This is a genomic window from Halomonas sp. (assembly GCF_033549285.1).
Lineage (GTDB): Bacteria > Pseudomonadota > Gammaproteobacteria > Pseudomonadales > Halomonadaceae > Halomonas.
On the sequence record NZ_JAWSUJ010000029.1, the window covers coordinates 1 to 43,116 of the forward strand.

The window sequence follows — 43,116 nt, forward strand, 5'->3', positions numbered from 1 at the left end:
AGCGCCAGGCCAAAGACGCGCTGCCGGAGCATGGTCTCGGCGCGGTGCTGGCAACGGCGAGCGGCCCGAGCATCATCAAGGCGGCGCGCGATGGTACGGGTCAGCCCCATCTCGCGATCGAGCTGGCGAAGCAGCAGGGCGCCGCCATCGGAGGTGATCTCGCCCCCGTCGAAACCGGCGGTGACCTGGCGGCCTTTACAGCGTGGAAAGGAGGCGGTCGGCGTGGTACATTTTGTCATGGCGGCTGATGCGGTTGATTCTTGTGTAGTAGCTTGAATTATAACCGATTTTCAGCCGCTTTTTGCATGTCTGGTGCAATTTTCGGGCTAGGCACGTACTTGGCCATTATCACATGCTGCCACAGGTTATCTGTGAGCATTTAGCCCCCCTCGGGCGCCGGGGGGAGACTGGGCACCCAGTCGAGCACCCCGAAAGTCTCTGTGCCGATCCAGACAAGAAAAGCCACGTAGATCACCAGCAGGGCGACACACTCTCCCCGGGAGAGGATCATCTGCGTGCGCATCATCAGAAACAGCACCACGGTGGCTGCGGTGAGCACCGCCATCATGGGTGCGGCGATGGAGAAGTTGATGACGGCGGTGCCGGCGATCAGGACCCCGGCGGGAATGCACACCAGCAGATCGAAAGTGTTGCTGCCGAGCACGTTGGCAATACTGGTGACCCCACGGCCATGGCGGGCAGCGCGGATCGACACGAAGGCATCCGGAATCGAGGTCCCGGCCGCGACCACGGTGATGCCCCACAGGAAGCTCGGGGTGCCGAAGATGTCACCGAAGTTGATGGCGGCCCGTACCAGCCCCTCCACGCCGATCACGATCACCACCAGCGAGAGTGCCAGCAGGCCCCACTCCCGGCCTGGGCGTATGTCGCGGATGTCCTCATCCGCCTCGTAGTCGAGGGTGTCCTGATACTGGACGAAAAGGTAGAGCCCGTAGAGAGCCACCGGCATCAGCGCCAGGGGGCGCGTCAACTCGCCGCGAATGGCACCTTCGGTGCCGGGAAGCGGCTGATAGATGACGGCGAAGGAGAAGGTCAAGGTAAGTACCGCCACCGCGATCATGTAGAACTGCGCTTCCTTGTAGACAAGGTCTCGGTTGGCCTGAAGCGGCTCGCGGCTTGCCAACCCCGCCAGAGCGGGAATCACTAGTATGTTGAACAGCGCCGACCCGACAATGGCGGCCACGCCGAGCTCGAACTCGCCGTGGAGCAGGGTCGAGATCACCGTGGTCGAGAGTTCGGGAAAGCTTGATCCCACCGCTACCACGATCGCCCCCTGGACGATGTCGGGCAGCCGGTAATAGGCCGCCAGGCGCTCGCTGGCTCGCTCCAGCAAGCCGCTGCCGCGCCACACGATCGCCGTGGCCACCATCGCCACCAACGCCCAGATCAGCACCTCAGGCATGGTCCTCTCCCGCTGTGCGACACTCCTTCGAGAACGAAAGGACTCAAGCTTGCCTGGCTCGGTGGTGAATGAAAAGGGGAAGACTTATCCACAATCGCGCCCTGGTGAACGTATCCCACCGCGTCACCTAAGGGAGCGCTGAACTATTCCTTTGGCCTAGTTCAGAGGCGAATTCCACACCTAACGACGAAGCGCCGACTTTCACCCCAAGTCATCCCGAGGCACCCCCCTCGGGAACAGGGCCAGTCAGCCGCTACGCGACATGCCTGGCGCACGACGAAACGCCCCGGCGGGTAGGGCCGCCGGGGCGTTGCTCTGCTGATGTACAAGCCTTGCTCAGTCGTGGTCAGTCACCATTGCCTAATCGCAGGGCCACGAAATAGGCGCGACCGTCACGGTTGAGCAGGACAGGCACCGCCTGATCGTCCGGGAGGCTGGTCAGCATCTCCTTCAGCTGTTGCGGACCCTCTACCGGCTGCTGGCCTAGCCTGACCAGCACATCACCGGGGCGGATGCCGGCAGCAGCGGCGTGGCCAGCCGGGTCGACCTTGGCGATGCGCACCCCATGCTCGATACCGAGCCGGCGCTTCTCCATCTCGGTTAATGGCTGGACCGCGATGCCGAGTCGAACCGAGTCGCCATCGGATTGCTCGGGGCCGGCATTCGGCCACTCGCCAACTTCCACCGTGATGGTCTCGAGCTGGCCATCGCGCAACACAGAGAGCTCAACGTCTTCGCCAGGCGCAGTCTCACCGATCAGGCGCGGCAAGGTCGTGGAGCGGTCCACTTCCTGGCCGTTCACTTCGAGGATGACGTCTCCTGCCTGAAGGCCACTGTCCGCCGCGGGGCCGCTGGGGTCGAGTTCGGCGACCAGGGCACCCTCGGCCTGCTCCATGCCGAAGGATTCCGCGAGGTCCTTGGACACCGGCTGGATGCTGACGCCGAGCCAGCCGCGGCTCACGTAACCCTCTTCGCGAAGCTGGTTGGCGACATCCAGTGCCACGTCGATGGGGATGGCGAAGGAAAGGCCCATGTAGCCGCCGCTACGAGTCAGGATCTGGGAGTTGATGCCCACGACCTCGCCATCCAGGTTGAAGAGCGGCCCGCCCGAGTTGCCCGGGTTGATCGCCACGTCGGTCTGGATGAAGGGGACGTAGACGTCCTGGGGCAGCGTGCGGTTGATGGCGCTGATGATCCCGGACGTCACAGAGTGATCGAAGCCGAAGGGGGAGCCGATGGCGGCGACCCACTGGCCGACCTTGAGGTCGGTGGATTCACCGAGCTCGAGGGTAGGAAGATTGTCCGCCTCGACCTTGAGGACCGCCACGTCGGTCTTTTCATCGGCACCGACCAGCTCCGCCTCGAGCTCACGGCGGTCGTTGAGGCGCACCAGGATCTCGTCGGCCTCCTTGACCACGTGGGCGTTGGTCATGATGTAGCCGTCTTCATCGAAGATGAAGCCGGACCCCAATGACCGGCGTGGCGTATCACCTCGGTTGGGTGCGCCATCAGGTGGCATCGGGATGCGGTCGCCGAAGAAGTGGCGGAAGATCTCCGGCACCTCCTGCCCACCAAATTGCCGAGAGGACGTCATGGACCTTTCGACATCGCGGGAGGTGGAAATGTTGACCACGGCCGGCGCGGCCTTGTCGACCAGCTCCGTGAAATCCGGCAGTCGTGACTCGGCAAGGGCTGGCGTTGCCACAAGCAACAGCAGGGCCAGGCTCATCAGCCAGGAGAGCGAATGGCGCTTGGGTATCACGATGGGCTCCTGTCTTTCGAGTGCATGAAACATGACAGCGCCCTTGATACAGCGACCACGTGGCAAAGTTCCTTACCCGAAACCAACCCTGGCCTGCGACGGGTTCGCTCAGGCCGTCAGCACGGCATTGACCAGCCAGCCGTTGTAGACCACCAGGCCCAGCAGCAGGGCGCTGGCCTCGATGCGATTGATGCGCCCCTCGCCGCGGAACCCATAGCCCATGACGAACAGGCTCACGACCATGGCCATCATCACCGGCCAGTCACGCAGCATGATATCTACTGAAAGGGCATCCATCGGCGCGATGACACCGGCAATGCCTACCACCGCCAGCAGGTTGAACATACAGGAACCCACGACGTTGCCCATGGCGATATCGTGTTCTCCCTTGCGTACCGCGGCGATCGATGACGCCAGCTCGGGCAGGGAGGTACCGAGGGCCACGATGGTCAGGCCGATGATCAGGTCGCTCACGCCCAAGGCACTCGCCACGGAGACGGCCCCCCACACCAGCATCCGCGAGCTCACCAGTAGCAGTGTCAGACCGACCACCAGCCAGACGATGGCCCGGCCGAGCGTCATGGCATGTGAGGCGAGCTCCTGCTCGGTCTCCGCGGCCAGCGGGTCATCCTTGTCACGCAGTGCCGTCCAGATCGTCCAGCCCATGAGACCGAAGAACCCGAGCAGCAGTAGCAAGGATTCCAGTCGGCTGAGCTGTCCGTTCCAGAAGAGTGCCCCGGCCACGGCCCCAAACAGCAACAGCAGCGGCAGTTCACGGCGAATGATCGTCGAGTGGACGGCGATCGGCACGATCAGTGCCGTCACTCCGATGATCAGGCCAATGTTGTAGATGTTGGATCCTAGCGCATTGCCGAGGGCCAGGTCGGGGTTGCCATCCAGGGCCGCCATAATGGATACCACGATCTCCGGTGCCGAGGTGCCGAACCCGACGATCACCATGCCAATTACCAGAGATGGCAGTCCGAGATGTCCGGCCACAGCCGCGGCACCCTCGACGAAGCGGTCGGCACTCCACAGGAGCAGCACGATCCCCAGGATGATGGCCAGAATTGGTAACAGCACAGCGTCTCCTCAATGGTCGCGAGTGGCATGACAGCGTCCCGTCAGATGCCGATGTCTTCGTCGTAATCATGGTCGGCGTGGCGAATCAGTTGGCTATTCTCATCACAGTCGGGGTCATGCACGAAGGTGCGCGTGACATCGACCTCCCCCAGGCTCTGGATAGTGCGACGCCCGAGCAGCACGGGATAGTTCATGTCATCGCGATCCTCCAGGCTGAACTGCTCCTCATGGAGGGTCTGGCCCATGCAGATCGTCATCAGTACCACGGGGCGACGATCCTCCCCACCGGCGCCACTGACCAACAGGTTACGAAATACCTCACGTTCGAAGGTGCGTGATACTACCTCATCCGTGTCCTCATCCTCGACTTCGACGGTGAAGCGCACCCACTCCTCGCCGTCACGTTCGAATGTCTCGATCTCTTCGGCTTGCATCGAGGAAGTGAGCGCACCGGTGTCCAGTTTTACCTTGACCTCGGCCCCCCAGGGTTCGACGGTGGCGGTCTCCACCCAGCCATAGGTCGCCGCGTCTGCGCCCATGGCGGCGCTGGCCAGCCCTCCGGCGACAACCAAGATCGTTGCATAACATGCTGATTTTAAATATTTCATATCTAGGCTACTCCTTGCTATAGAACGGTATGCCGCCCTGCGGCTTAGGGCCTTGTGCCAAGCCCCTCCCTGACCAGGTCACTACAGTGAAGTTCCGGATCCCGATAAGTTGGTATCAAGGCAGGACTGGAGGATCCTGAGTGAGGCCGTCAGAATAGCGCCGCAGACCCACCCTGGAGCACCCATGTGAATATCCTGATGTTCACCAACACTTTCCTGCCGATTGTCGGTGGCGTCAGCGAGTCAGTGCAGCGCCTAAAGCGACAGTTGCAGGGGCAAGGGCACAGGGTGTTGCTGGTAGCGCCAAAACTGGAGGGACAACCGGAAGAGGAAGAGGGCGTGATCCGAGTCGCCGCCGTTCAGAACTTCAATGGCAGCGACTTTTCCTTGCCGGTGCCGATTCCCGGGCAGCTGTATGACGCCATCGAGGCCTTCGAGCCCGATATCGTGCATTCCCATCACCCCTTCCTGCTGGGCGATACAGCCTGTCGCGCAGCCGAGACCTATGGACTGCCGTTGGTATTCACGCACCACACCCTCTACGAACATTACACCCACTATGTGCCAGGGGACTCGCCACGGATGCAGCGCTTCGCTACCTCCCTGGCGACGCAGTACACCTGGCTGTGCGATGCCGTGATCGTCCCCAGCGAGAGCATTCTTCAGCTGCTTCTCGAACGCGAGGGCAACCCAGCCATCAGCGTGGTGCCCAGTGGCGTCGCAACGTCACGGTTTGCCCAGGGGAATCGGTGCTACTGGCGTGAGCGTCTCGGGATCCCTCAACAGGCCTACGTGATTGGGCACGTAGGTCGCCTGGCTCACGAGAAGAATCTGGCTTTTCTTGCAGAGGCGGTTAGCCAAGCCCTCCAGGCTTGCCCGACGGCTCATTTCCTCGTGGTGGGTGAAGGTGCGGCTCAATCCAGCATGGTCGACATTGCTCACTCACGGGGCGTTTCCGACCGCCTGCACTTCACCGGTCGACTGCAGGGCCAGGGACTGATCGACGCCTACCACACCATGGATGTCTTTGCCTTTGCTTCCCACAGCGAGACCCAGGGGATGGTGGTGGCCGAAGCCATGGCCGCCGGCCTGCCGGTCGTGGCGGTGTCGGCCCCCGGCATCCGCGAGGTGGTGATTGATGGCGACAACGGTCGTCTGCTTAACAGTGACGATGTCGAGGAGATGGTCGATGCCCTGGTGAGCCTGCAGGAACCCCGGCGCCGTCTTCCTCTTTGCGAGTCTGCACTGGTGACGGCCGCGACCTATGATGAAGCCCGTTGTGCCGAGCGGTGTCTTGCCGTGTATCGGCAGGTCATTGCTCAAGGTGGCCCCTTAACCCACGCCGACGATGGCGGATGGGACCGGATACGCAGCCGACTGGGCGCCGAGTGGCACATGCTGTGCTACCGGGGCCGTCTGCTCAAACGCCTCGTGCGGTCGGAACTGAGTGAGCATGGCCCCGCCTGGTTGCCGGAAAACAGCGAAGGTGCCCCAACACCTATCGGAACGGTCGACAGTGACGTCGATACTGGATCGGATCGCTGATTGGGGGGTTCAAGGCACTTTTCGTCAAACCCAGAAAAACGCCTTACCACCGCAGTCAGGAAACATTAAGCAGGCTATAGGGTGCCTCGCAGGCGTGCCGCTCGTCGCGTTCGTCGATGCTGCCGAGGGCATAGTTGCGGTCGTTGTCGTAGGCCACGAAGAGTCGGTCGTGATCCAGCACCGCGAGCCCTTCCGCCTTGTGCTCGAACTCCAGCGGTAGACCCACCGGCGTGGTCACAAGCGTCGGGCGACGCCCGGCACGGAAGTCCTCCAGGCCGACCTCCCACAGGTAGCCACCAATATGCTCCTCGCCATTCGCCTCGACCTCGTAGCTATTCAGCAGGTAGAGGCGTGCGTGGTAGGGGTCGTACTCCAGGCTTGAGAGGCCACAGTCATAGCGCACCGCGGGGTCATCACCAGGCTCGAAGGCATAGAGTTCGCGGAGCTGGTCGATGAACACCAGGTTGCCGCCCTCGCTGATCTCGTAGTGGGCCCCCACGACCCGGCTCACATAGGCGAAGTCATCGTGGGCACGCCCCTGCTCACGCACCCCGAACAGCAGCAGGCCGTCGCCCCGCTCCCCGGGGATGGCGGCGAGCCCCTCGATCTTGTAGTAGGGAAAGCCGATAGCATGATCGAGCTTGCTTCGCAGCTCCAGCGAGCCCTCCACGCCATCCCGCGGGTCCGGGTCCACCACCTGCACCCGCTCCGGCTCGCCCAGCGGCCAGATCAGCAGGTGGTTGTAGTCGTTGAGGGCGTGGCTCTCCGCGTCGATACGATCGAACCCCGTGGTGGCCAGCACGTGGCGGCCATCGGCGGTGAGGGCCAGGTCCTCGTACTTGACCGCCTGCTTGATCAGCGGGGTGGTGAAGTACTCGAGCCGACTGTCGTCGGGCCCCTGGGGCGTCATCGGCACGGCAAACACCGCCGAGCGCGCCTCGCCGGGGATGGGCTTGTCGCTGGCCAGTATCAGCCGCTCGCCGTCGAAGAGCACCGCGGACACCTCGGCATTGACCAGATGGCCACGCGCGTCGCGAAGTCCGGCGGGGAAGCAGTGGATGGTCCCTTGCTGAAGGAAGGTGGCATGGCTCATGGCGTATCGCCTCCGGGAGTCGGGACAAGGTGGCCGCGCCAGGGGTCGGCACCGGCCTGAAATGGCGCAACCCCTGATGCTACCAGAGATACCCCCCCCCACAGGACTCATACCCTGTCCCTCACTCGCCCTACCCGGCTCCTCGGAAAGACTTGTGGGAGTGGAGAGCAACTCGCCGGGGCCAGCAAACCCTGACCCCGTCGCGCCACTCAGAAAGGCCAGATGAGCGGGATCAGCGTGAGCGCCACCACCGCCGTGAGCAGGTTGAGACCGCCCCCCAGGCGCAGGAAGTCCACGAGCCGGTAGCCACCAGGCCCGTGCACCATCAGGTTGGTCTGGTAGCCGATCGGCGTCAGGAAGCTTGCCGAGGCGGCGAACATCACCGCCACCACGAAAGGCATCGGATTGACGCCGAGGCTCTCGGCGCCGGCCATCACCAACGGAAAGGTGATCACCGCCGCGGCATTATTGGTGACCAGCTCGGTCAACAGCGCCACCAGCAGGTAGACCCCGATCAGCAGCAGCAGCGGGTCCCCGGCGGCCAGGCCCAGGGCATGCTCGGCAAGGACCCCGGCGGCTCCCGAACTCTCCAGCGCCGCGCCCAGGCCGAAGGAGGCGCCGATCGTCAGCAGCACCTGGGTGTCCAGACCGCGCTTGGCCGCCTCCACCGAGCAACAGCCGGTCAGCAGGACCAGCGCGGCACCCAGCATGGCCGCATTCATCACGCTCAACATCCCAAGGCTTGCCAGGGCCACCACGCCGGCCAGGATGCTCCAGGCCAGCCAGGCCTTTTCATGAACCGGACGCGCATCCCCATTGAGTTGGCTGATCAGCAGGAAGTCCCGAGACTGGCGGTGGCGCTCGATGAAGGGCGGGCGGGCCTCCAGCAGCAACACGTCGGCCGGCTGCAGCCGAACCTGCCCGAGGTTGCCCGCCACCCGCTCGCCGCCCCGGCACACCGCCAGCACAGCAGCGCCATAGAGGGTACGGAAATGGCCATCGCGGAGACGTTGCCCCACGAACTGGCACTCTCCTGACACTACCGCCTCGACCAGGCGACGTTCGCTGTACGCCTTTTCCAGGCTTGATTCCCCATGGCGAGAGGGAACCAGTCCGCGAACCTGCTGCAGCTCCACCGCCCCCTCGCGGGTGCCAGCGAACACCAGCCGGTCGCCGCCCTTTAGACGCTCCCCAGGCCCCACCACGCTGACCACGTTGCCGGCACGCTCGATCTCGACCAGGAATAGCGCCTGGAGGTGGCGAAGGCCGGCCTCCTCGACGGTGCGATCCACCAGCGGACCGGCAGGGTCCACCTCCATCTCGATGGTGAACTCCCGGGGATTGTCGAATGCCTCGGCGGGGCCGCGGCGCACCGGCAGCAGCCGCGGTCCCAGCACCACGAGATAGGCAAGCCCCACCAGGGCTACCGGCACCCCGATCCAGGCGATATCGAGGAGGCCCAGGGCCAGCTCGGGGGCACGCTCCACCAGCAGGCCATGCACCACCAGGTTGGTGCTGGTCCCCATCAGCGTGATGGTGCCGCCGAGGATGGAGGCGAAGCTGAGTGGCATCAGCAGCCGCTGGGGGGCAAGGCCCAGGCGTCGGCTCCAGCCCAGCACTGCCGGGATGTAGGTGGCCACCACCGGGGTATTGTTGAGAAAGCCGCTCAGCGCCACCACCGACAGCACCAGGCGGACCAGGGCGCCACGCTCGGTGGCGGGACGCCCCAGCACATGACGGATGATCAGGTCGATGCCGCCGGTCTGGCGGATGGCCGTGACCAGCACATACAAGAAGGCCACGGTGAAGAGCCCGGGGCTCGCGAAGCCCCCCAGGGCCTGGGCAGGCTCGATGATACCCAGTGTCAGCAGCACCACCACGGCACCCAGCAAGATGACATCCGGCCCCAACCGGCTGAGGGCCATCAGCGGGAACACCGCGAGGACGACGACGAGAGAAATCCACGCTTCCAAGGGCATGACAGGCATCCGAAGGACAACAGAGCCTCCATTCTGACGCCGGCAAATTATTCTAAAAAGTTCTTTATGGAAATTTTTTTATTCGATCAATGTCTATAACGTTCTATCCGGGAAGAACGCCACCCGTGAGCCTAGGAGGCCGCGGCGTGTTCCGAAGGGGCGCCACCATCGGCGGCGGCTGGGCATTCGCACTTTCACATCATGCATTGGATAGCGTTAGGAAGTCCCCTTCCGCGAAGCCGTCCCATCGCCTCAGCCATCTGCTGCGTTTAACGGCAGTCAGAAGTATCGCAGGCGACAACCGTATTGCGTCCTGCATACTTCGCGGCGTAGAGCGCCTGGTCCGCCTCTGCCATCAGCTGGCCGAGGGGCTCAGCGTCATCACAAGCCTGGCGGGCCACCCCAAGACTGATCGACATAGCCACCGACACCGGTGCGCCTAGCCCCGGGACCTCCACACAGAACGGGGCGTCTGCTACGCGGTGGCGCAGGCGCTCAGCCAATGCCACGGCCTGGTCATCCTGCATGCCGGTCGCGAGAACGGCGAACTCCTCGCCGCCCAGGCGCACCAGGCAATCTTCGGGGCGCAGCTCATGTTGCAGGCGATCTACCAGCTGTAAGAGCAAGGCATCCCCGACCAGATGACCGTGGGTGTCGTTGATCTGCTTGAAGTGATCGATGTCGAACAGGATCAGGTGCCGAGTCGAGACGGTGGGGCACGCGGCCATCTGCCGATCCAGGCCGCGTCGATTGAGCGCGCCGGTCAACGCATCCCGCTCGGAGGCGGCCTGTGCCAGCTCCTCCTCATGCTTGCGCCGACTGATGTCGACCAGCACCCCGGCCAGGGCCACCGGCTCACCCTGCTCGTTATGCTGCATCTCAGCGATGATCTCGTGCCAGGACCATGCATCCTTGGTGAGACGCACACGGGCATCGAGGCGAAACTGTACCTTCTCGGGGGCACGACGCGCCGCGCGCAAGTGTGTCCAAATCGCCGCGCGATCTTCGGGATGCAGGCGAGCCGCTAAGCGCCTCAGTGGCACCCGCGGATAGGTCTCGGGGTAGCCCAACGCCAGCTTGAGGCCCTGGGAGCACCATACCCGCCCGTTGCGCAGGCTGACCTCCCAGACACCGCAGTCTGCCACCTTGTGGAACAGCTCAACCTGACGCGAGCGGTGGCTCAGCTGGTAGCGATAGAGTGCAGCCAGGCAGTTTTCGGCAACCAAGGGCACCACTGCCGCCCTGGAGGGCAGTGAGGAGGGGGGCTGAGGACCAAGCATTGTTATGGCTCTATTATCGGGTCTCGAAGCAGCATGGTTGAACAATCGGTCAATAACAAGCTGTCATGGGCAGACGTTCTTTTACATGGCGTCATGGCCAGTAGGAGCGGAAGAAAGAAAGCCCCTGGTGCCGGGGACAAGGCAACACCAGGGTCAGGCTATGACATGCACAGTTCAGGGAAGCGCCTCTTGGCCAGAGGCAATGTGCCAATGCTGCGCAGGCACAACTGTGTTGAACATTAGAAAATTTACGGAATATCTTTACATAAAAAAGTCACTTCAGGTCCTCCTAGAGCGGCGGCCATCAAATCTTTACCAGTGACCGTCAGACCTCCGCCCACATTCTTATTAGGTTCGCCAAGCTCTTCGACAGTATGTCGAAGGTGCGAGTCTTACCGTTGGCATCGAATTCCTGTCGGCGGGTGGTATCCAGATCGAAGAGGATTTCACGCTGTTGAGGGTCTCGGACCTGGCTTTGGGCCCAGCCCACCACGGCTAGACGGTCGCCCCGAGTGACTGGCTCGACCCGATGCAGCGTCGAGGAGGGATACAGGATCAGTGCCCCTGCCGGTAGCTTGTAGGTCTGCTCACCAGCGGTCGAATCGACGAGCAACTCGCCGCCTTCGTAGCTGTCCGGGTCGTTGATGAATAGTGTGAACGACAGGTCGGTGCGCATGGCGCCCTGGGGGGTCGTCATGATCGCATCGTCGACATGGTTGCCGTAGGTCATGCCCTCCTGGTAGCGGCTAAACATCAACGGTTTCATACGCCGCGGGCGAGCCGCCATCTGGAAGAGAGGGTTGGCCTGGAGCGCCTTGGCGACTTCCTGGCGGAGCTCAGCGATCTCGGGCCGTCGCCCATCGGCCTGCTCGTTTTTTTTAACCGTGCGAGCATGCCAGCCGGCGGTCTCCCGACCGTCGCGGAAGTCGGTTTCCGTAAGGGTGGCCCTGACGCGGGAAAGCAGCTCGGGGGGGATGGCCTGATCGATGCAGAGGATCACGTGTGAGCTCCAGTCGTTAGGGTTTCGTGTCGATTATAAACAAATCTTAATCATTTGCATTACCCTTTCTCACTTGGCAACCTATTGCCGTCGTGACCATGCCCTGCATGGCCTGTATTCCCTGGCAATCGCAATCGATAAGGAAGCCCAAATGTCCAGCAACATCCGTACCAAGCTGTGGGTCGGCGTAGGTACCAGCGTTCTTCTAAGCACCAGCGCAGCTAGCTGGGCCGAAACCGATGTCTCAGCCGAGTTCACCCAAGGCCCCGACAACCTACTCTTGGCTCACGCCGATCAAGGCGGTGAACGCGCCGAGGGAGGTGAGCCCAGCCATGCCCCTGTGGAAGGCGGTGAAGGCGGTGAAGGCGGTGAAGGCGGTGAAGGTGGTGAAGGTGGTGAAGGTGGTGAAGGTGGTGAAGGTGGTGAAGGTGGTGAAGGTGGTGAAGGTGGTGAAGGCGGTGAAGGTGGTGAAGGTGGTGAAGGCAGCGCCGCGGCCGACCCCTATGCGGTCTTCACCTATCTGAACGCTTCCGCTGGCGGCGAAGGCGGCGAAGGCGGTGAAGGCGGTGAAGGCGGTGAAGGCGGTGAAGGCGGTGAAGGCGGTGAAGGCGGCCACGCCATCGACGCCAGCAACCCCGGCGTCTACTACACCAACCTGGCCATGATGAAGGGTCACCTGGCCGTCGCGCGCGAGCTCTACCAGGCCGGTGAGCAGACCGCCGCCCAGCCGCATTTCGGTCACCCCCTCCACGAGCACTACGAGCCTTTGGAGCCCGCCTTCGAAAACCGCGGCGTCGCGAATTTCGAGGGTACGCTGGAGGCCCTGGTCGAACAGGTTCGTGAAGGCGGCGATTGGGGTGGCCATGCCGATGCCTACTCAGCGGCCATCAGCACCATCGACGCCGCCATGCAGGACGTTGACGGTGAGCTACGCGAGGATGTGGCCTTCCAGAGCCGCGTTCAGCTGTCCCTGCTGCGGCAGGCGATGCACGAGTACGAGGAAGCCGTGGATGATGGTCAGTTCGTCAATGTGCTCGAATACCAAGACAGCCGCGGCTTCGTGTTGACCGCAAAGTCTCTTTTCGAAATGCAATCTGATCTGTATGACGATGAGAGTTACAACGAGCTTCTGGCGGCCTACGAAGACGCTTTGAAAGCTTGGCCATCCGCGGAGGCTCCCGAGAAGCCCGTAATGACTCTGGGCGAGCTCTCGGCCGCGATGTTCAAGCTTGAATCGGAGCTCGGCGAGTACTGAGCCGAGGCCAATTGAAGTGGGGGCCGACGCCCCAGAGGGAGGCCCGCCCCGGCGCTGCCGGGACGGGCCTTGTCGCTCGGGGACTTACGGTTATCATCGAGCCAAGGCTGCGCTCGTCCCTGACCGGGCCGTGACAGTAGCCAACCTCGGAACCTAAGTCGCTTGAAACCATCACGACATGTTTTTAAAGGTCGTATAAGAAGATCCTAATCCGCCGCTCGAAGCTTGTCAGAGTACTTCATCGGAACCGCGTTTCGGCCCAAATCTTTCAGCGTCTTGCAGACGCTAGAACTCCAACTTGATTAACATGGGAAATGCGATTCACCGCTTATTTATCCTCCATACCAAGAATGGACGAGCATGCTAACATTGTCACATTTTCACATTGGACCAGAAGCCATCCATGAGCATGAAATGAAGGTCTTTTTCCGGCCATAAGCGGACTTTGAAGTCGGCGATTCTCTGGAGCGGAAATCGCTTAGCTTACTTGGCCACCTACATTCCACCGATAGAAATTCTCATTTCTTAACATCTACTCATCAATCGACTCGCCAACTTTTGTCCTAATATCCGTTAAGGAAACACTGCATAAATCCCGCCACAGCTGCCTGACAGCCGTCGGCGGGGTAAAATCTGGCTACCCTGTCACCACCTGACCGAGCCATCTGATGAAGCAGATCTCTTTCGCCCAGGCAGAGCACCAGAACAAGAAGAAGGTAACCCGCCGCGAGCGGTTCCTGGCCCAGATGGAGGCGCTGGTGCCTTGGCAACGGCTCATTGAAGCGCTGTCGCCGTCTTACTTCCCGAATTCAGCGGGCAAGCGCGGCCGTCCGCCTATCGGCCTGGAGCGCATGCTGCGGATCTACTTCCTGCAACAGTGGTATGCGCTCGCCGACGAGGCACTTGAAGATGCCATCTATGATAGCCAGGCGATGCGCGACTTCGTGGGTATCGATTTGGCCATCGAGAGTGTGCCGGACGCGACCACGCTGCTGCGCTTCCGTCATCTGCTGGAGAAGCATGCGTTGACCCAGCGAATTTTCGAGGAGATCAATGCTCACTTGGCCGAGAAAGGGCTGTTCATGCGCGAGGGCACGATCGTCGACGCCACCATCGTGGCAGCCGCCCCTTCCACCAAGAACAAGGCCAAGCAGCGCGACCCGGAGATGAAACAGACCAAGAAGGGCAACCAGTGGTACTTCGGGATGAAGGCCCATATCGGCGTCGATGCCGTCACCGGACTGACTCACAGTGTCGCCGCGACCTCGGCCAACGTCGCCGATGTCACCATGGCCGGCGCTCTGGTCCGGGAGGATGACAAACGGGTATATGGCGACGCGGGCTACACCGGCATGTGGAAGCACCTCGGCGAAGAGAAGGATGCCCCGGATTCCAAGTGCTGTGTGGCCGCCAAACGCGGCGCCATCAAGAAGATGGACGACAGTCCAATGAAAACGATGCTGCTGGCGATCGAGAAGGCCAAGGCCAGCATCCGCGCCAAGGTCGAGCACCCGTTTCATATCATCAAGAACCTCTTTGGCTACCGGAAGGTGCGCTACAAGGGGTTGGCCAAGAACCAGGCGCAACTCTTCAGCTTGTTCGGGCTGGCCAACCTGGTGCTGTCGACACGAAGCGAGGGCCAAATTGACGGGGCCATTACGCCCTGAATCTGGCCTGACAGCCAGATAACCTGGCTGCCAGGGGAAAACAGACCACATGAGGTGGTCGGAAATTGATCGCCGACGCGGTGATTGAGTCACACTGAGTTCCTCAGTCGCTCGAAACCGAATTGATCAGTGGTTCCTTAATGCTGCATTCCACCCACGTCAAGCGCGAATGTAGCACCATCCGGCAGCTTGAAGCTCCGCGAGGGTGACTACTGCTGCCGCTACCTCCGCGAGGCCGGTTGTGTTATCGAGGCCCTGCGCGACTAGGGAGTTGTGGCACAGTCGCAGATGGGGGTCAGTTTCGTCTGGATTCGCCAAGGCTGCGGCCACCGCCCCCGCATTGGCCACTATCAGCACCTCGGCATCGGGGCAGGCCTTGCTCAGGTTGCGGAAGTTGCGCCGTGCCCGGGCGAGGGCCTCGGCGGTGGGGGCATGCAGCAGGACGCGAAGCGCGGCCATGGGGCCTCCTGGTTCTCGGGAGTGTGGGGGGGGGAACGTCAGTGGGCGGCCCCGATATGGCGCTCGACGGCCTGCAGGCAGTCGGCAAAGTCCGGGTGGTCGCGGCGGTCGTCCAACGGCAGCGGGATATTGAGGGTCTCCACCACCCCTGCCGGCCGATCCGGTGCTTGGCCGCCCAGCACTATCACCCGGTCGGCGAGCAGCACGGCCTCCTCGATGTCGTGGGTGACGAAGACGATGGCGGCCTCGGTACGGCGGCGCAGGTCGACCAGCTCCTGTTGGAGGCGGCGCCGGGTGATTGCGTCCAGAGCCGAGAAGGGCTCGTCCATGAACAGCACCCTCGGGCGCACGGCTAGTGCCCTGGCGATACCTACTCGCTGCTGCTGGCCTCCAGACAGGGTATGCGGCCAGCGCTCGGCATAGTCCTCAAGCCCCACCAGCGCCAGGGGCTCCAGGGCCCGTTGTCGCCGCTCGGCCCGTGAGAGGGCGAGCCCCTCCAGCCCCAATTCTACATTGGCGCGTACACGACGCCATGGGAAGAGCCGTGGTGCCTGGAAGACCATGGACCAGGCCCGAGTGTCGCGAGCTCCGCCCTCGGGAATCTCGACCGTGCCCTCCTGGGGAGCGAGCAGCCCGGCCAGGGCGCGCAGCAGGGTCGACTTGCCGACTCCCGAGGCGCCTACTATGGCGACGAACTCTCGGGGGTGTAGGTCGAGGTCGACGCCGGCGAGCACGGGTGTGCCGCCAAAGCCCAGGCGGATCCCGCGGGCGCGCAGCACCGGAGGCAGAGTGGCCTGGGAGGCGGTCACGGCTGCCACCTGAGTAGCCGGCGCTGCAGTGTCATGAACAAGAAGTCGAAGACCGCATAGAGCCCGGCGATGGTGAGCATGTAGACCACCACGATATCGGTGGCGAGCAGGCTGGAGGCCTCCATCATACGCTGGCCGATGCCAGGGATGCCGAACAGCTCGGCGGCCACCACCGTCATCCACCCCTGCCCCAGGCCGGCACGCAGCCCGCCGAGGATGCCAGGAGCGGCCGCCGGCAGGCTGACCTTGGCAAGCCGTGCCAGGAAGCCGCCCTGGCCGAAGGCACGAGCAACCTCGTCATAACCTGGATCCACCGAGCGCACCGCGCTGTAGCTGGCGAAGTAGTTGATCCAGAACACGCCGATGCTGATGATGAAGGCCGCCGCTGTGGGATTGATGCCGAACCAGATGATCGCGAAGGGGATCCAGGCAAGCGGCGGAATCGGGCGCAATAGCCGGGCCAGCCAGGCATGTAGGGCATCGACGGCCGGTAGCAGGGCCGCCGACACGCCCACGGTGATGCCCAGCAGCGAGCCCAGCAGCAGGCCCACGCTGTAGTGGGTGAGGCTCGACATCACCACCTCGAACCAGATGCCGTCAGCAACCTCTGCGGCCAGTACACCGGGAATCGTCGAGGGCAGCGGCACCAGGCTGCCTGGTAACAGGCCGCTGCGCAGAGCCAGTTCCCAGAGCAGCAGGAAGGCGGTCAGGCCTAGGGCGCCCAGTAGACTTCGTCGATGCCGTGCCTGGACCGATGTCATGAGCCTGTGTGGTCCTCGGCCACCGCATCGTAGAGGTCGGTGTCGAAAAGCGCGTCCAGGTCGACGCGCTTTCTAAGCGTGCCCTGGGCAGCCTGGAAGTCGTGCATGGTGCGGGTGGCCTCCAGGATGGCATGGGGGTCGGCCAGGTAGTTGGAGGACGGAGAGCGCAGGGCGGCCTCCACGGTATCGAGCTCGATCAGGCGCTTGCCGACGAACTCCCGGACGTGGGGTGCGGCTCGCTCGGGCTCCTCGACCAGTACCTCGGTGGCGCGCAAGTGCAGTGCCATCAGTTCGCGCATCGCCTCGGGGTGCTCCGCCTGCACGCTCTCACGGGCTGCCAGCACTGCACCAGGCTGGCCAGGCAGCATCTCGTCGGCCCGAGCGACGACCCGAGCGCTGTCGTCGCGCTCCTGCACGGTGGTGAGGATCGGCTCGAGGATCGAGGCGCCATCCACCGCTCCGGCCAATAGTGCCTGCTGGACTCGGTCGGCGCCCATAGCGACGATCTCCACGGCCTCCTCGCCCACGCCCAGTCGTTCGACCAGCCAGTAGCGCATCACGGTGTCGGGCACCGAGCCGCGGGGGAAAGTGGCAATCTGTGGCTTGCGACCCTGCTCTTCGGTAAAGCGGGCGATGGCTTCGGAAGGGTCGTCGACTTGGGCGAACGTCTCAGCCAGCTCGCCTCGAGCCACCAGGCCGATCTGCTCGCGGATACTCGCAGCCAGCACCTTGATCGGCACGCCATTGGCGCGGGCGACCATGGCCGGTCCAATGCCGAAGTACATGACGTCGAGCTCACCGGAGGCCAGCGCCTGCACCATGGCCGGACCACTGGAGAAGCGAGTCAGCTCGAGTTCGAGGCCGATCTCCTTCGTCCAGCCCTCGCCCTCCATCACGAACAGCTGGGCGACCGGGAGGATCGGCATGTAGCCCACCTCGAGGCGGGTGGTGTCCTCGGCCTGGGCCGGACCGGCGGCGATCAGCAGAGCCAGCAGAGCAGCTAGCAGATTTGGGATGCGTAGCATGGAATCTCTCCAAGGATGAATCATTCAGCCCATCCTAACGCGGCGCCTTCTTATTCTTTAATGTTTATTTAAAATAATTTTTTATACCCATATTTAATTTATAGCATCCCATCAAACGAAGCGGACCCCATCCTTGGGACCACCTGACAGGTCAGCTAAGCGCGGACCGGATCATCATTACCATCTGGCCACCGTCGAGCGGCTCAGGATAAGCCCATGGGTTCCCAGCGGTTCATGACACCTGCTCGTGAGGTGTGGCTGCCCATCCGGCTCACTGCTGTTGCCGAAGGTCTGCCCCTGTGCCAAGTGACCGTCGAGTGCATCGATGCCAACTCTACGTGCTGCCTGTTCTGTGCGATTCCTTGGGCCAGCACCGGTACTGACGAGGGCGCGGGTGATCAACCTCCTGGTGGGCGAAGACCGCGGCATCCTGTTTCGCCGTCTGCGTGACTGCGCGCTTCCTTCGACCTCAGCCCAGCGGCCCCGGCCACCACTGACGCGAGCCTCACGACGGGCGGAAGACGCTGAAGGAATTACGTCCTGACCACTTCATGGCCCGGACAGACGAACATTCGGGCGCGTGGTAAGCGAGCCGGGGTGTTATCAATACTAATGCAAACCATTATTTTTTCGTTTACAGTCCACCGTTATAACTTTGCCGATGCCTGATGGAAAGAAAACGCATGCAATGCTCGTTTCCCGGCACAGCGCTCGCCTTGCTGTTGGGGCTTATGTTGGTCATGGACCACAGCGCCCTGGCCCAGCCAGCGAACGCCGACGAACCACTTCGTGACGACCGTGGCACCCCGATCGAAGCCATGCAGGCCGAGCGGGTGGCGGCCATTTCGACCTTCGCCGCCGATACCCTGGTGGCACTCGGCGTCTCGCCCGTCGGTGCCTCGACGTTCGGCAGTGAGCCACTGCCTAGTTATCTTGGTGCCCCGCTCTCCCACACTCGAAGTCTTGGCCAACGTGCCAGCACCAACCTGGAGCTGCTCACCGAGCTCAAGCCTGAGCTAATCATCGGTATTCACCGCTACACCGAGCCCCACGCCCGCCAGCTCGAGGCTATCGCCCCGTTCTACGCCTTCGATGTGGTCAGCCTTGCGGACAGCCACCGCGCGGTGACGGGTATCGCCACGGCACTGGGCAAACGCGCCGAAGGCGAGGCGCTGAACCAGGCCTTCGACGCTCGCCTTGCCAAGCTCGACGAGGCCCCCGGGGGCGTCAGCGCCATCCTGCTCGCCGGTGCCGGCGAGGCACCCTTCGCCTACCACGATCATTTCCTAAGTGCCACTCTGCTCGAACACTTGAACGCCACCAACGCCGCCGGCCCGTCTCCGACGCCGGAGCAAACTATCCCCTTCGGCTACACCATCAGCCTGGAACGTCTGCTGGCCCTCAACCCAGACGTCATCTTCTTGTTCGCCACCGGCAGCGAGCGAGCCTTCGCCAACAACCCGGTGTGGCCCTATCTCGAGGCGGTGAAGAACGGCCGGGTATACGAGGTCGGCCCACACTGGAAAGAGGGCGGTGGCCCCATCGCCCGCCGCTTGATCCTCGACGAGATGGCCTGGCGGCTATATCCCGAAGACGTTGCGCGTCCTGAGTTGCCGCCTTCCATCGCCAGCCATCCCTATTCATGAACGCCGCTGCCCCGCCATCTGCCGACGGCACTCATGCGGCACCTGCACCTCGCCGTCCGAGCCTCGCTCGGTGGAGCGTACTGCTCGTCATCGTCATTTCCGTCATCGGGGGACTGGCCATGGTCACCGGCAGCGTACCGGTGTCGCTTCACGAGCTAACCGATGTGCTCACCGGCCGGGGCGATGACATGGCCACGATCCTGGTGCTGGAACTTCGCCTGCCCCGCTTCATCGCCGGCCTACTGGTGGGGGCAAGTTTGGGCCTGGCCGGCCAGTTGATGCAGACCGTGACCCGCAACCCGTTAGCGTCGCCCGGCATCACCGGCGTCGTCGCCGGGGCTTCGATGGCGGTGGTGATAGCACAAGTTGCCTGGAGGGTGGACGTCACCTGGTTGCCTGGCATCGGTATGCTCGGGGGCGCGGGCGCCGCCACCCTGACCTTCCTGCTGGCAGCGCGCAGTGGCTTCTCGCCCTTGATGCTGGCCCTGGCCGGGATGGCGGTCACCGCCCTGGCCTCGGCCCTGGTCACCGCCTTCTTGCTGTTCTCCGGCGCCCAGGCGCAGCAGCTCTTCAGCTGGCTGGCCGGTGGTCTTCAGGGGCGCGGCTGGGCCCATGTCATCCAGATCCTGCCCTGGGCCCTCGGCGGCCTCGCGGTGTCGCTCGGTACCGGCCGCTGGCTTAATCTGATGCAGCTCGAAGATAGCGTGGCGCGCTCCCTAGGCGGGGCCGTCACGTTGTTGCGTCTCGGTTTTGTGACGCTTGCCGTGGCGCTGACCGCCGCCTCGGTGGCGGTCGCCGGGCCGGTGGGTTTCATCGGTCTGGTCGCCCCCCACCTAGTGCGCCTGGCGGCGGGAGTCGACCAGCGGCAGGCGCTGCCGCTGGTCGCCTTGACCGGCGCCCTGCTCGTCACCCTCAGTGACCTACTCGCCCGCACTCTGGCGGCTCCCCAGGAACTGCCACTGGGGCTATTCACCGCGCTGATCGGTGGTCCCCTGTTCATTGCCCTGATTCGCTCGAGAACGCTATGACCCTCTCCGCTCACGCCGCGACACCTATCTTGCCCCACGCCGCCGACAGCGAACCCGTGAAAACCCGCCTACCACTCGGGGTTGCTGTGCTGCTGGGCCTGGTGATTCTAGCTGCTCTCGCCAACCTGCTGTTTGGGGCCGTCCCCCTGTCACCGAGCCGAGCTTGGCTGGCGATGACTGGCTCCGGCGATTCGGCGGTCAGCGATCCGGTGGCTCAGGACATCATCTGGAACCTGCGCCTGCCGCGCCTGCTGGTGGGGGCCCTGGTCGGGATCCACTTCGCTATCGCAGGATCGTTGTTACAGGCGGTTATGCGCAACCCGCTGGCCGACGCCGGGGTGATGGGCATTAACGCAGGGGCGAGCCTCGCGGCAGTGCTGGTCTTCGCAGCCGCCGAGCGTCTTACCGGCGACGGTAACCCCTATCTCCGCGCGGCACTCAGCCTCGACTGGCTGCCGTTCATCGCCTGCCTCGGCGGGCTCGCGGCGGCAGGGGTGGTCTACCGCCTGAGCTGGAATCGTGGTTCGACCCCGGTGAGGCTTGTCCTGTGCGGCATCGCCGTGGCGGGCCTGCTCAATGCCCTGGCGACCGGGGTCCTGGCCGGCTGGGCCCAGGCCACTACCGAAACGGTGCTGGCCTGGCTCTCGGGCAGCCTGTATGGCCGCGACTGGACGCACCTCACGGCGCTGCTGCCATGGACGGCAACCAGCCTTGTCCTGCTGCCGCTGCTGGTTCGAGGCGCCAACCTGCTGCAGTTGGGTGACGAGGTCGCTGCCACCCTCGGGCTTCGCGTCGAGCGCTCGCGCTTTGTCCTGCTGCTGGTGGCGGTACTGTTCGCCGCCAGTGCCGTGGGGGTCGTCGGCCCCGTGGGCTTCGTCGGCCTGATCGTCGCGCATATCGCGCGACTGATGGTCGGCCCCGACCTTAAGCGTCAGCTCATCGTCAGCCCGATATTGGGTGCCTTGCTCGTGCTCGCCTCGGATTTGATCGGGCGTCTCGTACTGGTGCCAGCTGAGATCCCCATCGGAGTGGTTACCTCGTTGCTCGGGGTTCCCTTCTTTCTCGCTCTACTGGCCAGGAGGCGCTAAGCGATGACACCCAGCATGTCCCCCCCTTCCCAAGCAGGTAAGCCCGTCCGTCTCCAGGCCCAAGTAGGTCCTGGCGATGCAGGCTCCCAGGCCCCGCGGCTATCGGCGCAAAACCTGCGACTGGGTTACGCCGACAAGATCATCGTGCCGAACATGACTCTCGATTTCGAACCGGGTCACATCCACTGTCTGATCGGTCCCAATGGCTGCGGCAAAAGCACCTTGCTGCGTGCCTTGGCAGGCCTGATGACACCCCAAAACGGCCAGGCACTACTTGATGGCCGCACGGTGACGAGCTGGCCCCGGAGACACTTGGCTCGGCGCCTGGCCATGCTACCCCAGCATCCCCAGGCGCCTGAGGGGCTGAGCGTCGAGCAGCTGGTACGCTACGGCCGCTTTCCTCACCAGCGCCTGTTTGCCCCCCTCAGCGAGCAGGATCACACCCGGGTGCGCTGGGCGATTCGGGTCACGGGCCTGACCGGCTACGAAGCCCGTTCGCTGTCGGCACTGTCTGGAGGCGAACGTCAGCGAGCCTGGATCGCGCTGTGCCTGGCCCAACAGGCCGATCTGCTGATTCTGGATGAACCCACTACCTTTCTGGATCTGGGCCATCAGTTGGAGATCCTGGAAATGTTGCAGGCACTCAACCGTGAGCAGGGTCTCACCGTGATCATGTCACTGCATGACCTCAACCAAGCAGCCTGGGTGGGGCACCGGCTGGTCGCCATGCGGGCAGGAGAGCTTATCAAGGCAGGGCTGCCATCCGAGGTGCTTACCGAACAACTCCTGGCCGATGTCTTCCGCATTCGCGCCCGTATCATCGATGACGGTTCGCAAGCTCACAACGACACCCAAGCCGCTTCATCCCCCTATTTCGTGCCTGTGGCGTCTCTAACCCCGCCGACGCTATAGCGCACGGGAGAAGGGTAACGGCAAGTCTCAGGGCTATACTTCACAATCTTTCTCATTTACTATTGAGACTCATTATATTCTATAACCAGAAAAATGGGCTCATCATGGAAACCTCACGCTCCACCCTCTCGACACTCGCAGGCGACTCCCCCAAGACACCCCTCGCCGCCGCCATTGGCCTTGTCTCCGTGCTGATCAGCGCCGGCGTACAAGCTCAGGAGACCGCCCAACTCGATACCCTGGTCGTCCAGGGCGACTGGCTCGGCAATCCGACCGAGGAAGAAGTGCAGACCTACGCCGGCACACGCACGGTGATCGAGCCCGAGCAGCTCCATGACAGCGGCGCGCTGAACATCGAGGACGCGCTGCGCTCGGTGCCGGGTGTACAGGTGCTCGACGAGACCGGCACCGGTGTGCTGCCCAATATCGGCCTGCGTGGCCTAAATCCGCTGCGCAGCGAACGTTTGAAGATGATGGTGGATGGCTACCCGATCGCCATCGGCCCCTACAGCAACGTCAGCGCCTCCCTGTTCCCGGTGACGCTGCAGAGCATCGACACCATCGACGTGGTACGCGGCGGCGCGGCGGTCCATTACGGCCCCAACAACGTCGGCGGTGTGGTCAACTTCCTGACCAAACCCATCCCTGGGGAGGTTGGGCAGACCCTGTCGGAGCGGGTGACCATCGCCGAAGACACGGGAAATGTCTTCCATGACACCTATTACCGTGTCGGTGGCTTCGTCAATGACGACCTGGCGCTGCAGTTCCAGGCCAACGTCCAGGGTGGTGAAGGTTTCCGCGAGCACTCCGACACCGATGTCCAGAACTTCCTGGTCGACGCCGAGTACTTCATCGACGACCGCCACAGCCTGGACGCGAGCCTGCAGTACTATGAGGTGGACGCCGAGCTGCCCGGCGCCCTCAGCCCCGCGGCCTACGAACGCGACCGCACTGCCTCCCAGCGGCCTTATGACGCCTATGAAGCGGACATGCTGCGCGGGACACTGGGCTGGACCTATCGTCCCAACGACGACGTCGAATTCACTTGGCGCAATTTTGCCCACCGTGCCGACCGCACCTTCTTCTTCGGCCAGGACTTGGTCAGCGGCGGTGCCTGGTCCGACCCAGAGGCGGAATCAAGTCATGTAGCCGACTCTCCGCGAGTCTTTCATGTATGGGGGACCGAGCCGCGCCTGACCCTGCGCGGGGGTATCCACACCATGACGCTGGGTGCGCGTTATGTGAGTGAGGATGTCGACTTCGACGTCAATCGTCGGGATCTGAGCGACGGCAGCTATAATGAAGTGCGGCGCTGGGACCTGGAGACAGACGCCGTCGCGCTTTACGCCAGTGACACATTGAGCCTGATGGATGGACAGCTGGAGATCACCCCAGGGGTACGCTACGAAGATGTGCGCATGGACTTCTATGACGCCATCAACGATACCCCCTCGACCAATGATACAGACGAAATACTGCCGGGGCTGACGGTGGGCTATGCCGCCACCGATGAGGTCTTCGTGTTCGCCAACGCACAGAAATCGCTGGTGCCGGTCCAGATTGCCCAAGCTACCCGGGAGGGCGACGTGGCCAACGAGACCGCCTGGAACTATGAGCTCGGCGCTCGCGTCGATGTAACGCCGACTCTCACCACTTCCGCGACATTGTTCCGCATCGACTACGAGGATCAGATCCAGTTCGACAAGGCCAATGATCGCTTCGTCAACCTGGGCGAGACGCGCCACGAAGGCATCGAGCTGGAGACTGACTGGCAGACCACTGATCGCCTGTCACTGGGTCTTGGCTACACCTACCTCGCCACCGAGCAACGCACGGGCGACAACGCCGGTAATGACTTGCCCAACGCGCCGAAACATCACATCAGCGCCAACGCTCGTTATGAGATGAATCAGTGGCTGGCGAGCGTGAGTGTCAACCGGGTCAGTGACAGCTTCAGCGATGCTGCTAATACCCAACAGGAAACCGCTAACGGTGATGCCGGCGAACTGCCTGCCTACACCCTGGTCAACGCCCGCATCGGCCGCGATATCAGCCTCAGCGATGATACTCTCCTGAACATTGGACTCTCTGCCACCAACCTGCTCGATGATGACGCCTACTTCCGTGGCTCCGACGTCAGCCCGGTCGGACGCGTTCCGATGCCGGGTCGTGCCTATATGCTGGAGGCTCGCCTCGAATTCTGATCAACGGGCAGGGATATCCTGTCTATCATCGGCGGCGGCCTTCGGGCCGTCGCCCTAACAATTATTTAACATCTGAAATATATCATTTTCAGAACAGTGATTGAATGGAGGCAAAGAAATGATCTTAGTAACCAGCCCCAAAGTGCAATGATCCATGGATACTTAGCACGCATATCTATCCGGCTCATAAAAATAAAACTTCGCATCATATAAAGCCGCTTCCGGCCAGAAGCGGTCCTTCAACGAAAGCTGATGTAACGTCAGTCATCAGCCGTATGAGGTACGAGCGTCGGATGAATGGCCTGGTTGGGTTCAAGTTATTTGGTTATGCGACCAGTCATGTGCTTATCTCTGGAGTTGGACTCCGCAAAGAGGTCCCTCGTGCTGTTCCAGCGTTCGTATAGGCTCTCTAGCTCGGGTTCATAGGGTGCCAATCGCCGCACTTCACCTAACAGATCGCAAGCTTCGGCTCTGTGCCCCCTCCGCCACATGTCGCTTGCCTCATTCAAGATCCTACATGCACGGATCACTTTTCCACTCTCGTCAACCTGCACCTCTAATTGCACATCATAAGCACTTAGTATCTGCAGCCGTTCGATATTAGTATTCAGGATTTCCGCCTTCGCCTCAATATCACTCACGAACTTCTTTGGCTCCGGGTTGCCAAATGAAAACAGAGGCCACAAGCAGTCCGAAGTGATAATTTCATGGTTTTTAAGGGTGAATCTCAAAACCGATATAGAGCCCTCAACCAGAAGTTCCTTATCGTTATCGATACAATTTTTACCGCAAACTCTATGTAGAGCCTTCGCCAAGTGGTGCACACGAAGAGCTCTTTCGAGAGATGTCACGCCTCCACCTAGTGAATCTTTTAAGTTTTGTTTTATACTTTCTTTAACCATCTCTCGTTGGCTAGGTAACACAGCAAGCTTAAGCTGCCCTTCAATCTCTCTTTCCATAGCACAGTAGTTAGCGAGATACTCGAAGTATTCGAAGAGAAGCTCGAGCTGTTTAAAAGTTTTAGGACTCAAACACTCAAGAATACTCGCCAGCCGGGCGTAGCATTGCTGGAACGAAGGACGCTCACCTGGGTTAGCAGTCAACATTTTTTTAACCAACTGCACTAGTTCTTGAGCTTGGGCATTATGAGTAGGAGAGAAATGTCTCTCCCCACCAATTGTCCATTTTTTAAGCTTGGAACCCTTCCAGTTCCACACCTTAGTTCCCGGGTCTTTTGCTGCGGGATGGTAGCCCTGAAATAGCTCTGCGATTACCAAACCCACCGCGAACACATCAGGAGCAAATGTGTCGTAGGCATTGGCATCATGCTGTTCGGGAGCCTTGTAAGCGTTAGTGCCGCCCAGATGGTTATCACGCCAGGCATTGGCTACTCCGAAGTCTGCAATCCGGACGGAATACCTCACCGCAGCATCAACGCCTGAAGGTGGAAAATCGCGAAACTTAGCGCTCAGGTCTATGTAAAGTAAGTTCTCGGGTTTTACATCTTGATGGTGGTCCATGCCACGCTCGTTAGCAGTTATCATCCCCTTCACTATCTGCAATGATAGGCAAACCACGCCCGCCAAGCTTAGCTCCTTTCCTACTAAATTACTGAGATCCCCATCACAATACGGCATGCAGATAAGCGGCACATTGTTCCAGACTTCGATGAAGTGTGGCTTGATAACTAGCGGGTGACCCGAAAAGCCAAACCAGTTTCTGGCTTCGCGATCAAGTCGTTCAGTATCAACGAAAAGATTACTTTCGAATTCCTGGATTGTCTTGTAGGCGATACGGTTAGGGATTGCATCCTGCTCGACAATGTAGACCAATCCGCCTCTTCCTTTCCGCCGTTCGACGACCCTTCCCTTGAAGACTTCTGTCTCTAGCAACCCCTGAGTGTGTTCATTCCAAGACATACGCTAGTTCCTTTTGATGCTACGCGATAGGCGAAAGAAATGGATATCCACTTTCTTGAACCCCACCGCTGACTGCCGTTTGGCCGGCTAGGCATTATAGTGGTTCGCTCAGTAGGCGATACGATCAGCAAAAGTAGGTTACCTTTTATTGTCACTGAGTGTCCCAGAGCGGATGCTGATACCATCCATTCATGAGCGAGGTCTAAAATTCTCTCTTCGGCCAAGAGCAGTCATTTAGTCTGGTGTTATATAACGCCGCGCTTCACCGCAGCCGATGCCGCGCAGCAGCTGAGGGAACCCGAGCACAGCGAAGGAAACGTCCGCTTGGAAACGCAGGTAATGAATGCCCACTCTAAGGTCGCATCGCAGAAACGCAGGTCTCTCGGACACTTCTCGCTATATCTATTAGCTTCATCCCATCTGACGTAAGCGTCGCGTACCCGAGATCTCGTTTAGTAGTAGAAACAACAGTAACAAATTGTGGAAATGTCAAAGAAAGTGGAAGCTTCTCACCCAAGCAATTACAGTAGCTCTCGTCTGGAAAGGCTTTCAGGCAACTGAACCTGATCTTGTTTCCAGCATTTTGAACCTCCCCCCAAAGAGTACCTTCGACGTTCAGTTGCTCCAACTCTTTCTTTTCAAGGTCTTTGATAGTAGGTAAGCTCTCGCCCTTGGCCGGGCCGGAAGAAATCAATGCCAGGACCAAAACAATGAACATGGATGCGCAAATCCGCTCCGACTGAGTGCTCATTGTTGGCCTCCAAAGAATTGACTTGCAAGTTAAGCACAAATATCAGTGATTGAGCTATACTCTAATATTAATGATCGCGGATGCGCATCAAGTAATATTTCGCCGCGCGCAATCTTCTCGTAAGTTCATGAAATAATCGAATATAAGGCATACAATGTCAGCCACAGCGCTTGCTTCATAACACCCTTTAGCGCGCCCACAAAATTTTCCATGGTCACATTGAGCCATCAACTGACACAACCACCTATCAGCATAGGCCAAGATTCTCCAGCCGGCCAACAACGGCCATTGAGATTTTTCTGATATATAACGCCAATATTCAGCGGCGGCCTTTGCTTAGCGAAGCGGAGAAAAGGCCGTCCGGTGGAGGCCCGTCAGGGCCGTAACGAACTGGAATGACTGGTTAGGTTTCGGCGAAACTCAGAATCCGCTCAATCCTTTCTCTAGCTAGCCTGCAGTTCTCGAGATACAGCTCATGGCTACCAATATGGCTTGAGTACTGCTCTAGAAAGGGAATTTCTTCATCCTCATAGCAGTAATATTCTTTCCAGGCCTTATCAAACTCCTCTCTTTCTTTTTCAGACAAATGAGGACGGAAAAGCCTGATCGCTTTGGAATGCTCCTTAAAGGACCTGCTTAAGACTGTGTAAGCATCCTCTACATCAACTATGTGCGGATCAACTGCATTCAATGCATCGGCGAAGCTCTCTTGGAGCTGAATTCCGGCTACGCGGCGGGCTTGGCTCTGGCTATTTTCTTTATCTCTCGACTTGGCTAAAAAGTGATTGAGAATAACAGTCAGGAGAATTCCAAACAGAGTCCCCAGTGAAAAGCTACCAATACTGAACATGCCTGCCCCTTTTGGAAAACCTAACAGGTATCAGACCGCAGGGTCTGATAACGGATGAACGAGCATGCTGCCTTTGCCAGCATGTCCGCAATGGGTCGGTTTGCGATCAATTGCAGGCTCCAGCACACGTCGAGCATGTACTGGACCATCCTATACATTCCATCCGTGGAGGTCCATGCCATGAATAAATCAACACCTGCTATCCGCGAGCCTTGGAACAAAGGCAAGCTGGTCGGTCAGAAAACACCGCTTCGCCTCAAAGACATCTGGGCCATTCGTGTCAGGCTGCAGCTTGCTGAGAAGATACGAGACCTGGCGCTCTTCGAGTTGGCAATCGATAGCAAGCTGCGGGCCTGTGACTTGATCTCATTGCGCGTCCGGGATGTGGCACATGGTGATCATGTGTCTTCAAGAGCTGTCGTAATGCAGAGGAAGACGAAGAGACCAGTACAGTTCGAAATAACCGAACAGACTCGCAATGCCTTAGAAACATGGATTATACGCGCCAAGCTACGAAACGATGACTACTTATTTCCAAGCCGTCTGAGCAGGTTAGATCACTTATCCACGCGACAGTACGCACGAATTGTAAAAAACTGGGTAACTTCTATTGGCTTGGACCCTTCATCTTATGGCACGCATACGTTGCGAAGAACAAAAGCGTCTCTGATATACCGCCGCACAAAAAACCTGAGGGCTGTACAGTTGCTATTGGGTCATACGAAGATAGAGAGTACTGTCCGATATCTTGGCATTGAAGTAGATGATGCGTTGGAAATGGCAGAGCAGACAGAAGTATAGGGCAAGCCAGCGACAGCCTACCTTTTTGGCTGTCGCTATTCAGCCAAACATAAACATATGAATACAGCAATAGACCAATAGATTAAGACTAACACCACCTTTCCATAGGCTCGTTTACTACACCTGCGTCGCAATAAGGATTACTTCATACGGCTCCTCAAAGCGTTCGGTACTTCGCCCGAAGACGACGACAGCTTTCAAAGAATCATCGACATCTAGGGCTTGTTCTGCCAATTTCTCCATGGTCTTCTTAGATGAGGCACGCAGCACTTCCGGGAACAAATAAAACACGACCATCGCCTTGCGGTTCTCCGGTGGACGTACTTGAAGTGAACAGTGGTGCAAAGGGTCATGGTGGTTTCTTCGGACTAAGTGGCGCAACTTAGTCAGTTTGGTCTCAATCGTTTTCTGCTCGTCTGGATCACCGACTGAAAGCAGGTGCAGCCCCGCTGTCGTCCAGCCATGGGAGCGCCTATCGTTGAGCTTCTGGATAGTCTTCGAAAATAGTGGCCGGAGCTTAGCCTTTGGTTTTGAAAAATCAATCCCAGCGTCCTTGCTCGTATAATAGCGGTCAAGCTGCTTCGACATACCGCTGGGAGAGAAGATTGAGTTTTCTTTGCGAAGTCCGGCGATGTTGAATCCAGTTTCAAGGTAAAGGCCAAGAAAGTCTAGCTCGTCACCAAGTAGGCTGAACGACTTCTGGAGGTGAATACGTTCAGACAGGTAATGCAGGAGTAGCAGTGGGTTGTCTAAGATATCAGTGATGCAAATAAGATCGGCAATGAGGATGGTGGGTGCAAGTTGGTGATCCTCAGGAACCCATCCAATCTCCTTAAAATCAGACTCGGATGAACTCAACACCGAGAAGTCGTCTAGTGTGACGGACACACGAATCACTTGATCAACGATTTGGGGGTCAATACCCAACTGACGAACGATAGTGTCCGCTTCGGTGTCTCCCTTCCGGGCTTCAGTGATCAGACTTTCCAGCCTGGCAGATTGAAAGGATGGATAGACAACAATGTCCTCGACATGACGCTTAACCCGTTCAGGCGCACCGCGAAGGCCACTTGCGGTGAGCCGGTTTGATTTCGCTTCAGCGATGAGGACTGTTCTGTCTATAATCGCAAGCAGATCTGTCTCGAATTGTTCGCATCCTTGTTTCCACTTAGCGGATGGAGTGAGTTTGGCACCTGGTAAGCCCTGCTTTATAACCTGAAGAAGTTGATTCTCCAGAAATGCAGATCTTTGATTGTCAAGCTCGCCTTTTAGGCCAACCTCGGTTGCCAGCCGTTCCATGATCCGGTGGATATGGCTGAAAAACATCTGGGGTATGGGAAGAAAAAAAACATCTCCAATATCGATTCCCGGAGCCTCCCAAACTGGGTTACCGAGGAATAAGTGTTCTATTTTTGTCTCCGCGAGGCTGCCAGGAGATAAGGAAATCGCTCTGAGCGCTGCTGCAACACTTATGACATCGATTCCTGTCAGAGCTGAGACTTCATCCGGCGTGAATGTGGCTCGCAGTGACAGTCTTTGGTCGAAATGCCCCATGATGAGGCTCATCACACCCTCATGAGTAATATTTACCGGTAAGGCACTTAGCAATTCGTCCGGACTGCTTTCAAGTTCAGGTACATTGTCGTAGTACGCTTCAACCATTCTCCCTACAGTCGGTTCATTGAACACTTTTTTCATTGTGGACCAATGCTCGTTATGTCGGCGCTCGTATTCATCGACAACAGCTTTCATTACGAAAATCAGGTCCGATGCGCAAAATCCAAAATGCTTGTTGATCGCCTGATCTAATGGCGTGAACAGCTCAGTAGAAATGCGTACCACTTCAGAAAAATAGCCCCAGTTACGTATCGCCTGCGTATGGAAGCGCATACGTTCCTGTAAGGATAAGAGCTTAAGTTCAACCTCATCGTCGATGCTTTCAGTCGCAAGAATGCGTTGATGAAAGAAAGTTTCAGTTACTTTTGGAAGGGTGTCTACGACTCTTTGGATAACGTCGGGGGTAAATGGATCTTTAGGCCAATCTTCGACGGGGATAGCAAGCACGAGTGCTTGTAGAAGCTCTATGTGATGCTGCGAAATGCCACTCAGTTGGCTCCTCTGCTCAACACCTTCACTTTGCGATACAGGCGCCTGCAGTCCGTAGTATGAAAGCGTGGCCAGAATCCCGATTGGATCTGACTTTCGAAGTTCGCCATTGAGGGACTTTAGCGTATTCGGGAAGTCTGAAACGCTTTTCTTTGCTGCTTCCAAAACAGCCTTCTTAAAATCTTCATGCTGTTCTTCCCTCAACGCAAATCGCGAATACTCAAACTTTGGCGAAGACCTCGGCTGATGCTTCTTTTTACGCGCTTTGCGCCTACGTTTTTTACTGACTGGCATTTAGTACGTACTCCTGCATTCATGTGTGATCCTATGACGATAACCCCATATGCGCATGTTCTAGGTAAATTAGCAAAGTCCAGTATCGATAATATTGATCGAAACCGACCAAAAACATACTTTCAGCTAAAGCTCATATAACACCAGGCTCTTGGGCTGCATGGAACGCAGCGTAATGCAGTCCCTAGCAGCCGATTGTCAGCATTTCTCATCGTTTTCTAAGCTCCACTCAATTGCGGCTCTTGCGATGTCATGCCCTTTTTTGTATTTAACGATTGCCTGCTTGACGACAAGCTCCACATGAGACAAATACCTTACCCATTCGCGGTACCAGTGAACCCTAAGAAGCTGCTCCCAACCAGCAATCGTATCAGATAATTCACTATGAATGTCCTTGTCCGAATTTTTAATAAGCCCATCGAGCGAATTTATAACATACCCCATATTTCTTACAACAGTTTCCAGCTTTAAATATGCAAGATAATCAAAATCTTATCTCACTGACTCAACTGGATAAATGAGCTCATTCTCTACCCCTTGCCTCCTGAAATAACCCCAGATTTCGACGACATCTTTCTCTGGGTCGAAATATGCATTAGGGTTTCGTCCAGTCTCAAAAGTCTGTATAAATTGCTCAATCTCATTGTCTATAATTTGTCGGCACTCTTCTATTCGTGGAGTTATCCTTTCAAATTTAAACTCGATATACTCCAAAGCTTTAAATATTTCAGCAGATCTTAGCGAGCGCGCTTGGCTTTCGCTGGCTTTCTTCATATCTTTGATTTCTTCATATTGGAGTTTTAAATCTTTGTTCTGCATCAAAACGGTAACAATGATCCACAAAAATGCTAAAACCCCAGCGAAACCTCCTAATGCGTCCCCCATTTCATTCAATGGCAAAGAAAGAATGCCTTTTGACAAAGACATCACAAAAAATATTATGACAATAGCGATGGAGCCGTAGGTTGGGCAAGTAACTAATGAAGAATTACTTCTATGAAACCTTTTCACAAACAACATCGACTTTATAATGTACCGCCGAATCTTGTTTCTTAGGTTTTTCGAGTCTAATTTCACTAGATGATATCTCATAGAATGCTAACGCCTGAGGTCAGTCGCCGGTTTGGAGCGGTAGCGGAAGACCGGTCGGCAGTGCCCTTTGTTAGATTTTTACTCATCGCCCCCACGAATGTACTCATGAGAGGGCACGAATAGCGGCACTGAAATCCCATCCGTCTCCCCAGAGAGCCTTTTTTCTCTGATCAGAACCATTTGAACGAAATAGACTACAGCAGCCCTAGCCAGCTTCAATGTTTGTATAGACTCGCGCGCAAACTCTTCAACATCAAAATGTTCAACACAACCCGATGTGCTTTTTGTAGATGGCACCCCCATATCGTGAAGCACAGTAAATCGATGTGTCGAGGAGTTTCTTGAACCCTGTTTCGTCGACAAAAATCCCTGTTTACTCGATAGATCTCTAGAAACTTCTGTCAGTGCTAGGAGAGCCGTATTACCATTTTCAACTTCTATTGAAATTGCTGTGGCTAATTCTCTCTTTTTTTGGCCTTTCTTGGCTTTCTTAAACCAGGCGGTCTTCATCGACGCTTCCTTCGCCCCACCAATTCCAAGATAGGACAATGAAGCTACGGCAATTTTATCGAGGATATCTAAGGCACTACGTTGCGCCAAAGCTAATGCTGACTCATTTACGCCGTAGCATGCGTAATCAAGAGTGTCATTATAGTTGCCCGTTTCACTGAAGCGATCATTGCGTGCATCGAAAAGCACTTGTCTGGCTAGAATGTAGTCAGATTTTAGGACGTTTACCATCGCAAAAATCTCCGGAACGAGCCCTTCTGATCCTGTCGGAGAGGTTACTGAGGATATATTAATATTGTCCCAGTATTCAGAATCGTGCGAGTGCGAGTGAATGGTCGGTGAGAGTGTCAGGTTATTTTTTACGACAAACCTCTCATAGCTACCGGCTTGAATCTCATGATCGGATCTTCTGGACGCACGAATATCTGTTATTTCGCCCATGATTCCGCTTACTCCATACTCACCAGAGTAAGAATATATTGTCTCAATATTATTATTAACATGAGACGCAAGATGTTCTATTTCAGCTGTTACCAAATCATGATCACCCAAGCCTTGTCCCAATGCATATCTGAGCATTTTCAAAGCACCTGAGCTCGCAACTGCATTCTTTGGGTTTTCCTCTACGGCTTTCGAATAGAAATCATATGCTTCAACCCATCTGTATGATGACCAAAGAAGATTACCCAAGTTAGTAAAGGACTGAGATCTAGTATCAAGAGATGCTTTTTCGTCAGTGGCTGCTTTATAGAAGAGCTGCCGAGCCTCCAACCGATATTTTTCGGTTACTCCATACCAACTATACCCTTCGTAGGTTGTAGACAAGGCAAGAGCATGAAGGCCGTTCGCCAAATTATAATTTAGCTCCGAGCTGTCTTTGCACTTGCCGACAACATACCGAAATATCTCAACTCCTTTGAGGACCGACTCAAAATCTTTTAGCAATCCACCAGCGTCAACCAGAATTGCTGCTTTCAACAAATCAACATTGATATTTCCGGAAAGATCCAACGCTTCACTGACAGCTTGGCGCGGGTTCTCGTCAACCAAGCGGTGAAGAATTTCTACTCGTTCAGAAAATTCCAATTAGCCTCCCGAAAATCTAACGGTATTTAGACAGCACGCTCTGATATTGAATGAACGCACATGCAGCCTTTCCCGGACTGGCCGCTTTGGGTCGATAGCGGTCTTTCATTCATGTATAGACCCCGTACTCCAGTCGCATGATAAGGTCGTAAATTTGCTGAGGATCTTCCACCATCACATCTGCCGGAGTGCGACTTCGAAGAGCAATTTCTGGGCTCGTCATCCAGCGTTCGGCACCTTCTCGACTTTCAAACAATCGCTCGGCGGCTTGCCAGATATCTCTCTCAGTAGGTGCCTCCAGAATTTCGCGTCCAACATCGGGTGTGTCCTGCCAAGCTTGTAACTCTTCAGGGGGTGGAGCCTGAAGATCGCACTGTGCCAGTAGTTGATCGAGGGAGTAAGGCCGCTCCTCCGCGGGAACAGCCTTGGTGGTGTCGACATCGGGTCGGGTGAGCATTTCTCGCAGCCACGCCTCAACTTTCGCGCACACCGCGTCATTCTCTTCAGGCGGCACGAGAGTGGCGTCGATCTCACCGCTACGGCAGATGAAGAACTCGTCCGGAATGGTCAGGGCGTAACCGCCGCGCAGGTAGGCGATGATCTCCCCGCTCATAGCCGCCATGTAGGAACGGTCGCTTTGCAGGCATTCAAGCGCCTCTCGGAAGCTCTCCAAGGGCTGTGGGAAGCGGTCACGGAGGTCGATGGCCCGGTAGGCAAAGATACGGGCGAGCGGGTCTTTGGGAGGGTGTGAGGGCTGTGTCATGGGGAGGCTAACCTAGCGGATGGTGTGGCTTTCAGGGTAGCCCATGCCCGACGCGGACTACTGTTGCTCCCTTACGGGTACCAGCATCAGTCCAGAAAAGCAGCGATGCCTTCCTCGTCGATCGCCTCATGCACCGCGTCCAGGGCAGCCTGGTCAGTAGCGAAGCGGTCGTCCCATACATGGGAGGTGCCCTCCTCATTGACGACTTCCAGCAGCCAGTCGACCTCCTCTTCCAGGCGGTAGATATCCACCTGCAGGGTGTGGCCATCGCGGGTGATGGTCTGACTCAAGGGGCTCTGGATCAGTTCGGGTTCAGCGCTCATGGCAGTGTCTCATGGTTGGCGGCGCGAGCGGCGCCGGGTGGCGTTGCGGCGTCGAGCCAGCCTATTCGTCTATCGAGGAGCTGAAGGTGGGCTGGAAGAGAGTTCCCACGGTCAGCTGCTCTTCCACTTGGCCGGCGTGTAGCGTCTCTTCCCGAGACGGGTAGTGACGAAGCAACCCCCTCGCCTGGCGGCGGACAGATTCAGGGAGGGAGGCATCCAGCGAAAGCCTCTGCAGAAACTCCCCAGCGTGAATCAAAGCGCGTGTTCGCTCAGATGGCATGGTCATTTGCACCTTCCCCCTTTCAGCTCGTTTACGGCGGCGACAGTATGCTCACTCCACCCCCAACGCCTTTACCACGGCGTCCACCGGCTCGGCGTAGAAGCTGGTCTGGAACTTGGTGAACAGCTCGGCGGGAATCGTGGGGATATCCGCAGCGCTGGCCATGGGCAGGGTGACCCGTTTGCCACCGGCGTCAAAGGCCACCTGCAGGCACTCGGCGAGGTTCTCCACGGGCTTTAGGCTGCCACCCAGGCTCATGTCGCCCAGCACCACCATCTGGCTCTGGGTGGGCCGGCCCAGCAGCCCGGACGAGAAAGCCACCAGGCTGGCGAGGGCGAGGTCGCGCAGCACGCCGGTGTTTTGAAGGTCGACCACATGCAGGTGGAAGTCGTGCTCCAGCACCTTGCTGGAGCCACTGATGCGGCTGGCGTTGGCCTTGAAGTAATCGAAGGCCATCTTGACCTGCTCCTTGGCGGAGGTGGAGTTCCACAGCCCCGACATCGCCAGCTTGCCGCTGCCGGCGGTGACCTGGAGCTCGATGCGATAGACCCCGGGCATGCCCTTGTCGCTCAAGCCGATGGTATGCACCACGCCGGGCTTGCCGAGGCCCTCGGGGATCAGCCCGCCGCCGCCTTGCTCCTTCACCGAGACGAAGTGCTCCTCCAGCGTCTCCTTGTCGATGTAGCTGAAGTGGACGTCGTAGAACTCCATGCCGCCGATTTTCTTGAGCTGCTCCTTCACCCGGCGGCGCACCTGCAGGGCGTACTCCAGGCACTGGCGCACGTCCTCCTTCTGATACTCCCCATGTGGGTAGAGCAGCTTGAGCAGGCCGGAAACGGTCTTGCGCACGGCGATGACGTCGCGCTGGTTGAGGTTGTCGCCCAGACGGAAGTGCTGGTCGATGGCGTCGGCGAAGCTGCGCTTGCGCATCTCGCGGAAGAACTCGGCCAGGTAGTCGACGATGAAGCCGTAGCGCTGGGTGAAGAACGACGGCCGCATCTTGGGGATCTCCCAGCCCGGGATATAGGCGTGGAAGCGGTCGAAGAAGGCGGCGTCGATCATGGCGTCGGGGAACGGGGTCAGCAGGTGGCTGGTCTTCACCAGCGACTCGACACTCTGGTTGATGTTGCCGACGAACACCATGGACGCCGAGGCCTCCATCTGCTCGCGCCCGCGGGCGAAGGAACCGGAGGCCATGTAGTCCTTCATGATCTGCACGCCATCCTTGTCCTTGAACGAGATGCCGGCTACTTCATCGAAGGCGACCAGGTCCCACATGCCAACCAGGCCGATGCGCCGCGAGCTCATGTTGTAGAACAGGTTGGCCACCGTGGTCTGGCCACCGGAGACCAGGATGCTGTTGGGCGAGCACTCCTTGTAGATATGGCTCTTACCGGTACCACGGGGGCCTAGCTCGCAGACGTTGTAGTTGTTCTCCACAAACGGAATCATTCGGGCCAGTAGGTGCCACTGCACCTCGGCGTCGAGCTCGGCGGGCTCCATACCGATGGAGCGGATCAGCACCTCGCGCCACTGGTCGGTGGTGAAGCCGCGGCGCCCCTCGAATAGCTCCTCCATGTTCATGTGCGGCATCTGGATCGGCTTGAGCTGGCTGACCCCGAACGGCGAGCCGCGCTGGCCTTCTTCGTGGTAGTAACTCAGGGTGGCGATCACCCAAATCCCGCCCACCAGCAGCTTCTCGTGCTCCTTGACGATGCCGGCAGAGATCTCAGCATCCTTGATCCCCAGGTTGCTGAATGCGGCCTCGTAGCAGTCCTGCTTCTCGTTGAGGCGTACCGTCACCCGATCGATCACCTTGAAGCTGCCGCGCTCGCGGACCAGCGACTTGACCTTCTCGGCCTCGTCGGGGCGCACATAGTTGTCGGTGAGGATCGTCTTGACGTTCTTCAGACCCTCGTCGATCACCTCCGGGTCGTCGGTGGCGCAATACATGCCGAGCAGGTACTCCAGCACGTAGACCGGCACGTTGGCGCCTTCCTTGACCCGCTGGGTCAGGTCTTTGCGCACCACTCGGCCGGCGAAATGGGTGTTGAGCAGGGTGTCGAGGTCGGCAGGCTCGTCAGAGCTGACGTTGGGGAGCGCTTCCATTCGAGCGGGTTCCATCGGGTTGGTCATTTATGACACCAGGGCATCATCGAAGTGGCGGATGTGTTCCGCCGGCACCCGGCGGCTTTCACGGGCCACATTGGCCTGCATGCTGGTCTGCGCCACCTCTTGCAGGGCGTCGTCGATCTTCCTGCGCTGATGGACCTGGAACCAGTCCAGCACCTCGGCCAGGTGCCACAGCGAGGCACGCCCCTCATGCAGCGGCAGCGGAAAGGTCGCCAGGTGCGTTTGCAGCAGCTTGCGCATGTTCTGGCGGGTGAAATCCAGTAGCTCGGCGATATCCGTGACGCCGACCAGGTCTGGCCCCACCTCGATCAGGCGGGCCTCGGGGATGGCGCGCTTCACATCCGCCATGGCGCTGGTAATCGCCTGCTGAGCCGACCCCGCCTCGCGGGAAAACTCCAGAGCCAAGCGCCCCTTCAGCCCAACGCCGATCAAGGCATCGTCACAGCCCGCCTCGAACAGGCGGGTTTCCAGCGTCTCCATGTCAAGGTCATCGGGAACCGCAAACTTCAGGGTAAACTCATACGTCGTCGTCACGTCTCGTCCTCCTCGGAGGATGTGCCACCTGTGCAGTTATCCACCACGCGGCGCAGCTGCCGGGCATGATTGGCGGGGTTCTTCGGTGTGCTCCACACGCTGACGATGCAGTATTCGCCACAGCGGCATTCGCTATCGTTGTGTGGGCAGTACAGCCGGCCCCAGGCATGCCCCGAAGCGGGCTCAATCCGCCAGCCCTGCGCCTCGGCGTAAGCCAGGGCCTCTTCAACTTCCTTCTTGCTGTGTCGTCGGCGGGTCATCTTTTCTCCTGCCAGTAGCTTAGGCACCAGCCGCTAAGGTTGTCAATTGACAACCATCAGAAGAAATCATCGGTGAATGCCAGGTCGATGACCACCCGGTAGCGCTCAAGCTCGGTGCTGAGGTCCTTGTCGCGCAGCACCAGGAAATAGTCGCGCTTGCGGTCGAAGTCGGTACCCGACAGCGACAGGCGCACGGACTTCATGCGATCGCTGATGTTGTCGCTCGTGCTGTCGAAGGTCACCGTCTCCTCGCTGGAGACCGCCTCGGTGCCCTCGAAGATGGCCACGGCCAGGGTGATGGGCTTGAGCTGCTCGCTGACCGCCTCGGTCTGCAGGAGCTCGAAGCGCTGGATGTTGTTGACCATCTTTAGCGAGGCCTTGGGCGAGATCACGTCCACCTTGCGTCGGGTGCGCTTCTCGACCTTCTCCCCGCGCAGCTGCTTGACGGTGAGCACCGGCACGACGATCTCCTGGGGCATGATGCCGCCATGCACGAAGCGGGCGCCGCCGACGAAGTGAAAGCGATGCGCCCCCTTGGGAATCCAGAACTCGGTGTCGCAGGTAGTGCCGGCGGTCTCGCGGGTATGGCCGTGCCAGACGCTGGGGTTGTCGGGCAGGTTCGTCCCGAGCACGTAGCGCTTCTTGCTCTTGAAGGCGCCGGCCGGCTTCTCGGTCAGGCTGGTGCGGTCGGTTTCATCAAGCTTGCTGCGCTGGAACAGGAAGCCGTGATCGGCGGTGACCAGCACGGTGCTGGTGTTGAGGTGCATGAGGATCTTGCGGGTGAGCGTATCGAGCTCCTCGATGGCGTCCTCCACCGCGGCGAAGGTCTCGCTCTCGGTGCTGGCGGTATCCCCCCGGGCATCCACCACGTTGTGGTAGACGTAGACCAGCTGCATGCCCTTGATCGCCTCGCGGCCCTGCTCGCGGGACCAGCCCCTCACCTCCTCAGCGGTCACGGCCATGGCCTGGCCACTCACGGCGGCGCTCAGTCGCTGGCTGCGGTTCTCGGTCCCCTGGCTGGACTTGCCATCCACCAGCACGTCGTCACTACCGGGCTGGTAGGTAAGCTCACGGTGCGGCAGCAGCGAGGCCATCCCCAGGGTGGTGTAGCTCGGCACCACGCCGAGCTGACTGCCCAGGGTAGCCTCGCTGTAGCGCTTGGCGTTGATGCGTTCGCGCAGCTCTTCGGCCGCCTCATAGCGGAAGGCGTCGCTGATGATCACCACCAGGCGCTTGTTGCGATGGGCGTCCAGGTGCGGGCGCACCACGTCGCGGAAGAAGTGCTGCTGGTTGGGGATGCGCGGCAGCTTCCAGTCGTGCAGGCGCCCCTCGGCGTCGATGCGCTCGCTCCAGTTGCGGGTGAGCTGGCCGAGGAACCACTCGTCGTAGCAGCGCTCCACCGCCTCATCGAGCTTCTTGAGCAGCTCCACGCCGGTGCTGTCGGAGGCCACCGCATAGTGGCGATAGGCGGTATCGAAGCGGTAGAGCTCGGTGCTGTAGGCCTGGTAGAGCGCCTCAACACTCTCGTAGTGGAAGCCGTTGAGGTGCTGCTGTCGCAAAGCAAACAGATCGATGGCGGCGCTCAGCGCGTCGTAGAGCTGACGGTAGCGCGCCCGGCGCTCGTCGTTCTTGTGCCGTGAGGCCCAGTAGCCGTCCAGGCGTTCGGCGATGATGCCGCGAAACATCTCCAGGTCACGCACGTCGGCCTGGGGAATCGCCTGGCACAGGTCGACGATGATCTGCTTCTCGACCACCTCGAAGGTCGCCACATTGGCCAGCCGCTCCAAGGGCACGTCGCGGATCTTGTCCTCGATGCGCAACGCTTCGGCAACCCATCCGGAGATCACATCGAAGGCCGGATAGAAGCGCGAGCTGTCCCGCCAGCGGGAGAGCAGCGCCCGGGAGGTGGCCCGGGCATTCACCGAGGCGATGGCATGGCTCTGTGCCCAGTCGGGGATCTCAGAGATGCTCTCGCAGTAGCCGGTGGTCAGCAGCCGCAGCATCAGCTGGCCGAACGGCAGCGACGCCTCGCCGCTAAGCTCCGCCTGGCTGGCGGGATAGCCCACTTCCAGCTGCAGGGCTCGAACCAGACTTGGCACCAGGGCGTACTTGGCCATCTCCTCCAGCGAGGAGGGGTTGCCCTCCAGCCCTGTCTCTTCTGACACCGCCTCATCGCCAAGATGGAACAGCAGCGTGGCGATATCGCCAGCGGGCGCCCCCACCACGGCAGCGCACATGGCCAGGTCGAGGCCATCCTCGTCCATCTCCGGCGTGACCAGGCGCTTGAGCGCCTCGATCCGCTTGCGGCTACCCAGAAACGCCTGCCGCTTCGCTAGATGCTCACGTAGTACATGCCGCGTAAGGCCCAGCTCGTTGAAGGTCATCGAGAGCTGATCGGCATAGAAGCGCCCGGAGTAGAGTTTGATGTCCAGAAGCCAGTCATCCTCCGGTGCCGGTTCAGCGTATGGGAAGTAGAGCAGTGTTGGCGTCGCCGGCTCGTCCAGCTCCAGACGCAGCTTCACGCCGAAGGTGGACTGCCCCGCCATATTGAGGAGCTGCACGCCATCCAGAGCGAGCTCATCCAGTGCATCGGCAAAGTGGCCGGGGGCGTCGTACCAGAAGACTAGGCGGTGCCTGTCTGCGAAAATAGCTTGCTGCAATCCTTGCTGAAGCTGTCCAATATTCATGAAAATACCAAATAGTTAGCTTTTATTCTTGGTTTGACCGAGCGTGCATCACGACTCTTTGTCATAAAAAGAAACCTCAATGACGAAATTTTTGCTGGCTTCTCCTCTTTTTTCCGCATCACCGCTTAGCGAAGCCTCAGCAAGCTTTCCTGAAAAGCCGACCGATCCGCTTTTTTTATTTGAAAAAGCGGTTCTTTCTTTCAAAATTACTGATGCTTTCGTACATCTACCAACCTCTCTGGAAAATATAAGAGACTGCCAGCTAGGCTCGAATTTCACCCATGCATATTCTTCCTGTGATATATATTCTTGCCCGGATGACTTAACAGGATTTAAAATAAATTCACGCTGCCGAACTCCGGCAGATATATTTGAACTTTCAGTGCTTATTGACGCGTCCCCTCCTAAAGCTGCACCGTTAACACCGACCTTGCCGCCAAGGCTCGAACGATAGTCTTCATCAGAGTGCTCGCTAATTGAGATACTGGTAGCACCCAGATTGACGAGGAGTCTAATTAATTCAGCCTCTCGCTCCTCAAACAGCAATTCATCAAACTTGTCTTCAGGGATGTAAAGGTTGCTTTTATCTTCGCTTCCTCGGCTTGCTAATGGATGAAGCCTATAGCCACAACCAACCCTAGGATGACCAGGTGGGAAATTGAAATTCAAGCTTTTCGCCATGCTTGGGGTTAATGCATGATTAACAAGGAAGTTACCTATTTCCTCCTCTGCAATCTCTTTGTTAATATTTTCTTCCGGGCTATCTGAAGATGAGGATGAAAAAAGTTTTGACAGTACGGCCGAGGACGCTCCAGCTGCAATAATAGTCAAAGGGGACGAGTAAAAAGATGCAGCGGCTATAAGTAGAGAAGCCTTTTTAGAAGCGCTAAGACTTGATATAAATCTCGATTCTTTGTTATATGCTTCCGAACCGGGTATAGTGTAATTTTGAGTATAATTTTCTTTATGTATATTGAATTGCGAGGCTGAAGGAACTTGGCTTTCGTTCTCCACAATATATATAAAGTCTACTTTAGATGTCATGCTGAAGCTTCCTAAACTTTGCCTGATTATCTGTTAATGGGTGCAGGTGATCATAAATATATTAAGCCTTATCCCCGGCTATGCTCTTCACTTCCGCCAACAAATCCCCAAACTTCCCGTAGTTCAACTTCACTCCATCATCCAGATCCAGTGAGATCCGCTGATCGGCATAGTGACGGAGCTTCTCATCGAAGGCATTGAGCTCGTTCTGCTGCTTGTAGAGCTTGCTCAGTTCCTTCTCGATGCGCTTGGCTTCGGCGGCGGAGGCGCTGGCTTCCTTGTCCTGCTCCAGTTTCTCGACGTAGCCGGAAAGCTTCTCGGTGAGCGGGATCACGTAGTCGGTACGCATTTCGGCGAGGGTGCTTTCGTTGTAGCGGTGCAGGTAGACCAGGCATTCGAAGGCTTTCTGCTTACCGGAGCTGAACAGCCAGTAGATCGGGCGCTTCTTGTAGGTCCGCAGGTGGTCCTTGTAGAACTGTGTGCTCAGGTAGCGACGGATGGTGTCCAGCGCAGCTTCGCCCTTCTTGGGCTTGATGGCGTGCAGACAGAGGCTTTCAGCCACGAAGTCGAGGTTTTCCTGCAGGTGCTCCTCGCCCCAGACGGTGCGGACGAAGTCGCGGAAGCGGTTGGTCGCATCGTCGGGGAACCACTCCTGATCGGTGAGCGGGATGATGGCGTTATCATCTGGTGAGAAGCAGGGCTCAGGGACCTGGTCAAGGTAGTCTCGAACGGTTTCGCCCTGGCTCGCGAGAATTAGGCCGGGATTGTCTACAGAATAACGACCCATCATGCAGCCGATTGCGTAGGACATTAACTCCACAATGGTGTCGGAGTTCAATAATGAAAAAAGCTCTTTCTCAGACCGATTACCGCCATACTGATAATATGGGTTCCAGGAGAGAGTGATTTCATCCAATGAAACTTCAGGCGACAGGACGCTTTCTAGTCCGTATGCAGGTATTAATTTTTCATTATTCTTCCTGATTACTCATGTTGATCAGCCACCACCGCGTCAGTCTTTCCTATACTGATGTTATGTCCAGTAGAGGAGGTGAC

The 43,116-nt window shown here is 58.7% G+C and carries 37 protein-coding genes; 9 read left to right on the top strand and 28 right to left on the bottom strand.

From position 1 onward, the window contains the following. From SCI24_RS08530 to SCI24_RS08550, 5 genes are all read right to left on the bottom strand, one after another. On the bottom strand, window positions 1-239 hold a 239-nt coding region (locus SCI24_RS08530), incomplete at its 3' end, for a transposase (protein ID WP_318724996.1). Window positions 240-379: 140 nt separating this feature from the next. After that, entirely contained in the window at window positions 380-1,423 is a 1,044-nt protein-coding gene (locus tag SCI24_RS08535; RefSeq protein ID WP_318724997.1) for a sodium:calcium antiporter, read from the bottom strand. Between the two features lie 346 nt (window positions 1,424-1,769). Continuing rightward, entirely contained in the window at window positions 1,770-3,152 is a 1,383-nt protein-coding gene (locus SCI24_RS08540) for a DegQ family serine endoprotease (RefSeq protein WP_318725030.1), read from the bottom strand. A 141-nt stretch (window positions 3,153-3,293) separates the two neighbouring features. After that, window positions 3,294-4,268, bottom strand: a complete 975-nt coding sequence (locus SCI24_RS08545; protein WP_318724998.1) for a calcium/sodium antiporter — start codon at window positions 4,266-4,268, stop codon at window positions 3,294-3,296. Window positions 4,269-4,309: 41 nt separating this feature from the next. After that, window positions 4,310-4,876 carry an ATP-dependent zinc protease gene (locus SCI24_RS08550; protein WP_106232398.1) on the bottom strand — a complete coding sequence of 189 codons (567 nt, stop codon included), beginning with the start codon at window positions 4,874-4,876 and terminating at the stop codon, window positions 4,310-4,312. A gap of 186 nt (window positions 4,877-5,062) precedes the next feature. On the opposite strand from SCI24_RS08550, the gene SCI24_RS08555 reads away from it, so the two are divergent. Continuing rightward, a complete protein-coding gene (locus SCI24_RS08555) occupies window positions 5,063-6,421 on the top strand; it encodes a glycosyltransferase (protein ID WP_318724999.1) in 1,359 nt (452 codons plus the stop codon). Between the two features lie 55 nt (window positions 6,422-6,476). Here the strand turns inward: SCI24_RS08555 and SCI24_RS08560 are convergent, their stop codons facing one another. The 5 genes from SCI24_RS08560 to SCI24_RS08580 form a co-directional block, all read right to left on the bottom strand. Then, window positions 6,477-7,514, bottom strand: a complete 1,038-nt coding sequence (locus SCI24_RS08560) for a hypothetical protein (protein ID WP_318725000.1) — start codon at window positions 7,512-7,514, stop codon at window positions 6,477-6,479. Window positions 7,515-7,723: 209 nt separating this feature from the next. Next, window positions 7,724-9,493, bottom strand: coding sequence for an SLC13 family permease (locus tag SCI24_RS08565; RefSeq protein WP_318725001.1), 1,770 nt, complete (start codon window positions 9,491-9,493; stop codon window positions 7,724-7,726). Between the two features lie 269 nt (window positions 9,494-9,762). Next, complete coding sequence (locus SCI24_RS08570) at window positions 9,763-10,725, bottom strand: sensor domain-containing diguanylate cyclase (protein WP_318725002.1); 963 nt, start codon at window positions 10,723-10,725, stop codon at window positions 9,763-9,765. Between the two features lie 373 nt (window positions 10,726-11,098). After that, a complete protein-coding gene (locus SCI24_RS08575; RefSeq protein ID WP_318725003.1) occupies window positions 11,099-11,773 on the bottom strand; it encodes a Fe2+-dependent dioxygenase in 675 nt (224 codons plus the stop codon). A 274-nt stretch (window positions 11,774-12,047) separates the two neighbouring features. Then, on the bottom strand, window positions 12,048-12,449 hold the full coding sequence (locus tag SCI24_RS08580; protein WP_318725004.1) for a hypothetical protein: 402 nt from the start codon (window positions 12,447-12,449) through the stop codon (window positions 12,048-12,050). Here SCI24_RS08580 and SCI24_RS08585 point away from each other — a divergent pair. Together SCI24_RS08585 and SCI24_RS08590 are read left to right on the top strand one after the other, a co-directional pair. Further along, window positions 12,435-13,028 (top strand): hypothetical protein, encoded by a 594-nt coding sequence (locus SCI24_RS08585; protein ID WP_318725005.1) that lies wholly within the window; start codon window positions 12,435-12,437, stop codon window positions 13,026-13,028. The two genes, SCI24_RS08580 and SCI24_RS08585, sit on opposite strands and share 15 nt — an antisense overlap. Window positions 13,029-13,696: 668 nt before the next feature. After that, a complete protein-coding gene (locus SCI24_RS08590; protein ID WP_318725006.1) occupies window positions 13,697-14,695 on the top strand; it encodes an IS5 family transposase in 999 nt (332 codons plus the stop codon). 159 nt (window positions 14,696-14,854) lie between these two features. On the opposite strand, the gene SCI24_RS08595 is transcribed toward SCI24_RS08590, so the two are convergent. From SCI24_RS08595 to SCI24_RS08610, 4 genes are read right to left on the bottom strand one after another with little or no spacing between them, the layout of a single operon-like run. Beyond that, window positions 14,855-15,154, bottom strand: a complete 300-nt coding sequence (locus SCI24_RS08595; protein WP_318725007.1) for a hypothetical protein — start codon at window positions 15,152-15,154, stop codon at window positions 14,855-14,857. A 38-nt stretch (window positions 15,155-15,192) separates the two neighbouring features. Next, window positions 15,193-15,963, bottom strand: a complete 771-nt coding sequence (locus tag SCI24_RS08600) for an ABC transporter ATP-binding protein (RefSeq protein ID WP_318725008.1) — start codon at window positions 15,961-15,963, stop codon at window positions 15,193-15,195. Beyond that, window positions 15,960-16,724, bottom strand: coding sequence for an ABC transporter permease (locus tag SCI24_RS08605; RefSeq protein WP_318725009.1), 765 nt, complete (start codon window positions 16,722-16,724; stop codon window positions 15,960-15,962). Before SCI24_RS08605 ends, SCI24_RS08600 begins: the two co-directional genes overlap by 4 nt. Next, on the bottom strand, window positions 16,721-17,749 hold the full coding sequence (locus SCI24_RS08610) for an ABC transporter substrate-binding protein (protein ID WP_318725010.1): 1,029 nt from the start codon (window positions 17,747-17,749) through the stop codon (window positions 16,721-16,723). The genes SCI24_RS08605 and SCI24_RS08610 overlap by 4 nt, the downstream gene beginning before the upstream one ends. 740 nt (window positions 17,750-18,489) lie before the next feature. Between SCI24_RS08610 and SCI24_RS08615 the strand changes: the two genes are divergently transcribed. From SCI24_RS08615 to SCI24_RS08635, 5 genes are all read left to right on the top strand, one after another. Beyond that, the gene (locus SCI24_RS08615) at window positions 18,490-19,395 is read left to right on the top strand and encodes an ABC transporter substrate-binding protein (protein ID WP_318725011.1); all 906 of its coding nucleotides are present in this window, start codon (window positions 18,490-18,492) and stop codon (window positions 19,393-19,395) included. Beyond that, window positions 19,392-20,423: an iron ABC transporter permease gene (locus tag SCI24_RS08620; RefSeq protein ID WP_318725012.1), complete on the top strand. Its 1,032-nt coding sequence runs from the start codon at window positions 19,392-19,394 to the stop codon at window positions 20,421-20,423. The genes SCI24_RS08615 and SCI24_RS08620 overlap by 4 nt, the downstream gene beginning before the upstream one ends. Continuing rightward, window positions 20,420-21,511 carry an iron ABC transporter permease gene (locus SCI24_RS08625; RefSeq protein WP_318725013.1) on the top strand — a complete coding sequence of 364 codons (1,092 nt, stop codon included), beginning with the start codon at window positions 20,420-20,422 and terminating at the stop codon, window positions 21,509-21,511. Before SCI24_RS08620 ends, SCI24_RS08625 begins: the two co-directional genes overlap by 4 nt. Window positions 21,512-21,514: 3 nt before the next feature. After that, a complete protein-coding gene (locus tag SCI24_RS08630) occupies window positions 21,515-22,423 on the top strand; it encodes an ABC transporter ATP-binding protein (RefSeq protein ID WP_318725014.1) in 909 nt (302 codons plus the stop codon). 104 nt (window positions 22,424-22,527) lie between these two features. Next, the gene (locus tag SCI24_RS08635; RefSeq protein WP_318725015.1) at window positions 22,528-24,627 is read left to right on the top strand and encodes a TonB-dependent siderophore receptor; all 2,100 of its coding nucleotides are present in this window, start codon (window positions 22,528-22,530) and stop codon (window positions 24,625-24,627) included. A gap of 317 nt (window positions 24,628-24,944) precedes the next feature. Here SCI24_RS08635 and SCI24_RS08640 read toward each other — a convergent pair whose 3' ends face one another. Together SCI24_RS08640 and SCI24_RS08645 are read right to left on the bottom strand one after the other, a co-directional pair. Next, window positions 24,945-26,546 carry a protein kinase domain-containing protein gene (locus tag SCI24_RS08640; protein WP_318725016.1) on the bottom strand — a complete coding sequence of 534 codons (1,602 nt, stop codon included), beginning with the start codon at window positions 26,544-26,546 and terminating at the stop codon, window positions 24,945-24,947. A gap of 1,154 nt (window positions 26,547-27,700) precedes the next feature. Further along, window positions 27,701-28,147, bottom strand: coding sequence for a hypothetical protein (locus SCI24_RS08645; protein ID WP_318725017.1), 447 nt, complete (start codon window positions 28,145-28,147; stop codon window positions 27,701-27,703). A gap of 180 nt (window positions 28,148-28,327) precedes the next feature. On the opposite strand from SCI24_RS08645, the gene SCI24_RS08650 reads away from it, so the two are divergent. Then, the gene (locus SCI24_RS08650) at window positions 28,328-28,948 is read left to right on the top strand and encodes a tyrosine-type recombinase/integrase (RefSeq protein ID WP_318725018.1); all 621 of its coding nucleotides are present in this window, start codon (window positions 28,328-28,330) and stop codon (window positions 28,946-28,948) included. A 117-nt stretch (window positions 28,949-29,065) separates the two neighbouring features. Here the strand turns inward: SCI24_RS08650 and SCI24_RS08655 are convergent, their stop codons facing one another. From SCI24_RS08655 to SCI24_RS08710, 12 genes are all read right to left on the bottom strand, one after another. After that, window positions 29,066-31,348 carry a hypothetical protein gene (locus SCI24_RS08655; protein ID WP_318725019.1) on the bottom strand — a complete coding sequence of 761 codons (2,283 nt, stop codon included), beginning with the start codon at window positions 31,346-31,348 and terminating at the stop codon, window positions 29,066-29,068. Between the two features lie 492 nt (window positions 31,349-31,840). After that, window positions 31,841-32,359 carry a hypothetical protein gene (locus tag SCI24_RS08660; protein WP_318725020.1) on the bottom strand — a complete coding sequence of 173 codons (519 nt, stop codon included), beginning with the start codon at window positions 32,357-32,359 and terminating at the stop codon, window positions 31,841-31,843. A gap of 159 nt (window positions 32,360-32,518) precedes the next feature. Next, entirely contained in the window at window positions 32,519-34,036 is a 1,518-nt protein-coding gene (locus SCI24_RS08665) for an LA2681 family HEPN domain-containing protein (RefSeq protein ID WP_318725021.1), read from the bottom strand. A gap of 109 nt (window positions 34,037-34,145) precedes the next feature. Next, window positions 34,146-34,799: an antitoxin Xre/MbcA/ParS toxin-binding domain-containing protein gene (locus tag SCI24_RS08670; RefSeq protein WP_318725022.1), complete on the bottom strand. Its 654-nt coding sequence runs from the start codon at window positions 34,797-34,799 to the stop codon at window positions 34,146-34,148. A gap of 86 nt (window positions 34,800-34,885) precedes the next feature. Then, entirely contained in the window at window positions 34,886-35,122 is a 237-nt protein-coding gene (locus SCI24_RS08675; protein ID WP_318725023.1) for a hypothetical protein, read from the bottom strand. A gap of 61 nt (window positions 35,123-35,183) precedes the next feature. Beyond that, window positions 35,184-35,408 carry a BPSL0761 family protein gene (locus tag SCI24_RS08680; protein ID WP_318725024.1) on the bottom strand — a complete coding sequence of 75 codons (225 nt, stop codon included), beginning with the start codon at window positions 35,406-35,408 and terminating at the stop codon, window positions 35,184-35,186. A 45-nt stretch (window positions 35,409-35,453) separates the two neighbouring features. Next, on the bottom strand, window positions 35,454-37,511 hold the full coding sequence (brxL, locus tag SCI24_RS08685; RefSeq protein WP_412929394.1) for a protease Lon-related BREX system protein BrxL: 2,058 nt from the start codon (window positions 37,509-37,511) through the stop codon (window positions 35,454-35,456). A 27-nt stretch (window positions 37,512-37,538) separates the two neighbouring features. Further along, window positions 37,539-38,069 (bottom strand): DNA-binding protein, encoded by a 531-nt coding sequence (locus SCI24_RS08690; protein ID WP_318725025.1) that lies wholly within the window; start codon window positions 38,067-38,069, stop codon window positions 37,539-37,541. Continuing rightward, window positions 38,066-38,329, bottom strand: a complete 264-nt coding sequence (locus SCI24_RS08695; protein ID WP_318725026.1) for a hypothetical protein — start codon at window positions 38,327-38,329, stop codon at window positions 38,066-38,068. Before SCI24_RS08695 ends, SCI24_RS08690 begins: the two co-directional genes overlap by 4 nt. A gap of 56 nt (window positions 38,330-38,385) precedes the next feature. Further along, window positions 38,386-41,016, bottom strand: a complete 2,631-nt coding sequence (gene pglZ, locus SCI24_RS08700; protein ID WP_318725027.1) for a BREX-1 system phosphatase PglZ type A — start codon at window positions 41,014-41,016, stop codon at window positions 38,386-38,388. A gap of 48 nt (window positions 41,017-41,064) precedes the next feature. Beyond that, the gene (locus SCI24_RS08705; RefSeq protein ID WP_318725028.1) at window positions 41,065-42,060 is read right to left on the bottom strand and encodes a hypothetical protein; all 996 of its coding nucleotides are present in this window, start codon (window positions 42,058-42,060) and stop codon (window positions 41,065-41,067) included. Between the two features lie 61 nt (window positions 42,061-42,121). Continuing rightward, the gene (locus tag SCI24_RS08710; RefSeq protein WP_318725029.1) at window positions 42,122-42,871 is read right to left on the bottom strand and encodes a hypothetical protein; all 750 of its coding nucleotides are present in this window, start codon (window positions 42,869-42,871) and stop codon (window positions 42,122-42,124) included. Between the last annotated feature and the right edge of the window lie 245 nt (window positions 42,872-43,116).

Excerpts from the sequence above, each read along its gene's own strand:
- SCI24_RS08535 (WP_318724997.1), bottom strand. The coding sequence starts at position 1,423 with ATGCCTGAGGTGCTGATCTGGGCGTTGGTGGCGATGGTGGCCACGGCG.
- SCI24_RS08540 (WP_318725030.1), bottom strand. The coding sequence starts at position 3,152 with ATGAGCCTGGCCCTGCTGTTGCTTGTGGCAACGCCAGCCCTTGCCGAG.
- SCI24_RS08550 (WP_106232398.1), bottom strand. The coding sequence starts at position 4,876 with ATGAAATATTTAAAATCAGCATGTTATGCAACGATCTTGGTTGTCGCC.
- SCI24_RS08560 (WP_318725000.1), bottom strand. The coding sequence starts at position 7,514 with ATGAGCCATGCCACCTTCCTTCAGCAAGGGACCATCCACTGCTTCCCC.
- SCI24_RS08565 (WP_318725001.1), bottom strand. The coding sequence starts at position 9,493 with ATGCCCTTGGAAGCGTGGATTTCTCTCGTCGTCGTCCTCGCGGTGTTC.
- SCI24_RS08585 (WP_318725005.1), top strand. The coding sequence starts at position 12,435 with ATGATGAAGGGTCACCTGGCCGTCGCGCGCGAGCTCTACCAGGCCGGT.
- SCI24_RS08590 (WP_318725006.1), top strand. The coding sequence starts at position 13,697 with ATGAAGCAGATCTCTTTCGCCCAGGCAGAGCACCAGAACAAGAAGAAG.
- SCI24_RS08595 (WP_318725007.1), bottom strand. The coding sequence starts at position 15,154 with ATGGCCGCGCTTCGCGTCCTGCTGCATGCCCCCACCGCCGAGGCCCTC.
- SCI24_RS08605 (WP_318725009.1), bottom strand. The coding sequence starts at position 16,724 with ATGACATCGGTCCAGGCACGGCATCGACGAAGTCTACTGGGCGCCCTA.
- SCI24_RS08610 (WP_318725010.1), bottom strand. The coding sequence starts at position 17,749 with ATGCTACGCATCCCAAATCTGCTAGCTGCTCTGCTGGCTCTGCTGATC.
- SCI24_RS08615 (WP_318725011.1), top strand. The coding sequence starts at position 18,490 with ATGGACCACAGCGCCCTGGCCCAGCCAGCGAACGCCGACGAACCACTT.
- SCI24_RS08620 (WP_318725012.1), top strand. The coding sequence starts at position 19,392 with ATGAACGCCGCTGCCCCGCCATCTGCCGACGGCACTCATGCGGCACCT.
- SCI24_RS08625 (WP_318725013.1), top strand. The coding sequence starts at position 20,420 with ATGACCCTCTCCGCTCACGCCGCGACACCTATCTTGCCCCACGCCGCC.
- SCI24_RS08630 (WP_318725014.1), top strand. The coding sequence starts at position 21,515 with ATGACACCCAGCATGTCCCCCCCTTCCCAAGCAGGTAAGCCCGTCCGT.
- SCI24_RS08635 (WP_318725015.1), top strand. The coding sequence starts at position 22,528 with ATGGAAACCTCACGCTCCACCCTCTCGACACTCGCAGGCGACTCCCCC.
- SCI24_RS08640 (WP_318725016.1), bottom strand. The coding sequence starts at position 26,546 with ATGTCTTGGAATGAACACACTCAGGGGTTGCTAGAGACAGAAGTCTTC.
- SCI24_RS08645 (WP_318725017.1), bottom strand. The coding sequence starts at position 28,147 with ATGTTCAGTATTGGTAGCTTTTCACTGGGGACTCTGTTTGGAATTCTC.
- SCI24_RS08650 (WP_318725018.1), top strand. The coding sequence starts at position 28,328 with ATGAATAAATCAACACCTGCTATCCGCGAGCCTTGGAACAAAGGCAAG.
- SCI24_RS08655 (WP_318725019.1), bottom strand. The coding sequence starts at position 31,348 with ATGCCAGTCAGTAAAAAACGTAGGCGCAAAGCGCGTAAAAAGAAGCAT.
- SCI24_RS08670 (WP_318725022.1), bottom strand. The coding sequence starts at position 34,799 with ATGACACAGCCCTCACACCCTCCCAAAGACCCGCTCGCCCGTATCTTT.
- SCI24_RS08675 (WP_318725023.1), bottom strand. The coding sequence starts at position 35,122 with ATGAGCGCTGAACCCGAACTGATCCAGAGCCCCTTGAGTCAGACCATC.
- SCI24_RS08680 (WP_318725024.1), bottom strand. The coding sequence starts at position 35,408 with ATGACCATGCCATCTGAGCGAACACGCGCTTTGATTCACGCTGGGGAG.
- brxL (WP_412929394.1), bottom strand. The coding sequence starts at position 37,511 with ATGGAAGCGCTCCCCAACGTCAGCTCTGACGAGCCTGCCGACCTCGAC.
- SCI24_RS08695 (WP_318725026.1), bottom strand. The coding sequence starts at position 38,329 with ATGACCCGCCGACGACACAGCAAGAAGGAAGTTGAAGAGGCCCTGGCT.
- pglZ (WP_318725027.1), bottom strand. The coding sequence starts at position 41,016 with ATGAATATTGGACAGCTTCAGCAAGGATTGCAGCAAGCTATTTTCGCA.
- SCI24_RS08705 (WP_318725028.1), bottom strand. The coding sequence starts at position 42,060 with ATGACATCTAAAGTAGACTTTATATATATTGTGGAGAACGAAAGCCAA.
- SCI24_RS08710 (WP_318725029.1), bottom strand. The coding sequence starts at position 42,871 with ATGTCCTACGCAATCGGCTGCATGATGGGTCGTTATTCTGTAGACAAT.